The sequence below is a fragment of the Streptomyces sp. NPDC090022 genome (assembly GCF_044748145.1).
In the GTDB taxonomy this organism is placed as follows: domain Bacteria; phylum Actinomycetota; class Actinomycetes; order Streptomycetales; family Streptomycetaceae; genus Streptomyces.
On record NZ_JBIVFN010000007.1, the window covers coordinates 100,994 to 158,664 of the forward strand.

The 57,671-nt window shown below is 75.9% G+C and carries 44 protein-coding genes (1 of these 44 cut by a window edge); 27 read left to right on the forward strand and 17 right to left on the reverse strand.

Translation table 11 applies throughout. The annotated features are described in order from the left end of the window. Window positions 1–172: 172 nt before the first annotated feature. From ACIPXB_RS16405 to ACIPXB_RS16415, 3 genes are all read right to left on the reverse strand, one after another. Complete coding sequence (locus ACIPXB_RS16405; RefSeq protein ID WP_401449856.1) at window positions 173–1,708, reverse strand: FG-GAP-like repeat-containing protein; 1,536 nt, start codon at window positions 1,706–1,708, stop codon at window positions 173–175. 125 nt (window positions 1,709–1,833) lie between these two features. Next, a complete protein-coding gene (locus ACIPXB_RS16410) occupies window positions 1,834–2,337 on the reverse strand; it encodes a hypothetical protein (RefSeq protein ID WP_401449858.1) in 504 nt (167 codons plus the stop codon). Window positions 2,338–2,420: 83 nt separating this feature from the next. Next, complete coding sequence (locus tag ACIPXB_RS16415) at window positions 2,421–5,747, reverse strand: ALF repeat-containing protein (protein ID WP_401449860.1); 3,327 nt, start codon at window positions 5,745–5,747, stop codon at window positions 2,421–2,423. Between the two features lie 253 nt (window positions 5,748–6,000). On the opposite strand from ACIPXB_RS16415, the gene ACIPXB_RS16420 reads away from it, so the two are divergent. The 4 genes from ACIPXB_RS16420 (at window position 6,001) to ACIPXB_RS16435 (ending at window position 9,922) form a co-directional block, all read left to right on the forward strand. Beyond that, entirely contained in the window at window positions 6,001–6,945 is a 945-nt protein-coding gene (locus ACIPXB_RS16420) for a LysR family transcriptional regulator (RefSeq protein WP_401449863.1), read from the forward strand. A gap of 92 nt (window positions 6,946–7,037) precedes the next feature. Beyond that, a complete protein-coding gene (locus ACIPXB_RS16425; RefSeq protein WP_401449865.1) occupies window positions 7,038–7,868 on the forward strand; it encodes an inositol monophosphatase family protein in 831 nt (276 codons plus the stop codon). A gap of 117 nt (window positions 7,869–7,985) precedes the next feature. Continuing rightward, a complete protein-coding gene (locus tag ACIPXB_RS16430) occupies window positions 7,986–9,413 on the forward strand; it encodes a phytoene desaturase family protein (protein WP_401449867.1) in 1,428 nt (475 codons plus the stop codon). Continuing rightward, window positions 9,407–9,922 (forward strand): O-acetyl-ADP-ribose deacetylase, encoded by a 516-nt coding sequence (locus ACIPXB_RS16435; protein WP_401449870.1) that lies wholly within the window; start codon window positions 9,407–9,409, stop codon window positions 9,920–9,922. The genes ACIPXB_RS16430 and ACIPXB_RS16435 overlap by 7 nt, the downstream gene beginning before the upstream one ends. A gap of 69 nt (window positions 9,923–9,991) precedes the next feature. On the opposite strand, the gene ACIPXB_RS16440 is transcribed toward ACIPXB_RS16435, so the two are convergent. Next, window positions 9,992–10,285 carry a hypothetical protein gene (locus ACIPXB_RS16440; protein ID WP_401449872.1) on the reverse strand — a complete coding sequence of 98 codons (294 nt, stop codon included), beginning with the start codon at window positions 10,283–10,285 and terminating at the stop codon, window positions 9,992–9,994. Between the two features lie 371 nt (window positions 10,286–10,656). Between ACIPXB_RS16440 and ACIPXB_RS16445 the strand changes: the two genes are divergently transcribed. Further along, the gene (locus tag ACIPXB_RS16445; protein ID WP_401449875.1) at window positions 10,657–13,395 is read left to right on the forward strand and encodes a LuxR C-terminal-related transcriptional regulator; all 2,739 of its coding nucleotides are present in this window, start codon (window positions 10,657–10,659) and stop codon (window positions 13,393–13,395) included. 216 nt (window positions 13,396–13,611) lie between these two features. Here the strand turns inward: ACIPXB_RS16445 and ACIPXB_RS16450 are convergent, their stop codons facing one another. Next, a complete protein-coding gene (locus ACIPXB_RS16450; protein WP_401449878.1) occupies window positions 13,612–14,895 on the reverse strand; it encodes a hypothetical protein in 1,284 nt (427 codons plus the stop codon). A 182-nt stretch (window positions 14,896–15,077) separates the two neighbouring features. Between ACIPXB_RS16450 and ACIPXB_RS16455 the strand changes: the two genes are divergently transcribed. The 5 genes from ACIPXB_RS16455 (at window position 15,078) to ACIPXB_RS16475 (ending at window position 23,704) form a co-directional block, all read left to right on the forward strand. Beyond that, a complete protein-coding gene (locus ACIPXB_RS16455; protein ID WP_401449881.1) occupies window positions 15,078–15,797 on the forward strand; it encodes a response regulator transcription factor in 720 nt (239 codons plus the stop codon). A 125-nt stretch (window positions 15,798–15,922) separates the two neighbouring features. Next, on the forward strand, window positions 15,923–20,002 hold the full coding sequence (locus tag ACIPXB_RS16460) for a CARDB domain-containing protein (protein WP_401449884.1): 4,080 nt from the start codon (window positions 15,923–15,925) through the stop codon (window positions 20,000–20,002). A gap of 7 nt (window positions 20,003–20,009) precedes the next feature. After that, the gene (locus ACIPXB_RS16465) at window positions 20,010–20,822 is read left to right on the forward strand and encodes a DUF4255 domain-containing protein (RefSeq protein ID WP_401449887.1); all 813 of its coding nucleotides are present in this window, start codon (window positions 20,010–20,012) and stop codon (window positions 20,820–20,822) included. After that, window positions 20,819–22,852, forward strand: coding sequence for an ATP-binding protein (locus ACIPXB_RS16470; RefSeq protein WP_401449889.1), 2,034 nt, complete (start codon window positions 20,819–20,821; stop codon window positions 22,850–22,852). The genes ACIPXB_RS16465 and ACIPXB_RS16470 overlap by 4 nt, the downstream gene beginning before the upstream one ends. A gap of 105 nt (window positions 22,853–22,957) precedes the next feature. After that, on the forward strand, window positions 22,958–23,704 hold the full coding sequence (locus ACIPXB_RS16475; protein WP_401449892.1) for a DUF4157 domain-containing protein: 747 nt from the start codon (window positions 22,958–22,960) through the stop codon (window positions 23,702–23,704). Between the two features lie 31 nt (window positions 23,705–23,735). Here ACIPXB_RS16475 and ACIPXB_RS16480 read toward each other — a convergent pair whose 3' ends face one another. The 5 genes from ACIPXB_RS16480 to ACIPXB_RS16500 form a co-directional block, all read right to left on the reverse strand. Next, complete coding sequence (locus tag ACIPXB_RS16480) at window positions 23,736–24,494, reverse strand: SDR family NAD(P)-dependent oxidoreductase (RefSeq protein WP_401449895.1); 759 nt, start codon at window positions 24,492–24,494, stop codon at window positions 23,736–23,738. Window positions 24,495–24,589: 95 nt separating this feature from the next. Continuing rightward, window positions 24,590–26,092, reverse strand: a complete 1,503-nt coding sequence (locus ACIPXB_RS16485; protein ID WP_401449897.1) for an MFS transporter — start codon at window positions 26,090–26,092, stop codon at window positions 24,590–24,592. Between the two features lie 103 nt (window positions 26,093–26,195). Further along, window positions 26,196–26,780, reverse strand: coding sequence for a TetR/AcrR family transcriptional regulator (locus tag ACIPXB_RS16490; RefSeq protein ID WP_401449899.1), 585 nt, complete (start codon window positions 26,778–26,780; stop codon window positions 26,196–26,198). A 64-nt stretch (window positions 26,781–26,844) separates the two neighbouring features. Further along, entirely contained in the window at window positions 26,845–28,146 is a 1,302-nt protein-coding gene (locus ACIPXB_RS16495) for a hypothetical protein (protein ID WP_401449901.1), read from the reverse strand. Window positions 28,147–28,187: 41 nt separating this feature from the next. Then, window positions 28,188–32,693 (reverse strand): hypothetical protein, encoded by a 4,506-nt coding sequence (locus tag ACIPXB_RS16500; protein WP_401449903.1) that lies wholly within the window; start codon window positions 32,691–32,693, stop codon window positions 28,188–28,190. Between the two features lie 347 nt (window positions 32,694–33,040). Between ACIPXB_RS16500 and ACIPXB_RS16505 the strand changes: the two genes are divergently transcribed. From ACIPXB_RS16505 to ACIPXB_RS16565, 13 genes are all read left to right on the forward strand, one after another. Beyond that, entirely contained in the window at window positions 33,041–34,690 is a 1,650-nt protein-coding gene (locus ACIPXB_RS16505; protein ID WP_401449905.1) for a phage tail sheath family protein, read from the forward strand. A gap of 78 nt (window positions 34,691–34,768) precedes the next feature. After that, window positions 34,769–35,212, forward strand: coding sequence for a phage tail protein (locus ACIPXB_RS16510; RefSeq protein WP_401449907.1), 444 nt, complete (start codon window positions 34,769–34,771; stop codon window positions 35,210–35,212). Window positions 35,213–35,219: 7 nt separating this feature from the next. Further along, entirely contained in the window at window positions 35,220–35,693 is a 474-nt protein-coding gene (locus tag ACIPXB_RS16515) for a hypothetical protein (protein WP_401449909.1), read from the forward strand. Beyond that, entirely contained in the window at window positions 35,690–35,845 is a 156-nt protein-coding gene (locus tag ACIPXB_RS16520; RefSeq protein WP_401449912.1) for a DUF6760 family protein, read from the forward strand. Before ACIPXB_RS16515 ends, ACIPXB_RS16520 begins: the two co-directional genes overlap by 4 nt. Window positions 35,846–37,742: 1,897 nt before the next feature. Then, the gene (locus ACIPXB_RS16525; protein ID WP_401449914.1) at window positions 37,743–38,297 is read left to right on the forward strand and encodes a hypothetical protein; all 555 of its coding nucleotides are present in this window, start codon (window positions 37,743–37,745) and stop codon (window positions 38,295–38,297) included. A gap of 68 nt (window positions 38,298–38,365) precedes the next feature. Then, window positions 38,366–38,806: a phage tail protein gene (locus ACIPXB_RS16530; RefSeq protein WP_401449916.1), complete on the forward strand. Its 441-nt coding sequence runs from the start codon at window positions 38,366–38,368 to the stop codon at window positions 38,804–38,806. Window positions 38,807–38,816: 10 nt separating this feature from the next. Next, window positions 38,817–39,650 carry a LysM peptidoglycan-binding domain-containing protein gene (locus tag ACIPXB_RS16535; protein WP_401449919.1) on the forward strand — a complete coding sequence of 278 codons (834 nt, stop codon included), beginning with the start codon at window positions 38,817–38,819 and terminating at the stop codon, window positions 39,648–39,650. A 3-nt stretch (window positions 39,651–39,653) separates the two neighbouring features. Then, on the forward strand, window positions 39,654–41,507 hold the full coding sequence (locus tag ACIPXB_RS16540) for a VgrG-related protein (RefSeq protein ID WP_401449922.1): 1,854 nt from the start codon (window positions 39,654–39,656) through the stop codon (window positions 41,505–41,507). Between the two features lie 62 nt (window positions 41,508–41,569). Further along, the gene (locus tag ACIPXB_RS16545) at window positions 41,570–41,851 is read left to right on the forward strand and encodes a PAAR domain-containing protein (protein WP_401449924.1); all 282 of its coding nucleotides are present in this window, start codon (window positions 41,570–41,572) and stop codon (window positions 41,849–41,851) included. A 7-nt stretch (window positions 41,852–41,858) separates the two neighbouring features. Further along, a complete protein-coding gene (locus ACIPXB_RS16550) occupies window positions 41,859–42,278 on the forward strand; it encodes a GPW/gp25 family protein (protein ID WP_401449927.1) in 420 nt (139 codons plus the stop codon). Continuing rightward, complete coding sequence (locus tag ACIPXB_RS16555; RefSeq protein WP_401449930.1) at window positions 42,278–44,230, forward strand: putative baseplate assembly protein; 1,953 nt, start codon at window positions 42,278–42,280, stop codon at window positions 44,228–44,230. Before ACIPXB_RS16550 ends, ACIPXB_RS16555 begins: the two co-directional genes overlap by 1 nt. Beyond that, window positions 44,227–44,805 (forward strand): phage tail protein, encoded by a 579-nt coding sequence (locus ACIPXB_RS16560; protein WP_401449932.1) that lies wholly within the window; start codon window positions 44,227–44,229, stop codon window positions 44,803–44,805. Before ACIPXB_RS16555 ends, ACIPXB_RS16560 begins: the two co-directional genes overlap by 4 nt. A 151-nt stretch (window positions 44,806–44,956) precedes the next feature. Further along, window positions 44,957–46,513, forward strand: coding sequence for a BTAD domain-containing putative transcriptional regulator (locus ACIPXB_RS16565; protein WP_401449935.1), 1,557 nt, complete (start codon window positions 44,957–44,959; stop codon window positions 46,511–46,513). Between the two features lie 259 nt (window positions 46,514–46,772). On the opposite strand, the gene ACIPXB_RS16570 is transcribed toward ACIPXB_RS16565, so the two are convergent. Together ACIPXB_RS16570 and ACIPXB_RS16575 are read right to left on the reverse strand one after the other, a co-directional pair. Continuing rightward, entirely contained in the window at window positions 46,773–47,588 is an 816-nt protein-coding gene (locus tag ACIPXB_RS16570; protein WP_401449938.1) for an NADase-type glycan-binding domain-containing protein, read from the reverse strand. 849 nt (window positions 47,589–48,437) lie between these two features. Then, window positions 48,438–49,586 (reverse strand): glycerate kinase, encoded by a 1,149-nt coding sequence (locus tag ACIPXB_RS16575; protein WP_401449939.1) that lies wholly within the window; start codon window positions 49,584–49,586, stop codon window positions 48,438–48,440. Window positions 49,587–49,729: 143 nt separating this feature from the next. On the opposite strand from ACIPXB_RS16575, the gene ACIPXB_RS16580 reads away from it, so the two are divergent. The 4 genes from ACIPXB_RS16580 (at window position 49,730) to ACIPXB_RS16595 (ending at window position 52,979) form a co-directional block, all read left to right on the forward strand. Next, entirely contained in the window at window positions 49,730–51,406 is a 1,677-nt protein-coding gene (locus tag ACIPXB_RS16580) for a BCCT family transporter (protein WP_401449940.1), read from the forward strand. A gap of 66 nt (window positions 51,407–51,472) precedes the next feature. Continuing rightward, window positions 51,473–51,964: an NUDIX domain-containing protein gene (locus tag ACIPXB_RS16585; protein ID WP_401449942.1), complete on the forward strand. Its 492-nt coding sequence runs from the start codon at window positions 51,473–51,475 to the stop codon at window positions 51,962–51,964. Next, on the forward strand, window positions 51,961–52,398 hold the full coding sequence (locus ACIPXB_RS16590; RefSeq protein ID WP_401449944.1) for a hypothetical protein: 438 nt from the start codon (window positions 51,961–51,963) through the stop codon (window positions 52,396–52,398). The genes ACIPXB_RS16585 and ACIPXB_RS16590 overlap by 4 nt, the downstream gene beginning before the upstream one ends. 32 nt (window positions 52,399–52,430) lie before the next feature. Beyond that, window positions 52,431–52,979, forward strand: coding sequence for a YcxB family protein (locus ACIPXB_RS16595; protein WP_401449946.1), 549 nt, complete (start codon window positions 52,431–52,433; stop codon window positions 52,977–52,979). A 9-nt stretch (window positions 52,980–52,988) separates the two neighbouring features. Here the strand turns inward: ACIPXB_RS16595 and ACIPXB_RS16600 are convergent, their stop codons facing one another. The 5 genes from ACIPXB_RS16600 to ACIPXB_RS16620 all read right to left on the reverse strand — a co-directional run. Beyond that, window positions 52,989–53,504: a methylated-DNA--[protein]-cysteine S-methyltransferase gene (locus ACIPXB_RS16600; RefSeq protein WP_401450206.1), complete on the reverse strand. Its 516-nt coding sequence runs from the start codon at window positions 53,502–53,504 to the stop codon at window positions 52,989–52,991. A 42-nt stretch (window positions 53,505–53,546) separates the two neighbouring features. After that, complete coding sequence (locus tag ACIPXB_RS16605) at window positions 53,547–55,028, reverse strand: AlkA N-terminal domain-containing protein (protein ID WP_401449948.1); 1,482 nt, start codon at window positions 55,026–55,028, stop codon at window positions 53,547–53,549. 171 nt (window positions 55,029–55,199) lie between these two features. Next, the gene (gene pssA / locus ACIPXB_RS16610; RefSeq protein ID WP_401449950.1) at window positions 55,200–56,063 is read right to left on the reverse strand and encodes a CDP-diacylglycerol--serine O-phosphatidyltransferase; all 864 of its coding nucleotides are present in this window, start codon (window positions 56,061–56,063) and stop codon (window positions 55,200–55,202) included. Then, the gene (locus tag ACIPXB_RS16615) at window positions 56,050–56,706 is read right to left on the reverse strand and encodes a phosphatidylserine decarboxylase (RefSeq protein ID WP_401449953.1); all 657 of its coding nucleotides are present in this window, start codon (window positions 56,704–56,706) and stop codon (window positions 56,050–56,052) included. The genes pssA and ACIPXB_RS16615 overlap by 14 nt, the downstream gene beginning before the upstream one ends. Before the next feature lie 177 nt (window positions 56,707–56,883). Beyond that, window positions 56,884–57,671, reverse strand: the 3' portion of a protein-coding gene (locus ACIPXB_RS16620; RefSeq protein ID WP_401449956.1) for an acyl-CoA dehydrogenase family protein. It continues 418 nt past the right edge of the window; only the last 788 of its 1,206 coding nucleotides appear in the window; the start codon falls outside the window, past its right edge; its stop codon occupies window positions 56,884–56,886.

A 57,671-nucleotide genomic window follows, 5' to 3' on the forward strand; every position in this document is an offset into this window, starting at 1 on the left:
GGGGGGGCGGCCGACGCCGGGCCGGGGGGGGGGGGGGGCCCGGGGGGGGGGGGGGGGGCGCCCCCCGGGGGGGGGGGCGCGGGGGCCCGCGGGGGGGGGGGGGGGGCGGGGGGGGGGGCCCCCCCCCACGGCCCGTGGTGAGCTGCGGTGTCCGGGCCCGGCCCGGTGCCGGTCAGCTGATGGAGCGGATGGCGCCCCAGCCGCCGCTGCCGACCTGGACGCTCGGGCCGTCCACGGGGCCGTGGATCGAGGTGCCGCCCTTGTAGAACTTCAGGGTGCCGTCGCCGGCGGTGGCCCACATGTCGGCGGTGCCGTCGCCGTTCGCGTCGGCCGCGCCGGCGATCAGGGGCCGGAAGGCGGTGGTGTACGCGCGGCCGTACTCGGTGCGCGAGCTGAAGGTCTTCCCGTCGGGCTGGCCCATGTAGTGGTACAGGATGCCGTCCCGGGTGTCGCGGGCGAGCAGGTCGACCCAGCCGTCGTGGTCGGCGTCGCCGGGGGCGGTCAGGTCCATGACGTCCCAGCCGCCGTTGCCGATCACCACGGGCGCGCCGACGGCCGCGGCGGTGCCGACGACACCCGGGTAGAGGAAGAGCTTGTTGGTGTGCTTGACGAGCAGGTCCGGCTTGCCGTCCCGGTTGGTGTCACCGACCGCCACGACCTGTGCGGTGGTGGGCAGACCGGCGGCGATCTTGATCGGCGCGCCCAGGGAGCCGTTGCCGAGGTTGGGGTAGACGCGGAGCTCGCCGCCGACGCGGGCGACGACGTCCTCCATCGCGTCGCCGTTCCAGTCGCCCCGGTGCGTCACGGAGGCGCCCGCCCAGCCGCCGCTGCCGATGACCGTGGGCGTGCCGAGGGCACCGGTGCCCGTACCGGGGTACAGCCGCAGCTTGCCGGCGTCGTCGACCGCGACGAGGTCCGGCTTGTTGTCGCCGGTCAGGTCGCCCGGAGCGGCGTACGCCGTGCTCGCGACCCAGGCGCGCACGTCGTCCACGCGGGTCGCGACGGCCCCGGTACGGGTCTCCGTGGCCGGCGTGCCGAGGCATCCGCCCTGCCACGAACGGCTGGTGACGGCGAGGAGCTCCTGGGTGCCGCCCGTTTCGCGCAGCACGGGGCCGCCCGCGTCGCCCTTGCAGACGACCCCGTCGCCGGAGGCCGTCAGAGCGAGGTCGGCCGAGCCGTCGCCGGCCGCCGTGAACGACGCGGTGTGCAGGCGGTCGGGAACCCAGCTCGTCTTCGTACGGCCGAAGCCGGCCGCGCGCACCGCCTCGTCGGCCGCCGCGGGCCTGGTGGCCAGGACGGCCGGCTTCAGGTGGGCGATGCCGGTGTCCAGCTGCACCATGACCAGGTCCCGGTCGGGGTGCGGGACGAGCTGGATCGCGGAGCGGGTGGCTCCGGCGGTGGTCTGGGTCAGGTCCGGCCGGCCGACGGTGACCGTCGTGGCGGCCGTGGGCTTGCCGGGCTGGACACGGCCCGTCGCGTCGGCGAAGCAGCTCGCGGCGGACAGGACCCACCGGGGGGCGACGAGGGTGCCCGTGCAGGCCCGGTCGGTGTCGCCGATGGCGATGCTGGCGGTGTGGGCGTGGGCGGCCGCGTCGGCGGCGGTTCCCTGCAGGGCCTGCGAGGGCGTGGCGAGCAGGCCTGCGGCCACGAGGGCGACGACGGCGGCGCCGCCGGTGGTACGAGCTCTGCGCCTGCGTGCGTGGGACATGACGTTCTCCGGAAGATCGAATCAGATCGAATTCAAGGGGTCCGGCCGTGCGACACGGCGGACGGAAGTGGGGGGCGCATGCGACGGTGCGGCGGGCTCTCCCCGCCGCACCGTCGGTGAACGGGCTACGAGGAGACGGAGATCTCGACGAGGACGTGATCGCGGCGCTCGGGGTCGGCTGCCTCGCCGACGCCCTTCCACTCGTTGGGGGCGACCGTCACGTTCTGCTTGCTGCCCTCGGCGGTCAGCGTCACATCGGCCTGGTGGGCGGCGTCGCCCTTCATCCCGTAGACCGCGGGGATCTCCAGGCTCAGGTAGCCGGTCTTCCCGGTGACGCGGAAGCAGATCTTGCCGTTGGTGCGCGAGTACACCTCCATCAGCCCGGTGGCCGAGGCGCAGTCGGCGAGCGTGACGTGCCCGTCACCGCGCTTGAGGGTGATGCCCAGTTCGGCCTGGATCCTGCCGGCGTCCGGGTAGGCGAAGTCCTCCACCGCGTAGGGCGGCAGGTCGCCGCCCGCCGGGGCGGCCGCGGCGGCCGGGGTGCCGGTGGCGTACGTGGCGCCGACGGCGGCGGCGACGCAGGCCGCCGCAGCCGTGGCGGTCACGAGGACGCGTCGTACGAGCTTCATGGTGCTGGTGTTCCTTCTCGTCTGGAGGGAGTGGGCCCGTCGCGGCGGGCGACGGGCCGGGGTGGTGACCGGGGAGGTGGGGGCTACCAGGTCAGCAGTCCGATGAGGGGCGTGACCACGTCCGAGGCGACCTGGGCGACCTTGGCGCCCACCTCTTCCGCGATGCCGAGCTTCTTGAAGACCGATCCCCTGCCGAGGGTGGCCCCGCCGAGGATGAAGAGGCCGAGAGCCGAGTGGAACTCGCCGCTGTCCCAGCCGTACGCCTGTCCCGAGAAGTAGGCGCTCGCCCCCTGCAGGGCCAGGGAGACGCCACCCAGGACGAGGGCCGCCGTTCCCAGGACGGGTGAGGCCGGGCTGGGCACCAGGGCGGCGACGCCGACCACGACCGCCGCCCAGCCGGTGATCGTGCTCCAGTGCCCCGTGACGGACGCCCAGTCCTTGTCGCTGCTGGTGTCCTGGGGCCACAGGCCCAGGTCCACGTACCACGGGGTGTCGTTGTCGGCGGTCTGGGACGGGTTGGTTCCGGCCTGCTCGTGCTGCTTCGCCTCAGCCGCGGCCGCTTTCGCCGCCGCTTCGAGCTCGGCCCGCCGCTTCGCCTTCGCGGTGCGCGCGGCACCGCTCGCGGCGTCAGCGGCGGCCTTGGCGTCCTGGCCGGCCTGCTGGGCGGAGGCGTGCGCGCGCGTGGCGGACGCCTGCGCGTCCGCCGCGTAGGACAGGGCCTGCCGGGCGGAGCCGACGGCCTGGCGCATCGAGTGGTTCGCGGACCGGGCCGCACCGCGCGCCAAGGAGGCGGCCTGCTTCGCGCTCTGAGCCGACTGCGCCGCCGCGGCGGCCGACTTGTCGGCGGCGTCCGCGTGGGCCTTGGCGTCCCGGGCCGAGGTTTCGGCGTCCTTCGCGTGCCCCTGCGCCTTCTGCTGCCACTTGTCCGCGTCCGCCGCCGCCTGCCGGGCGTCCGCCGCGGCCTTGGACGCCCAGGCGGCGTGCTCCAGGGCCTTCGCCGCCACCTTCGCGGCGTGCGCGATCGACGCGCGCATCGCGGCGACGTGGGTGGCGTGGTCCTGGTCCAGGCGGGCGACGTCGAACTTGTCGTGGAGGACGAAGTTCCGCCGCATGCGGGCGGGACCCTCCAGGACGATCTGCGCGGCCGACTTCATGTACGGGCCACCGGACGAGAGCAGCCCGAACACCTCGGCCTGGTCGTCCGTCTTGACGGCCTCCAGCAGGTCCACGGTGAGGAAGCGGTGCAGGGCCGCGGCGCTCCCGTCGCCCAGCGCGGCCTCCGCCTTGGCCTTGACGGCCTTGCCGGGACTCTGGTTCAGGATCTCGAAGACCGTGACACGGTTCTGCGTGGCGGCGGCCTCGACGACCCCGGTGGTGAGGAAGTCGCGGGCCGCGTTCGGGTCGTCGCTCGCCAGGGCCCGGTGGGCGGCTTCGGCGACGGCGGGGCCGGCCGCCCTGGCGACGGCCAGCACGGCCTCCCGGTCGTCCTGCTGCTCGGCGAGGAGCCGGTCGGTGTCGATCCAGTTGGCGACATCGTGGTCGGTGCCCGCGAGCGCGAACTCGGCCGCCTCACGCGTCCAGTTTCCCGTGGAGTCGAGGAGCTTGACCGCCGCCTTCCGGCCGGCTGCGACGGCCGTGGCCGTGTCGCCGGCCCGCAACGCCTGTCCGGCGGCGGCGACGAGGTCCTTGATGTCCGAGCCGGTCCGGTCCGCCTGCGTGCGTTCCCGGGCGGCCCGGCCCGCCTCGGCGATCTCGGCCTGCGCCCCGAGGCGGGCCTCCTCGACCCCGAGTTCGGTGTCCTCGGCGAGGCGGGCGGTCTCCGCCGCCCGGGCCGCCTGCTCCACCGCCTGCGCCTCCTTGACCGCGTCGGCGGCCGTGCCGGCCGCGCGCACGGCGGCGTCCGCGTAGGCGGTGGACCGCTTGGCGTACTCGATCGCCTTGCCCGCGTTCGCCGCGGCGTCCTCGGCCGCGGCCGCGGCCTTCTCCGCATGGTCCGCGGCGCTGTTGGCGGCGTCGCGTGCCACACGAGCCGCGGCGGCGGCCCGGTTCGCCAGGGTCTGCGAGACGGTCGCGGCCCGGGTCGCGCGTGCTGCGGCCGCGTCGGCCTGGGCCGCTGCCGCCCTCGCCGCGGCCGCCTGGGACTGGGCGCGGCCGGAGGCGGTGGTGGCGGCGTCGGCGGCGGCGTTGGCCGCGGTCGCGGCGCTCCGTGCCGCGTCGGCGGCATCGGCGCCCGCGGTGGACGCCTGCCGGGCGACTTCAGCGGCTTCGCCGGCGGCTTTGGCCGTCGTACGCGCGTGGCCGGCCGCGTCCCGCGCGCCCTGGGCGGCCTGGCGCGCGGCCGAGGCCTTGGAGGCGTCCTTCGAGGCGGCGATGGCGGCGTTGTAGGCCCGCGAGGCCGCATGGCCCGCGGAGGCGGCGGCGCCCGCGGCGGCCTGAGCGGCCCGCGCGGCGCGGCCGGAGGCGGCCTGAGCGGTACGGGACGCGGCGATGGCGGTATGGGCGGCGCTCGCGGCTCCCCGTGCGGCGCTCGCGGCGCTGTTCGCCGCGCCGGCCGACCGCTTCACGTCGTCCTGGGCCGCCCGAGCCTCGTCCGCGGCCTTCAGAGCGGCGGCCTTCGCCTTCTCGGCCGCTTCCTTCGCCCGGTTGGAGGCGGCGACGGCCTGCTCCGTCTGGAGCTTCGCGCGAAGGCCCTCCCGTAGCACGATCTTGACCAACTGGTCGATCGTCGCGGCCTCTTCGTCGCGGGACCGGGCGATGTACTGACCGGAGACGAGGAACTGATGGATCGCCTGCGGCGATCCATCGCCCAGGGCGCGCTCCGCGTACTTCCTGACCTCGGGAGAGGCGGTGGTGAGGATCGTGAAGACCTCGGCCCTGTCGTCCTCCTGCTGCGCCGTGTGCTGGGTCTCCTCCAGGAACTTCCGCAAGGCCTCCCTGGTGCCCTGGTCCAGGGCCTTGGCCGCCTCCCGCCGGACGGCGGTGCCGCTGTTGTTCATGATGGTGAACACCGCTGCCCGCAGATCGGTCAGCACGGACGACGCGTAACCGTCGGCCAGGTAGGCGGTGATCGCGGCGTCCCCGGCGGACAGCGCCGTCCCGGCGCTGTCCCGGACCGACTTGTCCGCGTAGGGCAGGACGGTGAGGACGGAGAAGCGGTTGTCGTCCGCCTTCGCGACGGGCAGCTCGTCGGCGAGGAAGGCCGACACGGCGGCCGGGGAGCCCGCCAGCGCGACGGCCGCGGCCTCCCGGACCGCCCGGCCCCCGGTCTTGTACGCCCACACGGCCCTGCCCCGGTCGCTGTCGGGCAGGCCGCTGCCCGTGCCGGCCGCGGTGCCGTCGGCGGCCCGGGCCGGACCGGCGGTCAGGGTGATGACGGACGGAAGGGCCGGAACCGCGGCGGCTCCGGCCAAGGTGCTGAGTATCCGGCGTCTGCTCCACAGCGACGGGGGCGTCACGGGCACACCTCGGTGACACCGTCGCGCGACGGGCAGGGCAGGGCGACGATCTTGCCCAAAGGAGATCTCCTCGGTCTACGTGCGAAGCGGGTGGATGCGGCATCCCGGCAGGGCGATCGAACGCCGGCCGCGCCGTCCCCAGCAGGCTCTCGTTTTGGAGATCATCCGAACAACACCTGATACTGGAACCCGCGTTTAACCAGGCTCAATGCGCGAGCCGGCCACGAAGAGAAGGAGCGCGGTGCTCGAACGCCTGGAGCTCGAAGCGTTCCTCGCCCTGGCGGAGGAACTCCACTTCGGCCGCACCGCCCAGCGCCTGGGCGTCACCACGGGCCGGGTCAGCCAGATCATCAAGAAGCTGGAACGACTCGTGGGAGCACCGCTGTTCGACCGGACCAACCGCAGTGTCCGGCTGTCCCCGCTGGGCCAGCGGCTGCACGACGACCTGCGGCCCGGCTACGAGCAGATCCAGGCGGGGCTCGACGGCGCGATCGCCAGCGTCCGGCGGAGCCGGTCGACGCTGCGGGTGGGATTCGTCGGCGCCGCCGCCGGGCAGGTCGTCCACCAGGCCCGGGACCTCTTCCAGGAACGCGAACCGGACTGCCGCGTCCACGCCCGGGAAGCACAGGTCGTCGACGCCGTCGCCCGGCTGAACGCCGGCGACGTCGACGTCCTGGTGCTGAGCCTGCCGATTTCCGGGCCGCACCTGGTCGTCGGCCCCGTACTGATCTCCGAGCCGCGGCTGCTGGCCGTTCCCGCACCGCACCCCTTCGCCCGCCGCGAGAGCCTGGTGACGGAGGACCTCGCGGACATCCCGATCCTGCGGCTGGCCGGCGCCCTGCCGGGCGACTGGCCCTCCGACCGCTGGCCGCAGCACACGCCGCGCGGGCGGGCGATCGCCTCGGGCCCGCGGTTCGAGACCTTCCAGGAAGCCCTGCAGCTCATCGCGGCGGGCCGCGGCGGCTACATGGTCGGCGAGCAGGTCACCCGTTTCTACACGCGACCCGACGTCGCGTACGTCCCCCTCCGCGACGCCCCGCCCATCGACTGGGCCCCCGTCTGGCTGAAGGCCAACAACACGCCCCGCGTCCGCGCCTTCGCCCGGACCGCCGAGGAGGCCGCCCGCCACCTCTACGCCGGCGCGGCCCGCTGATCCCCCGGGCGACTACCGGGCGCGGCCGTCTCTTCACCCCCCGTCCACCGGTGCGGGTGGGGTTTGTCGGTGCGGCGTGGTGTGATGGAGACATGATCGAAGAGTTTCTGGCCCGCAACCTGTCCGATGTCGAGGAAGCCGTCCGCAAGGCAGCGGCGGTCGAGATCATGCCGAGGTTCCGGCAGCTCTCCGAGCACGAGGTCGACGAGAAGAGCGGCCCGCACGACCTGGTGACCATCGCCGACCGGCGCGCCGAGGAGCACCTGACCGCCGCCCTGACCCTGCTGCTGCCGGGCTCCGTGGTGGTCGGCGAGGAGGCCGTCCACGCCGACCCGACCGTCTACGGGGCGCTGCGCGACGACGCGCCCGTATGGATCGTGGACCCGGTCGACGGGACCCGTCAGTTCGTGGGCGGCGAGCCCGCCTTCTGCACCCTGGTCGCCCTGGCGCAGCGCGGCGAGATCCTCGCCTCCTGGACGTACGCCCCGGCGCTGGAGGAGATCGCCACGGCCGTGCGCGGCCAGGGGGCGTACGTCAACGGCGAGCGGATCCACAGCGGTTCCCCGGAGCCGGGCGCCGACCTGCGCGTGGCCATGGCCCACCCGCTGTACACGAGCGAGGAGGACAAGCGGATCCTGGGCCGCCTCGACGTGCCCGGCATCGCGGCCCGCCCCTGCGGTTCGGCGGGCCTGGAGTACCTGCGGGTGGCGCGCGGCGAGATGGACGGCCTGGCCTTCACCTGGCCCTCCGCCTGGGACCACGCGGCCGGGCTGCTGCTGGTCGCCGAGGCGGGCGGCGCGCAGAGCACGGTGGCGGGCGAGCCGTTCCGCGTGGACCGGGACAACGCGCTGCCGTTCGCCGTCGGCCGCGACGAGGCGACCGCGCTGCGCATCCGCGACCTGCTGCGCGGCGACGCCGCGTAGGGCCGGCGGGGGATCGGTGGGCCCGGGCCCGGCCGGGCGGGCGGCGGGCGGAATATCCTGGAGGGGCCGGGGGCGCCGCCGCCGGTGCTGGGCCCAGGCAGGCGAAGGAGTCGCGAGGTGCCGTCGATTCTCGATGCGGTCGTCGTGGGGGCGGGGCCCAATGGGCTGACGGCCGCCGTCGAACTGGCCCGGCGCGGCTTCTCGGTGGCCGTGTTCGAAGCCGCCGACGCGGTGGGCGGGGGTGCCCGCACCGAGGAACTCACCCTGCCCGGCTTCCGGCACGACCCCTGCTCGGCCGTACACCCGCTGGGCATCGGCTCGCCCGTCTTCGCCACCATGCCGCTGGCCCGCTACGGCCTCGAATGGCTGCAGCCCCCGCTGCCCATGGCCCACCCCTTCGACGACGGCACGGCCGCCGTGCTCTCCCGGTCGGTGGCCGAGACGGCGGCCTCCCTCGGCCCCCGGGACGCCGGCACCTACCGCCGGCTCGTCGAGCCCTTCCTCGGCAAGTGGGACACCCTGGCACGGGACTTCATGTCCCTGCCGAACACCGCGCTGCCCCGGGACCCGGTCACCCTGGCCCGGTTCGGGCTCGCCGGACTGCCGCCGTCCACCTGGCTGCTGCGGCGCTTCCACGACGAGCGCGCCCGCGCCCTCTTCGCCGGGCTGGTCGCGCACGTCATCGCCCCGCTCGACGGCATCGCCACCGGAGCCGTCGGACTGGTCTTCGCCCTGGCCGCGCACGCGGGCGGCTGGCCGCTGCCGCGCGGCGGCTCCCAGTCGATCTCGGACGCGCTGGCGGCGTACCTGCGCGATCTCGGCGGCACGATCCACACCGGCTTCGAGGTCAAGCGCCTCGACGACCTCCCGCCCGCCCGGGCGTACGTCTTCGACACCTCCCCGACCGCGCTGGCGCGGATCGCCCGCCTGGGGCGGGCGTACGACGGGTACCGCTACGGCGCCGCCGTGTTCAAGATCGACTACGCGCTGTCCGGCCCCGTCCCGTGGACCGCCGAGGCACCCCGGCGGGCGGGCACCGTCCAGGTGGGCCCCCGCGCCCGCGACATCGACGCCGCCCTCCAGCTCGCCACCGGCGGCCGGGCCCCGCGCGCCCCCTTCCTCATCACCGCGCAGCCCAGCCTGGTGGACCCCTCCCGCGCCCCCGAGGGCAAACACGTCTTCTGGGCGTACGGGCACGTCCCGGCCGGCTGGCAGGGCGACCTCACGGGAGCCGTCGAACGCCAACTGGAGCGTTTCGCCCCGGGCTTCCGCGACCTGGTGCTGGCCCGCGCCACCGCAGGCCCCCCGGAGCTCGCCGCCCGCAACCCCAACTACGTCGGCGGCGACATCGCCTGCGGCGCGGCGTCCGGACTCCAGCTCCTGCTGCGTCCCAAGCTGTCGCTGTCGCCGTACACCACGGCCCACCCGGCCGTCTTCATCTGCTCGTCCGCGACGCCTCCCGGCCCCGGGGTGCACGGCATGTCCGGGCACAACGCGGCGAAGGCCGTGTGGCGCCGGCTGAGAAAGGTCCACCGCTCATGGTGAACATCACGCTGGTCCAGGGCGACATCACGCAGGTGCCGGTCGACGCCGTGGTCAACGCCGCCAACTCCTCCCTCCTGGGCGGCGGGGGCGTGGACGGCGCCATCCACCGCCGGGGCGGCCCGGAGATCCTCGACGCCTGCCGCGCCCTGCGCGCCTCCCGCTACGGCAAGGGCCTGCCCACCGGCCGGGCGGTCGCCACCACGGCCGGCCGTCTCCCGGCCCAGTGGGTCATCCACACGGTGGGCCCGGTCTGGTCGCGCGAGGAGGACCGCTCGGAGCTGCTCGCCTCCTGCTACCGCGAATCCCTGCGCGTCGCCGACGAACTGGGCGCCGCCACCGTCGCCTTCCCGGCGATCTCGACGGGCGTCTACGGCTGGCCGATGGACGACGGCGCGCGCATCGCGGTCGAGACCGTCCGTACGTCCGGGACGGCGGTGGAGGAGGTCCGCTTCGTCCTCTTCGACGAGCCGGCGTACCGGACGTTCGCCGCGCGGATCAGCGCGTCGTAGCGCGGCGGCGGCGCGGAGCGGTCACGCCTCAGCCGGGTGGGCGCGCGGGCGGGTGTGAACGGTCACGCCTCAGACACGGTGGGGGCGCGGGCGGGTGCGCAGGCGGTGGATCTCCCACCAGGACAGGGCCGTCACCGGGACCGGGCCGCCGAGGAGGGCGCAGATCTGAACGGCCGGGGGGCCGGGCGGCGGCCCGCCCGTCGCCAGGCCGAGGGCGGTGGCCTCCCACACCAGTACGCCGGAGAGCACGGCGGGAAGCGCGGTGTGCACTGCGGCGGTGTCGAAGCTGCGGATGGCGGGACCGGCGGCGAACCCGACGAAGACCAGGGTCCAGAGCACGGGCGCGAGCGCCAGGACGACCACGGAGGAACGGTGGCGGCCCGGGCTGGGCGGGCACGTTGGGGCCCGGTCCCTGGGACGGCGGATGCGGTGGCCGCGGCGGACGGGGGCCGCCGTTCGGCGGCCACGACGGCTGGTACGGATCGGGTCCCCCGAAGCTCATCCTGCGCTTCCCTCCCGGATGATCGGTCCTCGTGGTCTTCTGCCCCGGTCAACTCGCCGTCGCCAGGGAGGACATGGGCTCGTGCGAACTTCCTCCACCGGGTCGCCGTCAACTCCGGTGGCCGCGCGCGAGGGTGCTGTTCGCCGGCCGCGGGGCGGTGGGGCGGGGGGAACGCCGGTGGGTTCGTATGGGTGCGTGCCGCGGGGGGTTCGGGCGGTCCTACCATCGGCGCATGGTGGTCTCCTGGTCCTTCCACGGGCGTACTGCGGAGCTGGAGCGGGTACGCCGTGCGCTCACCGGGACGGGCGCGGCGAGCGGTGCGGATGAGACGTACGGGGTGCTGCTGACCGGGGAGGCCGGGGCCGGGAAGACCTGGCTGCTGGACGAGATCCGGCTGGCGCTGCCCGAAGTCCTGCGCGCCGAGGGCTCGGAGGGCACCCGCTCGGTTCCCCTGGGCACGCTCGCGCCCCTGCTCCCCGTCCGCCGGGAACCCGGCGAGAACCGCTGGCACTGGGCCGCCCGCGCCCTGGCCGGGGCCGTGATCTGCGTCGACGACGCCCACCTGCTGGACCCGGTGTCCGCGGCCCTGCTGCAACGCCTCGTCCGCGACGGCGAGGTACGGCTGCTGGCGGCCGTGCGGAGTGGGGCCGGGGTGCCCGAGGCACTGCGGCGGCTGACGGAGGACCGGCTGCTGGACCGCCTGGACCTGCCCTCCTTCACCCCGGCCGAGACCGCCGCCCTGCTCGCGGCGGCCCTCGGCGGCCCGGTGGCCGCGCCGGAGGCGGCCCGGCTGCACGCGCGGACGCAGGGCAACCCGCTGCTGCTGCGCGAGCTGACGCTCGACGCCGTCGACCGCCGCGAACTGCGCCGGGGCGGCGGTGCAGGCGGTGCCGGCGGCGCAGGCGGTTCCGGTGATGGCGGCGACGGTGGTGAGGGTGGTGAGGGTGGTGAGGGTGGTGACGGCGTGTGGGACCGGCCGCCCGGCCGCCGGGCCGGCCCGCCCAGCGCACGCCTGTGCGACCTGGTCGAGACCCGCATCGGCGGCTACGGCGCCGGCCAGGCCCGGCCGGAGCTGCGCGAGCTGCTCGAACTCGTCGCCCTCGGCCAGCCGTTGGAATGCGCCCTGCTGCTCGCACTGGCCGACGTGGCACTGGTGGAGGAGGCCGAGGCCCGCGGCCTGCTGGCGATCCGCGACGACGGGCGGCGGGCCTACGTCCGTACGGCTCGCCCGCTGTACGCCGAGGTGGCCGCCGCGCGCTGCCCGCGCGTACGCGGCCGCCGCCATCACCGGGCGCTGGTACGGGCGCTGGAGGCGACCGGCGCCCGCCGGGCCGGCGACGCGCTGCGGCTGGCCGGCTGGCGGCTCGCGGCCGGGCTCACCGGCGATCCGGCGCCCCTGCTGGCCGGAGCGCGCGACGCCTGGGCGGCGCACGACACGGCGGCGACCGTACGGCTGGCCACGGCGGCCCGGGACGCGGGCGGCGGCACGGAGGCCGCGCTGCTCCTCGCCGGGGCGCTGGAGCGGGCGGAACGGTACGAGGAGGCGGAGCGGGTGCTGGGCGAGTGCGCCGCGCCCGCGATGAGCGAGGCGCAGCGCACCCGGCACGCGGTGCTGCGGGCGCACGTGCTCGGGCCGGGGCTGCGCCGGTACGAGGAGGCCGACCGGGTGCTGACCGAGGCGGCCGCCCACCTCGGCGACCCCGCCCTGCGCTGGGAGGCCGGGGCGCGGCGGGTGGCGCTGGCGGGGGCGCGCGGTGACCACCGGGGCGCGCTGGACCTGGCCGCCGGCCTGCCGGCGCCGCCGGTGGCGGGGCGCTGGACCGGCGCGCTGCCGGCCACGGTGGCCGTGGCGTACGCGCACACCGGGCGGCCGGAGCGGGCGCGGCGGGAGGCGGAGCGGGCCGGGGCGCTGCTGGGCGGCGGGACGCCGGGGGAGGGGACGGAGGAACTGCTGGGGCTGCGGGGCGCGGAGTTCGCCGCCGCGTTCTGGGCCGGGGACCTGGACGGCGCCGAGCGCGCGGCGCACGGGTGCGCGGAGCTCGTGCGGGGGCGTGGCGACTGGCCAGCGGCCCGGCGGTCGGCGGACGCGCTGCACGCGGTGGTCCTGCTGTGGCGGGGACGGCCGGGACCGGCACTGGCCCGCCTCCGGGCGGGCGGCGGCGCGGTGCGCGGAGTCGGTGGCGGCTGTGCCCCGTACGGGGGCGGGGCGGCGTACGGGGGCGGGGCGGCGTACGCGGCGGCGCTGACGGGGGATGTGGCACGGGCGGAGTCGTACCTGGCGGCGGCGGCGGACCGGGGCGCGGGGGCGCCGGCGGTCCTCGATCCGTGGACGGAACTCGCGCGGCCGTGGGTCGCGGCGGCGGGGGGCCGGGTGACGCGGGCGGTGGAACTGGCCCGGACGGCCGCCGAGCGGGCGGGTGCGGCGGGCCTGACGGGCTGTGAACTGCTCGCCCTGCACGACGTGGCGCGGCTGGGCGGGGCCGGTGGGGCGCGGTCGGTGGCCCGGCGGATGCGGGAGGTCTGCGCGGTGCACGAGGGCGCGCTGGCGGCGGTGTGCGGGGCGCACGTGACGGCGTTGGCCGGGCGGTCGGGTGCGGGGCTGTGGGAGGCGGCGGCGGAGTTCGAACGCCTCGGGTACGGGCTGTTCGCGGCGGAGGCCGCCGGGGGCGCGGCGCGGGTGGCGCCCGGCGTGGCCGCCGCGCGGGCCGCGGCGGCGCGGGCGCACGTGCTGGCGGCGCGGTGCGACGGGGTCGTGCCGGGCACCGTCCCGGCCCTGGCGGGCCTGGCGGCGCCGGCGTTGACGCCGCGGGAACGGGAGATCGGGGCGCTGGCGGCGGCGGGCCTGGCGTCACGGGTGATCGCGGGACGGCTGGGGCTGTCGCCGCGGACGGTGGACAACCACCTGACCAGCGTCTACGCCAAGCTGGGTATTCCGGGCCGGGCCGACCTGGCGTCGGTCCTGACCCCGTAGCGGGCCGCGCCCCTGGGCCGGGTGGCCGGGTGCGGGTACGGGTGTCCTCGGGGCTCCGCCCCGGGCCCCGCGCCTCAATCGCCGGCGGGGCTGGAGTGGTGGCCGGCGGCGTTGGAAGGGTGCCCGGCGGGGCTGGGGTGGTGGCGGGCGGCGCTGGGAGGGCGCCCGGCGGGGCTGGAGTGGTGGCCGGCGGCGCTGGGAGGGTGGCCGGTGGGGTTATTCCAGGGTGCCGCTCAGGAGGGCTGATGTGGTGCATGTCGTGGGGGTGGGGGACGACGGGGGGTGGCCGATCGTGCGGCAGGTCAGGGTGATCGTGATGTCCTGCTTCGGGCCGGCCAGGAGCGCCGAGGCCCAGTGGAAGTCCTGCTCGCGGAAGTTCTCCAGGGCCGGCGACAGCAGCGGTTTGCCGCCGACCGCGAACGTCACCGTGCCCGCGTCGCCCTGCGGGTTCTCCAGGACCAGGTCGGTCAGGCGCAGGACCTTGCCCTCCGGGACCGTGAACGTCGCCGTCTGGGTGCCGTTCGCCGGGGCCGCGGCCGTCAGGCGGTGGGAGAACAGGTTCGCCTGGGGGAGCGGGGCCGGGCCCGTGCCCGGGCTGGGCGTGCCGGCAGCCCCTCGGCCACCGCCCGGCCCGGAGCCACTGCCCGGCCCCGCCGACGCCGCCTCCGCCGCCCGGTCCGCCGTGTCCTTGGCCTCCGCCGCCTTCGACTCGGCCGCCCGCACCGGCCCCTTGACCGCCTCCTTCGCCGCGCCGCGCACCACCGGCCGCAGCAGCGCGAACCAGATCACCGCCAGCGCGACCAGCAGGGCCGCCCCCGCCAGCAGGGCCCGCAGGGCCGTCGCCGACAGGACCGGCCGGTGCAGCAGCGTGCCGTCGAGCGTCACCGCGGGGACGTCCCCGGCCGGGCCCGCCGTCACCTGGAAGGAGTACGGTGTCGGCGTCCCGCGCCACATCCACCGCCTCGCCCGCACGGGGATCCGTACGAACGCCGCCTGTCCCGGCGCGACCACCGTCGCCGCGGACGGCAGCGTGAAGCGCAGCGCGTCCGCAGGGTCCTTCGCCGCCAGCGACACCGTCAGCGGATGGTTGCCCCGGTTGTCCAGCGCCAGCTGGTAACGGGCCCCGGCGCGGCCCTGGTTCAGCCGCGGCGTCAGCTCGGCGTCGAAGTCCGCGTACGCGCCCACCAGCAGGACGCCCTCGGGCACCGTGACGTGCTCCGGCTGCTCCTGCGGTACGACCCGTACCCCGTAGGCGAGTTCGCCCGGCGGCACCGACGCGTCGCGCGGCGGACGGGCCACCACCTCCACCGTGCCCGCCGTGTCCGGGTACAGGGACAGCGTCGCCGGTTCGACCACGGTCCACGCCGCGGCGGGCCCCAGTACCTCGAACGCGTAGGCCTCGACGACGTTGCCGCCGTTGCGCAGCTCCAGCGGGACCCGGACCTCGTCCCCGGGCATGACGGCCGCGGGGGCGGCGTCCAGATGAGCGGAAGTGGTCATGAAGGGACCGTAGGGAGCAGTCCGGAGGCGGGTCCGCACCCGTACGGACACATCCGGGGGCACGCCGCGCTGCCCGTTGAGTCCGCGTGGAGTGCCTGCTGACTGCCCGGGTGTTCACTGGAGTCCGACGCAAGAGGTGGGGCTCTCGCGTGCTGCGGGGGCGCCGGGCAGGGGGGTGCGCGATGCGCTATCAGGGGGAGAGCGGGGCCGAGCGGGTCCCGGTGCGGCTGACCGCCCAGGATCCGATCTCCCGGGCGGGCCTGGCCGGGCAGTTGCGCAACTGCCCGGAGGTACGGCTGCTGGCCGACGACGAGCCGTACGAGCCCCATGAGCCGTACGGGGCGATGGCGTGCGTGGCCGTCGTGTCCGCCGACCGGGTCGGGGAGCGCGAGACGCAGCTTCTGCGGCGTGCCCAGCGCGCTGCCGCCACCGGTGCGTCCGGGGCAGGGGGCGCTGCCGGGGGCGGTGGTGTGGACGCGCGGGTCGTGCTCGTCGTCACCGAGATCGACGACGCCGGGCTGGTGGCCGCCGTCGAGTGCGGGGTCGTGGGCGTCGTACGCCGCTCGGAGGCCTCCAGCGAACGCCTGGTGCAGGTCATCACGGCCGCCGCGCGCGGCGAGGGCAGCGTGCCCGCCGATCTGCTCGGGCGGCTGCTGGACCAGGTCGGCCGGCTGCAACGCCAGGTCCTCGACCCGCGCGGGCTGGCCTTCACCGGGCTCGCCCCGCGCGAGGTGGACGTGCTGCGGCTGGTCGCCGAGGGCAGCGACACCGCGGAGATCGCCCGCGCCCTGGCCTTCTCGGAGCGGACCGTGAAGAACATCCTCCACGACGTCACCACCCGTCTGCAGCTGCGCAACCGCTCGCACGCCGTGGCCTACGCGATGCGGCAGGGGTTCATCTGACCGCGCGGCGGCCACGGGCCCGCACTGCCCGTTGGGGCAGCGGGAGTTACCCGCAACGGTGCCCCGCCCCCGGCTCCGGCCGGGGTGCCGCACCCGCCACGGTTGCCCCGAGGAGGGCTGTCCGGATGCGACGACGTGGTTTCAGGTACGCGCGGACCACGGTGCTGGTGGTGGCCCTGGGCCTGCTGGGGGTCGTCCCCCCGCTGGCACCCCCGGTGACGACCGCCCAGGCACCGTCCGCGCCCGCGGCGCCCGCCGCCCCCGCCGCCCCCGCCGCGCCGGCCGACGCCCCGGATCCCGGGCGCCTCGCGTACGTCGGCGACGGCCCGCACCACACCGTCAACACCGTCGGCCCGCGGGGCGCCCTCGCCCCCCTGCTGCCCGTCGGCGTCGCCGGCAACGACTGCCAGCCCGCCGCCCGCGGCGACGACCTCGTGTGGGTCAGCGACCGCGGCGGCCAGGGCGAGGGGATCTACCGCCGTACCGGCAACGGGCCCACGACCCTGGTGCACCTGCGCACCGGCTGGCGGGCCGCCGACCCCGTCCTGTCGCCGGACCGCCAGTGGGTCGCCTTCGTCGCCTGGGCGAACGACCCCGGTGACGGCACGGAAGCCACCCGGTTCCGCTGCGACGACCGCGGCGGGCGCAGCGGCACCCACGCCCGCCCCGCGGTGTGGGTCGTGCGCACCGACGGCACCGGACTGCGGCAGGTCGTCGCGGACGCAGACACCCCCGACTGGTCGCCCGACGGCACCGAACTGGTCTACACGCACGGCGAGGAGGCCTTCCGGATCCCCGTGGCCGGGGGCACCCCCGTACGGGTCTCGCCCGTCGGCGACCGGGCCCTGGCGCCCGTGTGGGAACCCGCCCTGCCCGGCTCCCGGGACCGGGTCGCCTACCTCTCGCCCGGTGGCACGGGCGGCGAGCACGAGGTGGTCACCGTTCCCGCCGGCGGGCGCGGCACCCGCCCCACCGAGGTCGTGGGCCGCGTCACCTCGCCCGAGGGCCGCCGTGACCTCGCCTGGCGGCCGGACGGCGGCCAGCTGCTGCTCCTCGCGGGCACGGCGTACTACGCCGACCCGGCCACGCCCTGCCCCGGCTGCTCCCTCACCCCGCTCTTCGACCCCGACCAGGTGGTGCCCTTCGAGCAGGAGAACGTCGGCTGGTACACCCCCGCCGGGGCCCCGCCGCAGCCGCTGGTGGCGGGTGAGGACTGGGAGAGCTCGAACATCGAGCGGCAGCGCGCCGGGCTGCCCCTGGACCGGGTCCGACTGCGCGGCGCGCGGGGCCAGGAGTGGGGGTTCGCGGACCCGGCGTACGCGCCCGACGGCAGCCGGCTGGCCTTCGTACGGCTCTTCGGCCTGCTGGGCCTGTCGGGCACCGCCCGCGCCGCGGCCGCCGTCCAGGACGGCGGGCAGATCATGGTGGGGGCGGTGGAGGGGCTCGCGGACGCCCGCCCGCTCACGTACCAGGGCATGAAGCAGGGCGAGAGCCAGGCCCGCCCCGTCTGGTCCCCGGACGGCACCCGGCTGGTCTTCGCGCGCCGCCCGCCCCCGACCGAGGCCGAGTACAACCCGCGCGCCGAGATCGCGGTCGTCGACGTCTCCGGCGCCCCCGCCACCTGGCGGCTGACGCTCACCGTGCCCCGCCTCGCCCGGGACGGCCAGACCTGCCGCTCCGACGACCAGGAACCGAGCTGGTCCCCGGACGGCACCCGGCTGGCCTTCTCCCGCTGGAGCCTGTGCACCACACCGGCGCCGGGCGCAGCACCCGGTGCGCCGGGCGCAGCACCCGGTGGGCCGGGCGGAGCCCCGGGTTCGCCGGGCGGCGGTACGTCCGACGGCGGCACCTCCGACGGCGGCACCTCCGACGGCGGCACCTCCGACGGCGGCACCTCCGACGGCGTCGCCGCGCCGCGTGCCGAAGGGCCGCCCACCTGGCACGAGGACCGGCACATCTGGACGGCCAGCGCCTTCGACGGGCGCGGCCAGTACGACGTCACGGCCGCCCAGTGCGGCGCGGCCTGCTCGGTGATCGACCAGCGCCCCGCCTACGACCCGCGCGCCGGCGCCCTGGCCTTCGTACGGCAGGAGCACTACGTCTCCGAGCCCTCCGTCACCGCCGTGACCGGCCGCCCCAGCATGGTGCTGCTGGCCGCCCCCGACGGCAGCGGCTGCCGGGGCCTGCTGCCGCGGCAGACCGGCTGCCCGGTCACCGTGCCGGCCCCGCCCGCCGGCGCGGCGTACGCCGACGCGGACAGCCCGGCCTGGTCGCCGGGCGGGACCCGGCTGGCCGTGGACGTACGCAAGCTCGGCACCACCGGGCGTACCGGCGACCGGCGCCTGCTCGTCCTCGACCCCGGCACCGGAACCGGCGACGGCGCCGACGGCCGTACCGAGCTGTTCCCCGGCACCACGGGCGTCAGCCAGACCCAGCCCACCTGGGAGCCCAGCGCCGACCTGCACGCCGAACTCACCGCGACCGCGCCGACCCTGCTCCTCGGCGCCACCGGGAAACTGCTCCTCGAACTGCGCAACGACGGCATCGCGCCCGCACCGGCCACCCGGGTCCGCTTCACGCTGCCGGCCGGGCTGACCGCCGCCGGTCCGGCCGACCCCCAGCAGGGCGGCTGCACGCCCGGGCTGGTCTGCGACCTCGGTGTCCTGCCGGCGGGCGGCCGGACCCGGATCGAGCTGCCGGTCAAGGCCGCCGCCCTCGGCGCGCACGAGGCCACGGCCACCGCCGAGACCGCCCTGCCCGACCACCGCCCGGCCGACAACCGGGCCTCGGTCCGCGTCACCGTGGTCGTCCCGGACCTCGAGGTCACCGCGACCGCCACCCCGTCCCTCCTCAAGGTCGGCGAACGGTCGACGGTCACCTTCACCGTCCGCAACACCGGCACGGCCGCCGCCGAGGACACCCGGCTCACGATGACCGTCCCGCCCGGCCCGGCCCTGGTCACCGGCACCGCCTGCCCGGCCGCCGGCTGCGCGCTGGGCACCCTGGAGCCGGGCCAGGAACGGACGTTCACCTGGGGCTACACCTCCGCCGACGCCTTCTCCGGCACCCTCGAGGGCACGGCGGCCACCAGCACCCGCGGCGGAGTCGACGGCAACCCCGGCAACGACCGCGCCACCGTCGACCTCACCTTCGTCGACCCGCGCCGCCCCGACCCGGCGGTCACCGTCACCGCCACCCCCGGCCGGATGCTCACCAACGACCAGGCCACCGTCGTCTACACCGTCACCAACCGCGGGGCCGCCCCCGCCCGGGCCGTCCTGCTCACCCCGGTGCTCCCGGCCGGGATGACCGTGCTCACCGCCACCCCGTCCTGCCCCGCCGACGGCTGCGCCCTCGGCGACCTGGCCCCGGGCGCCGTCGTCACCGTCACCCGCGTCGTCACCTCGCCGACCCCGCTCAGCGGCGCCGCCACCGGCACCCTTTCCACCCCCGGCCCGGACACCGACCCCACCAACAACGCCGCCTCGGCACCCCTGGTCGTGGACGGCCGGCCGCCGCCCCCGCCGCCCCAGGCCCGGCCCGCGAACCCGGCCGTCAGCGTGACCGCCGCACCCCGCACCGCCTACACCGGCGGCAAGGTCACCGCCGAGGTGACCGTCCGCAACACCGGGGCCGCCCCGGCGACCGGACTCACCCTGGCCCTCACCGTCCCGCCGGGCCTGGCGATCACCTCCGTCTCCCGGCCGGGCTGCACCACCGCCGCCGGCTGCGCCCTGCCCGCCCTCGCCGCCGGCGCGAGCACCTCCGTACGCCTGGAGCTGGCCGCCGGTCCCGCACTGACCGGGGCGGTCACCGCCACCGTCACCACCACCGGCACCGACGCCTCGGCGGCCGACAACACGGCGTCCGCGCCCGTGACCGTACGGCAGCCCGCGCTGGCCCTCAGCCCGGCGCTGGGACCGCCCGGCTCGGCCACCCAGGCGTACGGCAGCCAGTTCCCGCCGGGCGCGACGGTCACCCTGCGCTGGAGCCGCGGCGTGACGGCGGCCACCGCACCGGTGGTCGTCGCGGCCGACGGCACGTTCACGGCCTCGGTGCTGGTCATGGCACAGGACACCCTCGGCGAACGGGAACTGGCGGCCGGCCAGGCCCTGGTCGCCACACCCCTCTTCACGCAGGTCCCGGCGCCGTTCCTGGTCGTCCCCGGCGTGCTCCAGCCCTCCGACTTCCAGTGGCGCAGGTGACCGGACCGTGATCCACGAGGTGGACGACGCGCTGCGGGAGCTGGTGCGCGCCGAGGCGCTGGGGGAGGGCGTGGACGTCGACGTGGTCTTCGACGCGCCCACCCGGGACTGGGCGGCGCGCCGCAACACCCCCACCGTCAACCTGTACTTGTACGACATCCGCGAGGACCTGGGGCGGCGCTCGCGCGGGCGCCGCAACCTCTACGACGAGGAGGGCCGCGTCACCGCCCGCACGCTGCCGCCCCGCTATTTCAAGCTGTCGTACCTCGTCAGCGCGTGGACCCAGCGGCCGGAGGACGAACACCGGCTGCTGGCCGCGTTGCTGACCTGCTTCCTGCGCCACGAGGCACTGCCGGGCGCGCGCGGGGGTGAACTGGGTTCCACCGGGCTTCCGGTGCCGGTCACGATCGGGCTGCCACCGCCGGAGGACAAGGCGTTCACGGACGTGTGGAGCGCGCTCGGCGGCGAGCTGAAGCCCTCGCTGGACGTGGTGGTGAGCGCCCCGGTGGCGGCGGCGCCGCGGTACCCGGCGGGGCAGCCGGTGCGGGACGGCCTGGCGGTCGAACTGGGGGACCGGGAGAGCGAGGCCGAGCGGCGGCGAGCCCGGGAGCGGGAGGGGGGCGGGCAGGGGCAGGGGCAGGGGCAGGGGGAGCGGGAGCGGGGAGGCGAACGGGAGCGGGACGGGGGCCAGGGCCGGGAGGGGGCAGAGGGCCGGGACGGGGGTGGGGGCTCGGACGGGGAGGACTCTCCTGCCGCCTCCGGCGCGGTCCCGCGGCCGCGCCGGGCCCGCGCCCACCGCCACCGGAACGGGGACCGATGACCGGCGGCCGCGACGACCATCTGCTCGTGCGCCTGGCCGTCGTGGAACGGAGGGTCCGCGCGGCCGTCGAGGCGCGGCGCGCGGTCGACCCGGACACGGACGACCCGTTCCGCGGCCTGTACCTGTCCGACGCGACCGTCCGCAGGCTCCTGGACGCCCCGGACCAGGTGCCCTGGCCCGACCCGGGGCCCCCGGCGCCCGGTGGCGACGGCGGTTCCCGACTGGAGTCGCTCCAGCGGGACTTCGGGCTGCTCCCGCTCGACGTCGAACTGCTGCTGATCGCCCTCGCTCCCGACCTCGACCGCCGTTTCGAGCAGCTGTACGGCTACCTCAACGACGACGTGACCCGTCGGCGGCCCACGACCGGGCTGGCGCTGGGGCTGTGCGGCGTACCGGCCGCCGAAGCGGCCGCCCGGGCCCGGCTGGCACCCCACGGGCCCCTGGTGGGGCGGGGCCTGCTGCTGGTCGAGGAGGGCGAACGGCCCTTTCTCGGACGCGCGTTGCGTGTGCCGGACCGGGTCACGGCCCATCTGCTGGGCGACGACACGGTGGCGGCCGAGCTCGTGGAGCTGCTGTCCCCGGGGCCGTCCGGTGTGCCGCCCGGCCCGCCGCCCGGCCCGTACGGCTCGCTGCCGGTCCGGCTGGCGGCCGCGCTCGGCGCGGGCGTCTCGCTCGTCCACCTGCGGGAGTCGCCCGGTGGGGCGGCCGTGGAGACGGCGGCCGTCGCCCTGGCCGCCGCCGGCCGTCCGGCGTTCGTCCTCGATCTGGCGAGCCTGGCCCGGCAGGTGGAGCCCGCGTCCCTGGTCCGGGCCGCCGGGCGCGAGGCGGCGCTCGCCGGCGCCGGGCTGATCGCCGCGCCGGTGGACGCGCTGGGCGAACGTACGGAGCTGCTGCGGGCGCTGGCCGCGCTGCCCGTGCCGGTGCTGCTGGCCGGGCAGGCGGGCTGGAACCCGCTCTGGTCGGAGCGGACGCCCCTGCTGGCGACGGCCGAACGGCTCGGGACCGCCGCACGCCGGGCGCTGTGGGCCCAGGAGCTGGGGGAGGAGCCCCCGGGGGAGGCGGTGGCCGCCTTCGTCCTGACCCCCGGGCAGATCCGGCGGGCGGCACGGACCGCCCGGCAGCAGGCGGCCCTGGCGGGCGCGGACGGCCCGCCCGGCGAGGCGGACCTGCTGCACGGGGCGCGGGCGCAGAACACCGCGGGCCTGGAACGCCTGGCCCGCCGGGTCCGGCCGGGCGTCGGCTGGCCGGACCTGGTGCTCCCGCCGCCGGTCCTGGGCCAGCTGCGCGAGCTCGCCGCCCGCGCCCGGCACCGCGACCGGGTGCTCGGCGCGTGGGCGATGCGGCCGGGCGGGGGCCGCGGGCGCGGGGTGATGGCGCTGTTCGCCGGGGACTCGGGCACGGGCAAGACGATGTCGGCGGAGGTCATCGCGGGCGAACTCGGCCTGGATCTCTACACGGTGGACCTGGCGACGGTCGTGGACAAGTACGTGGGCGAGACGGAGAAGAACCTGGAGCGGATCTTCACGGAGGCGGCGGGCGTCAACGGCGTGCTGCTCTTCGACGAGGCGGACGCGGTGTTCGGCAAGCGTTCCGAGGTCAAGGACGCGCACGACCGCTACGCCAACGTCGAGAGCGCGTACCTGCTCCAGCGGATGGAGACCTTCGACGGGCTCGCCGTCCTGGCCACCAACCTGCGGGCCAATCTGGACGAGGCCTTCACCCGGCGGCTGGACCTGGTGGTGGACTTCCCGCTCCCGGACGCGGAGCACCGCCTCGCCCTGTGGGACCGCTGCCTGGGCGCTCGCCTGCCGCGCGCCGACGACCTCGACCTCGGCTTCTGCGCGCGGTCCTTCGAGCTGGCGGGCGGCGACATCCGGTCGGCGGCGGTGACGGCGGCGTACCTGGCGGCGGACGCGGGGCGGGCGGTGACGATGGCGGACCTGGTGGCGGCGGTGGGGCGCGAGTACCGCAAGCTCGGACGGCTGTGCCTGGAGAGCGAGTTCGGCCCGTACCTGGCGCTGACCAGGTAGGGGGCGGGCGGACCGAGGGGCCTGCCCGAAGGGGCAGCAGGGGCTGCCCCGGGCGGGTGCCGGCGGCCCCTGCCGCGCGGGCGGGGGCCGCGCGAGGGTGGCGGGATGAGGGGCCATGAGCAGGAGCACGACGACGCGGCGCGGTCCGGGCGGCGGCCGTCCGGTGCCGAGCCGGCCCCCGGTGTGCCGGACGCGGTGCTGCTGAGGGCGGCCGCGGCGGGCCGGGCCGACGCCCTGGGGGCGGCCGGGATGCTCCGGCTGCAGCGGACGGCGGGCAACGGCGCGGCGGCGGCCGCCGCCGGGCGTTCGCCGGTCCACGAGGTGCTCGGCTCCGGCCGCGGCCGGGCACTGGACCCCGAGGTCCGTGCGGACATGGAGGCGCGGCTCGGCCACGACTTCGGTGACGTGCGCGTGCACACCGACGCCGCCGCCCACGAGTCGGCGGCGGCGGTGGACGCCCACGCGTACACGGTCGGCACGGACGTGGTGTTCCGGCGCGGCGCGTACGACCCGGACTCGCACCAGGGACGTACGACCCTGGCCCACGAGCTGACCCACGTCGTGCAGCAGCGTTCGGGGCCGGTGCCCGGCACGGAGACGGCCGACGGCCTCAGCATCAGCGACCCCGGCGACCGTTTCGAACGGGAGGCGGTGGCGACGGCGGACCGCGCGATGTCCGCCCCGGGCCCAAGTCCGGCCTCCGCCCCGGCCCCGGCCTCCGCCCCGGCCCCGGCCTCCGCCCCGGCCCCGGCCTCCGCCCCGGCCCCGGTCCAGCGTGCGCGATCGCAGGACGCGGGGGGCACGGGAGACGCGGAGGGCCCGGAGCCGGAGGGTCCGGAGCCCGAGGCGTAGCCGGAGGTTCCGGCAGCGGTTCGGCGGAGGCTCAGGCGGAGGAGCCGCTGTCGACGACCAGGTCGGCGCCGACCACGGAACCCGCCGCGGACGAGGCGAGGTAGAGGACGGCGGCCGCGACCTCCTCGGCCTCCGCGACGCGGCCGAGCGGGTTCTCGTTCTTGACCCGCTCGGCGCGGTCGGCCTCGGTCTCGCCCGGCAGCAGGGACATGGGAGCGGCGGAGGCGCCGGGGCTCACGGCGTTGATGCGCACCCCGTCACCGATGTGGTCCAGGGCCGCCGCGCGGGTCAGCGCGCTGACGGCGGCCTTGGAGGTGATGTACGCGGCGGCGTCCGGGATTCGGGTGTGGGCGCCGAGGTTGGAGGAGATGTTGACGATGGCACCGCCGCCGTTGCGGCGCATGTGGGCGATCTCGTGCTTCATGGCCAGCCAGACTCCGGTGACGTTGGTCCGCAGCACCGCCTCCCAGTCCTCCTCCGCGATGTCGGCGGCGGGCACCGTGCCGCGGAGTATGCCCGCGTTGTTGACGGCGACGTCCAGGCCGCCGAAGCGGGCGACGGTCTCCTGGACGAGCGCGGCCAGTTGGGCGGAGTCGGTCACGTCGGCGGTGATCGCCTCCGCCGTACCGCCGGCCGCCCGTACCAGGCTCACGGTCTCCTCGAGGGTGGCGGCGGTCCGGCCGGCGGCGACCACCCGGGCCCCCTCGGCAGCGAAGGCGAGCGCGATGGCCCGGCCGAGGCCGGATCCGGCGCCGGTGACGAGGACGGACTGGTCGGTGAAGCGGTGCATCGGAAGGGCTCCTTGGAAAGGGTCGTAGAACTGGGAAACGCTGGACAGGTCGGAAGGTCGGGGATGAGGTGGGCCGGTGGCGGAGAGCGCCGCCGTCAGGGCCGGGCACGGCGGCGCCGGCGGCCGTGGTGCAGGAGGGCCACGGCGGCGAACGCGGCGGCCGTCGCGGCGAGCGAGGCGGCGTCGTCGCCGAGGGTGAGAAGGAGGGCGAACAGGACGGTCGGACCGAACTCCATCGCGGTGTTCAGTACGCCGCCGGCCAGACCGGCGTCCCGCGCGGCCACGCCCTCGGTGGCCAGGACGGCGGAACCGGCGAAGGAGGCGGCACCGCCCGCCGCGAGGAGGACGAGGCCGGGCAACAGCCCCAGCGCGTACGGGACGCCGGTGTCGAACCCGGTCAGGGTGAGCAGCCCGAGCCCGGCCGCGCCGGAGGCCAGCCCCCCGGCGGTGACGGCGCGGGGGCCGTAGCGCGCCACCAGGGGCCTGACCGCACGCCCGGCGGCGATCAGCACGACGGCGAAGGGGACGAAGGCGGCGGAGGTGCGCAGCGGCGACCAGTCGCGGGCCTGCTGGAAGTGGAGGGAGAACAGGACGAAGGCGGTCGCCGTCCCGCAGGCGGTGAGTGCGACGGCCGCGAGGGCGGCCGCCCGGCGTCGGTCGAGGAGGAAGCGGAGCGGCAGGAGCGGGTCCCGGGCCTGGCGTTCGATACGCGGGAACGCGGCGAGCAGGGCGGCCCCGGCGGCCAGGGGAGCGAGGACGGCCACCGAGGTCCAGGCGTGGCCGTCGGTGGCCACGAGCCCGTAACTGACCAGGCTGATCCCGGTGGTGGCGAGCAGCGCGCCCGGCAGGTCCAGGCTCCGGCCGCGGTTCGCCGCCGTACCGGGCAGCAGCCGCGGCGCGAGGAACAGGCCGGCGATGGCGACCGCCGGGGGTACCGCGAGGGCCCAGCGCCAGGACAGTACGGCGGAGATCACCCCCGACAGCAGGTTGCCCGCGGTCGCGCCGAGGACGGAGAGCCCGCCCCAGGTGGCCATGGCGCGCCCGTAGCCGGCGGAGGAGGGGAACAGGGCGCGCAGCACCGCCATGGCGGCGGGGGCGACGAGGGCCGCCCCGGCCCCCTGCGCGAAGCGGGCGGCCAGCAGGGCCTGCGCGCCGGGGGCGAGCGGGGCCGCGAGGGAGGCGGCGGCGAAGAGCGCGAGCCCGGCGGTGAGGGCGCGCCGCCCGCCGTACCGGTCGGCGAGGCGGCCGCCCAGGAGCAGCAGCCCGGCGAAGGTCAGGCCGTAGGCGGCGCTGAGGAGGATCAGGTCGGCGCGCTGGAGGCCGAAGTCGTGGGCGATGCGGGGGAGGGGGACGGTGGTGGCGGCGAGGGTGTAGATGAGCGTGATCTGGATGCCGCCGAGCAGCGCGAACGCGGCGCGGCGGCGGGGGGCGCTGCCGGGCGTGCTGCCGGGGGCGGGCGTAGGCACGGGCGCAGGTGTGGAGTGGCCGGCGCCGGCGCTGACGGCCGTACTGCTGTCGGCCGTATCGGCCGTATCGGCTGTGTCGGCCGTGCTGGTGCCGGCCGCGTGGGTGCTGGAGGTGGTGGTGGACCTCCCCATGTCTCTCCCCCTCGGTAGATGTCTGCTGGGCGGCGAAGCGCTCTGATTCTTGACCGATCGGTCTATTATTTGGGCATGCAAAAGACGGCCGGGTGGGGTCCGTTCAGTCCAGCAGGGCCAGCGCCTGCTCGGCGGCGTCCCGCACGCGGGCGGGGTCGGTCGAGGCCTTCCCGACGACCCGCACCCCTTGCAGCAGCACCAGGAGCATCCTGGCCAGGGCGCGCGGGTCGCGCCCCGGCGGCAGTTCGTCCTGCGCCTGCGCCCGGACGAGCGCCGCGTGCAGCAGCGTCTCCAGCCGGTCCCAGCTCGACTCGACCCGGCGGGCCGCCACGGAGTCGTGGGCGGCCAGTTCGGCGGCGGTGTTGGTGACGAAGCAGCCGTTCAGCCGCTCCTGCGGGGACGCGGCCTCGGCGGCGAAACGGCGCACCACGGCCCGTACCGCCGGCAGGGCCGGTCCGGGCCCCGACAGGTCGCCGAAGAGGCGGGGGTCGACGGACTGCTCGTACCGCTCCAGCGCCTTGAGGTAGAGCTCGTGCTTGGTGCCGAACGTCGCGTAGATGCTCGCCCGGCCGATGCCGAGGTGCTCGACGAGGTCCGCGATCGACGTCGCTTCGTAGCCGCGCCGCCAGAACAGCTCGAGGGCCGACTGGAGCGCGGCGTCCGGATCGAATTCCTTGGTCCTGGCCACGGCATGATCATAGGGGTATCTGGAATGACCGGTCAATAATCTTTCGGAGTGCCCTGATGCGAGGTCAGCCGGTGGCCCGCGCACGGGATTCGTACGCCGCACGGGCCGCCGTGAAACGGGCCGGGCCCAGGCGGACGCGGAGGTCCTCCAGGAGGGGGCGGACCAGTTGACGGCCCGCCTCCGGGCCCAGGAGGTCCCCGACGGTGACCCACGCCGTCGCGAGCCGGGCGTACGCCGTCACGTCGTCGCCGAGTGCCCCCGCCGCCCCCACGGCTTCGCGGACTGCGGCCAGGTAGGCGATCGGGTCCGCCGCGTCCAGCGCGCCCCGCCGGGCGTCGTCGAAGCGCCGCAGGGCCAGGGCCGGTTCGCCTGCCAGCAGCGCCACCCGGCCGCCTGTGATGCCCCGTTGGGCCGCGGCCACGCCGTCGCGGGGCGCCGTCGCAGCGACGGCCGCCCACACCCGCTCCGCGGTCTCCGGGTCGACGTGCGCCACGGCCCAGGCCGCCCCCAGGGCCGCAGCCTCCGCCTCGTCCCGCTCGCCGTGCGCCGTGAACAACTCCTCGGCGTCCATCAGATCGCCCGCCGCGTCGTGCCACCGCCGCGCCGCGATCCCCGCGGCCGCCCGGCGCTGCAGGATCCGCGCCCGGACCGCTCCGTCCTGCACGGCATCTCGGGTGGCGTCACGCGCGGCGTCCTGCGCGGCGTCCTGCGTGGCGTCCTGCGTGGCGTCCTGCGTGGCGTCATGCGCGGCGTCCTGCGTGGAGTCGCGTTTCGCGTCACGGGTGGCGTCCTGCGTAGCCATCCGAGCGGCCTCCGGCGCCGAGTCGTGCCCGGAGTCCAGCAGCGCGAGCACCGCGCCGAATGCCTCGTACGCCGTCTCCGCCTCGCCCCGTGCCAGCGCCTGCTCGGCCTCCTCGACCGCGAACGCCCGCCGGACGCCGTCCGGCAGGTCCGCCGCGGCCGCCCGGTCCAGGTTGTGCCGGGCCGCCCCGAGGTCCCCGCGCAGCCGCTGCATCGACGCCGCCAGCAGCAGGCAGAACCCCTCGCGCGCGGGCTCCGCGACGCGGTCCCACACCCCGGCGGCCTCCTCGAGGGCGGCCGCCGCCGTACCGAGGTCACCCTCCTCCGCGGCCGCCGTGGCCAGCCCTTCCAGGGCCTCGGCCAGCGCCGCCGGGTCGCCGCCGCGCAGCCGCGCGACCTCGTCCCGCGCGTCGGCGGCGGCAGCGGCGGCAGCCGTGGCGGCGGAGGCCGTCGTGGCATAGGTGGCCGCCGTGGCATAGGTGGCGGCGGTGGTGTCGGTGGCAGTCGTGGCGGCGGTGGTGTCGGTGGCCGCGGTCGCCGCGCCCGTCGACGTCACGGCGGTCATGGACGTCACCTCGCTCGTCGGCCTCGGTTCGGGCATCGTCGTCATCGGCTCTCCCGTACTGCGTATCCCTGGGCCGTCAGACGCGCCCGCGCCGCCGCGACGGCGCTCTCCCGCGCCGCCCGGTGCTCGCCCGCCCAGGCCCGCATGCGGGTGAGCAGTTCGTCGTGCGTGTCCTGTGTCCGCTCCTCGTCACCGGCCGCGGCCTGCCGTTCCCGCCGTGCCTGGTCCCTGGTCGCCTCGGACTCGCCGAGCCGCTCCTGGTGGCGCACGCGCAGTTCCTCGACCTGCCGGCGGCCCTGGTCGAGTTCGCCCGCCGTCCGCTGGTCACGCTGCTCCACGCGGCCGATGCGCGACTCGTTCGCCTGCAGGCCGGCCCGCTGTCCCTCCATCCGGCCACGGGCGGCGTCCGTCTCGGTGACCCGCCCGAGCGCGGCGATCAGCCGGGCCGAGTCGGCGCTCGCGCCCCGGGCGCTGGCGCCGAGGCTGCCGGGCAGGAGGCCGAACAGATGTGCCAGCCCCTGGAACGCCCGCAGGCTGCCCACCAGCGTGGCGACCGCCCCCGCCTGCTGGGCGCCCCGGCCGAGGTTCTCGATCGCCCCGCCCGCCGCCGACTGCTGCTCCCGGTTCGCCGACCGGGTCTCCCCGGTCGCGGCCGACTGGGCGCGTCCGCCCTCGATCAACTGCTGCGACACCCCGCCCGCGCGTTCGAGCTGGGCGTCCTGCCCGCGCTGGCCCGCCGCCTGGCGCGCCATCGCGCCCTCGGTGCGCGCGAGATCGGACTGGGCCCGCCGGGTCAGGGCGATGCGTTCACGCAGCGCCGCGAGTTCGGCGGGGGTGCCGGGCGGCGCCGGGTAGGCCGGGTTGACGGGGATCTCGACGGACTCGCCGGGGCGCGGCCCGGCCACCCGTGCGGTGTACGCCGGACCGCGGCGCGAGGCCGCCGGCGTCGTGCCCTGCCCGTGGCCCTGTCCCGGCCCCTGTCCCTGGCCCCATTGCCGGCCCAGCTCGCGGCCCTCGCGTACGCCGACCATGCCGGGCCCGGGGCCCAGCGCCCGCGTGGTCGCGTCGACGCGGACCCCCGCCTCCGCCCGGTCGGCGCGCAGCCGCGCCTCGGCGCCCGTGAGGGCCGCCGACCGGGCGGCCGCGGTGTCGCCGCTCGCGCCGACCCGGGCCCGCCGCTGGAAATCGGCGAAGTCCCGGTACCGCTGGGTCGTGCTGCCGCCGTCCGGGGTGCTCGTGTGCACCTGGAGCGGCAGCGGGTGGGTGGGGTCGTACGCGAACCGCGTGGCGCCGTACCCGGTGTGGTTGCCGTCCCCGTCGTACACCGGGAAGTGCAGCTCCGAGGTCTGCCGCCGGCCCGCGGGCCCCTCGCCGTGCTGGTACTGCAGCACGCCGAAGTCCCCGCCGGCCTGCGAGGGCTGGGTGTTCAGGGTCCGCATCGCCGGATCGGCCGTGGTGGGGTGGCTGTGGTAGATCAGCTCCAGCGGCCCCGACGCGCTCGGCGGCGCGACCGACCCGGGTCCGCCCTGCATGACGTGGTAGTTGCCGGAGGAGTCCCGCCACACCCCGGACTCGCGTGCCGGGTCGGCGCGCACCTGGGCTTGGTACTGCGCCATCGCCGCCGCGCGGTCCGACGTCGGCGCCAGGGTCCGGGTGTGGTCCGGGTACGTGGGGGCGGCGGCGGCTGCGGACGGCGGGGCGGTGTGCGTGCCCCCGCCGGGCGAGGCCGGGGCCGGTGTCGGGGTCGGCGTTGGTGTGGGTGTCGTTCCCGGGGTCGGTCCGGTTCCGGGGACGGCGCGGCCGGTGGCGGGATCGACGCGCGCGCCCGGTTCCGCGGCGGCGGCGCCACTGCCGCGCAGCAGGTCGACGTTGTCCTGGGCGAGCGGGGTGTTCTCGGTCTGCCAGGCCACGTGGTCGGCCGCGTCGAGCTGGCCGCGCGGCGTCAGGGTGCCGTCGGCCGAACCCGTGCGGGACCGGTCGACGGCGGCGTCGATCAGCCGTTCCTGGGCGCGGTGGCGGGTGTTGGTACTCTCGCTGCCGTCCTGGTGGGTGACGGTCACCGCGAGTGCGGGGTCCCGGCGGCTGTGCAGCGGCTGCATGGTCTGGGTGTCCCAGTCGGCCTCGCGGATGCCCGACTCGGTCGCGTGCCGGGCGGCGGCGGTGTGCCCGGCCTGCACCGTGTCACCGCTCATGCCGGCGGCCTCCCGGTGGTCGGCCGCCTGCTCATTGGCGTACGCCCGCGCCTCGCCCGGCCCCCACGGCGTGACCCGCCGCGCGAGCGGGGGCCGCTCATCGGTGAGCCGCGCCTGGACGGCGGGATCCTCGCCGAGGCCGTGGACGAGCGGATCGAGTTCGCTGAAGTCGGCGGGGTCGGGGGCGGAGGGCGCGGAGGGCACGGGCCGGCCGGACGCGGCGTCCCCCCGGGGCGCGGCCCCGGAGTCTCCCGGACCGGCCGAACGGATGTCGGCGTCTCCGCCGGCGTGCGGGGGCGTGCCCTGGCCGGTCTCGTGCGGGGGTCCGGTCTCCGTGTCCGGTGCGGGTCCGGCGTCCGGTGTCGCGTCGGGGTGTGGTGTGCTGCCCGTGTCCGCGTCGGAACGGGGCGCTGTGCCCGCGTCCGCGTCCGGGTCGACGCGCGGGACGGTACCCGACTCCCCGTCGGCGTGCGGGGTCGTACCCGCGCCGACGTCGACGTGCGGTGCGGTCCCGGCGTCCGCCGTCGCGTCGGGGTGGGGCGTGGTTCCGGGGTCCGTGTCGGCGTGGGGTGCCGGGCCCGGGTCGGTGTCGGGGTGGGGCGTGGTTCCGGTGTCCGCCGTGGCGTCGGGGCGCGGGGTGCCGCTCGTGTCCGCGTCCACGTCGGGGTGGGGCGTGGTGCCCGGGTCGGCGTCGGGGCGGGGCGTGGTTCCGGGGTCCGTGTCGGCGTGGGGAGCGGTGCCCGCGTCCGCGTCGGCGTGGGGTGCCGGGCCCGGGTCGGTGTCGGTGTGGGGTGCCGGGCCCGGGTCGGTGTCGGTGTGCGGGGTGGTGCTCGTGTCCGCGTCCACGTGGGGGGTCGTGCCCGGGTCCGTGTCCGTGTGGACCGCGGCGGGAGCGGGGGCTTCCGGCATCTCCACGTGGAGCCGCGGGCCGCCCGAGGAGGTGGCGGAGGCGGACGGAGAGCCGCCCGTGCCGCGTTCCTGGAGCCGGGTGATGCCCTGGTCGATACGGTTCCCGCCCGCCGTACCCACCCGGGCGCCGACCTTCGCGGCGAGCGCGCCGGCCACCGCCCCGCCGATCTGCCCTGCGGCCGCCGACAGTTGCTCGCCCTGCCGCTCGACCTGCGCCGGGTCACCCTGCGAGTCGAACGCGTGCAGCGCGCGCAGCGCCGTGACCACCGGCCGGACGACCACGTTGATCACCATGCCGACGGCCGTCGTCGCGATCCCCATGCCCGTCGCCACCGCCGACAGTGTCAGCGCGAGCGGAGCCAGGGTGCCGCCGGAGAGCACCGCACCCACCCACATGCCCACCGCGATCCCGCCGAGTACGCCGGCCACGACGTCCATCAGCGACATCGTGACGTCGAGGACCTCGGCCAGCCCCTCCAGGTCGTTGGCGAGCCGTTCGTATCCGGTCCCCGTACCGATCCGGCCGATCGTCTCCCCGGTGGCGCTCCAGTCGCGCATCGCCAGGCCCGCCAGCGCCATCACGCCGCCGATCGCCGGGCCCAGACCCGGAACGGGGGTGGCCGAAAGCCCCCGCGACACCGCCAGCGTGGCCAGCCGACGTCCGGCGACCTGCCCCACGGCCGCGCCGACGGCGCTCATCGCGAAGCCCATCACAGCGCCGCCCACCGCCCCGCTCGCGGCGCCCTGGCCCGCCACGTCGAGCAGGAAGCGGGCCCGGTCGTCGCTCCCGGCCGTACCGAGACTCCCGAACGACCCCGCCCAGCGCTCGTGTTCGGCCAGCTCGGTGCTGATCAGGTCGGCGTCGTCCGGCCCGGTGACGCCCGCCCCCGTGACGTCGGGCCCGGCCTCCGCCCCGGCGTCCGCGCCGGACGCCTCCTCGGCCGCGTCCGCCGTCCGCCGGCCGCCGTCCTGCCGCCGCTCGTCACTCTGCCGCTCGTCACCCCGCCGCTCGTCGCCCTGTCGCTCGTCGCCCTGTCGCTCACCGGCCCGCCGCTCGTCGGTCTCCCGGGCCCGGCCCCCCGGACCCCCGGGCTCGCGACGCCCCCCGGCCGCCTCTCCGGCCGCTCCGTCCTCCGCTGTGGCCCCGCCGCCGGCCGCCGCGGCTACGGCCTGCCGGGCGCTGCCCGCGGGGGCCTGCTGACCCTCGGCCCCGGGGACCCGGAGCTCGCGGGCCTCGCCCCCGGCGTCCTCACCCCGGTGGTCCGGCCCCCGTCCCTGACCCGGTCCCGGCCCCGGCCCCGCCGTGGGCCCTTGCCGCTGGAGCGCCAGAAGCCGGCTCACCGCGCCGTTGCCCGCCAGCCGTTGCAGCCCGACCAGCCGGCCGACCGCCGCGGACCCGGCCCCGGTACCGGTACCGGCCCGCGCGCCGTCGAGGAGCGAACTCACCGCGCGATGACCGGGACCAGGACCAGGACCAGGAGCAGGACCGGGACCGGCCCTCGTCCCGCCCGCCTCCGGACGCTCCGGCGCCGGGACACCCGTGTCCCGCGCCACCGCCGCACCAGCCGCCTCAGCGGCGTCGGCATCCTGCGGGCGCTTCGTGGTCCGGTCCACCGGATCAGGGTGGTGCGGCCGGGTGATCGCGGGAAGTACCCGGGTACCGGGCGAACGTGCAGTCGGGGCTGCCCGTCGGGGCAGTCCACGGTTCCCCCGACGGCGCACGACCGGTCATGACCTTCCTCCCCGCCGAGAAGAGAGGGTGTGATCGACCATCACCCCAGGGGAGGGCCAGGATGCCGTCGTACCAGTCGCCGGGCGTCTACGTCGAAGAGGTCGAGGCGGGGTCCCGCCCGATCGAAGGCGTGGGCACCGCCGTCGCGGCCTTCGTCGGACTGGCCGCCGACGGGCCGTACAACAGGCCCACCCTGGTGACCAACTGGAGCCAGTTCACCTCCACCTTCGGCGAGTTCATGGCCGGCGCCTATCTGGCGCACGCCGTCTACGCGTACTTCCTCAACGGGGGCGGCACCTGCTACGTCGTCCGCGTGGGAGGAGACGGCGCCGACGGTGCGGACGGGGAGGACCGGGAAGACGGCGCGGACGGGAGAGACGGCCCGGCCCCCGGATCCCGGCCCGCCCCCGCCGGCGGCCGGCGCGGGAACCGGGCGGCCGCCGCGGCCGGCGCCCTGCCCGCCGGGCCCCGGACCGCTCTCGGCGACTTCCAGGTCGCCGCCCTGGAGGGCACCGGCGACGGCCTCACCGTCGAGGTCTCCGACGCGGGCGGCGAGTCCCCGGCCGAGGACCTGTTCACCCTCACCGTCAAGCGCGGCGACCGTACCGAGGAGACCTGGGAGGTCTCCAGCCGGCGCAGCCAGCGCCACTACGTCGTCACGGTCGTCCGGGACCGCTCCCGCCTGATCACCGTCGAGGACGCCGGCCCCTCCCAGGCGCTGTCCCGTCCCGGGAACCAGACCGTCGCCCTCGCACCGGCCCCCGCTCCCGCCCCGGCCCCGCCCGCCGTACCGGCGTCGCTCACCCCCGCCTCGTACGTGGGCAGTCCGGACGACCGCACCGGCTTCGCCGGCCTGGAGACGGTCGACGAGATCACCATGCTGGCCGTGCCGGACCTGATGAGCGCCTACCAGCAGGGTGCGCTCGACGCCGAGGGCCTCAAGGCGGTGCAGCTCGCGATGATCGCCCACTGCGAGCTGATGGGGAACCGGATCGCGATCATCGACCCGCCGCCCGACCTGTCGCCGCAGCGCGTGAGGGAGTGGCGCAGGACGGGCGCCGGCTACGACTCCAAGTACGCGGCCCTGTACTACCCCTGGGTCAAGGTGGCCGACCCGTCGGCGGCCGGGCAGACCCGGTTCGTGCCGCCGAGCGGCGCGCTGGCCGGCGTATGGGCCCGCAACGACGAGACCCGCGGGGTCCACAAGGCGCCCGCCAACGAAGTGGTGCGCGGGGCGGTCGATCTGGCGGTCCATCTGACGAAGGGCGAGCAGGACCTGCTCAACCCCATCGGCGTGAACTGCCTGCGCTCCTTCGCGGGCCGCGGCATCCGCGTGTGGGGTGCGCGGACGCTGTCCTCCGACGCCGCGTGGCGCTACCTGAACGTGCGCCGGCTCTTCAACTACATCGAGGACTCCATCCTCATCGGCACGCAGTGGGTGGTCTTCGAGCCGAACGACGACGCGCTCTGGGCACGGATCCGGCGGACGATCTCGGCGTTCCTGGTCAACGAGTGGCGGCGTGGGGCGCTGTTCGGACTGACGCCGGACGAGGCGTTCTACGTCAAGTGCGACCGGGAGACGAACCACCGTGAGGGGATCGAGGCGGGCGAGGTGGTCTGCGAGATCGGGATCGCGCCGGTGAAGCCGGCCGAGTTCGTGATCTTCCGGCTGGCCCAGTTCTCGGGCGGCACCAGCCTCGTCGACGAGTAGCGGCAGCAGCGGCAGCGGCAGCGGTACGCGTACCGGTACGGGGACGCGTACCGACAGGAGCAACAGGGGGTTCGCAGCGTGGCACTTCCCGACATGGACACCTCGGTCGGCCATTCCTTCGGGCTGGAGATCGACGGGGTCGTCATCAAGCAGATCAACGAAGTGACGGGCCTGAAGATGGAACAGGACGTCATCGAGCTGAAGACGAACACGGCGGACGGCAAGTACCTCATCAAGAAACTGCCGGGCCGGCCGAGGGCGGGCGAGGTCACGCTGACGCGCGGCCTGACCGCCGACAACAACTTCGAGAAATGGATCAAGGACGCGCGGTTCGGGAAGATGGGCTCCGCGCGCAAGGGCGGCGCGATCATCGTCTTCGACTACGAGGGCCAGCCGATCAAGCGGTACACGCTGGTCAACGCGTGGCCCAAGAGCCTGGAGATCAGCTCGCTGAAGGCGGGCGACACCAGTGTCCTGACCGAGAAACTCGTCATCACGTACGAGCAGATGGACGTGGCGTGAGCGGCTGATGCGACGACAGATGGCGATGCCGCCGGCTCCGGGCGACGCGGCGGCCCCCGGTGAACCCGGTGGGCCCGGTGGACCCCTGGAGACCCGGCCCACCGGATCGATGCGTACGGAGTTCACCTTCGAACTGCCGCGCGGCTACGTGGACGGAGCGGGCCAGGTGCACCGCACGGGCATGATGCGGCTGGCGACGGCCCGTGACGAGCTGGTCCCGCTGCGGGACGACCGGGTCCGCGAGAACCCGGCGTACCTGTCCGTGGTGCTGCTGGGGCGGGTGGTCGAGCGGATCGGCACGGTGACGGACGTACACGCCGGTGTGATCGAGGACCTGTTCGCCTCGGACCTGGCGTTCCTGCAGGACTTCTACCGCCGGATCAACGCGGAGGGGCACACGCGGGCGCAGGTGCGGTGCCCGTCGTGCGAGACCGCGTTCGCCGTGGATCTGGCGGGTGGTGGGCGCCTGGGGGAATCGTGACGTACGCGACGGACGACCTGTACGGCGAAGTCGCGTACATCGCCTACCACTTCCACTGGCCGATGGATTCCATCCTGGACCTCGAACACGCGGACCGCCGGCTGTACGTCGACCAGATCGCCCGCCTGAACCGGCTGGCCGGGGGGCGGTGAGCGGGGCATGTTCGAAGCGCTGCGGAACCGGCTGCGCCGCCGCTCGCCCGACCCTGGGCCCGCGCCCACGACGCCGGACCCGGCGGTGGCCGCGCCGGCTCCGGCCCCCGCGTGGCCGGACCTCCCCGTCCAGCGCCGTACGTTCGGCCCCGCGCCGCTGCTGACGGATCCGACGGCGTTCGGTGCGAGCCTGGCGTCCTGGCGCGACCCGTCACTGACGGGGGCCCTGGGCCACGCGGTGTCCCCCGACGCCCCGAGCGGCACCCTCCACGACGTCGCGACCCCGGTACCCGGACCCCACGGGTTCCCGCCGAAACCCCCGCCGACTGCCGTGGTCCGTCCGGTCGTTGACGGCGACGGTGCGCCGCGGGGCGAAGGCCGGGGTGACCAGGCCCCGCCGGAGCCGCCGGCGGGCCCGGTGCCCGCGGCCGGCCTTGGCGGCGAGGTTCCGGCGGGCCCGTTCGGGCCCGGTCGGGCCTCGCGAGGCCTGTCGGCTGACGTGGTGCGTCCGGCCGTAGCGGCTCCGCCCCCGGGGTTGGGTGCGCTGCCCCCGGTGGGGGTGACCACCCCGGTCCAGCGTGTTGCGGCCCCGTCGGTTTCGCCGGCTGCCGTGGTCCGTCCGGTCGTTGACGGTGGTGGTGTGCTGCGGGGCGCGGGTCGGCGTGGCCAGGCTCCGCCGGAGCCGCCGGCCGGTCCGGTGCCCGCGGCCGGCCTTGGGGGCGGGGCTCCGGCGGGCCCGGTCGAGCCCGGTCAGGCCTCTCGGGAGCTGTCAGCCGACGTCGTGCGTCCGGCTGTTCCGGCTCCGCCTTCGGGCTCGGGTGCGCTGCCCCCGGTGGGGGTGACCGCCCCGGTCCAGCGTGTTGCGGCCCCATCGCCACCGTCCGCTGCCCCGGTGCGTCCGGTCGTGGACGGTGGCGGTGAGTCGCGGGCCGCGGGTCGGGGTGACCAGGTCCCGCCGGAGCCGCCGGCCGGTCCGGTGCCTGCGGTTGGCCTTGGCGGCGAGGTTTCCGCCGGCCCGCTCGGGCCCGGTCGGGCCCCAGGGGAGCCGCCCGCCGCGCGTCCGGGTGACCTGGCTCCGCCCTGGGGCTCGGGTGCGCTGCCCCCGGTGGGGGTGACCGCCCCGGTCCAGCGTGTTCCGGCCCCGGTGCCCCCGTCGGCGGCCCCGGTCGGGCCCGAACGTGCCTCTCGGGAGCTGCCGGCCGACCTGGTGCGGCCAGCCGTTCCGGCTCCGCCGTCGGCCTCGGGGCGGCCGGCCGAGGGGCGTGTGGGGGAGCCGCCCGTCATGGTCCAGCGTCACCGGTCACGGCCGGAGCCTGCGGCTGACCCGGCGCTGCCCGTCGTTCCGGTCGAGCCGTACGCCTCGGGGCAGGACCGCCCCGGCGGGCCCGACACGGTGGAGTCGCTCCCCACGCTCCAGCGCCTCCCGGCCTCGTCCGGGTCTGCGGTCGCCGCCCCGGCGCAGGCCGACGTACCCGTACTGCCTCTCGGTTCCGCAGTGCCCGCGCCGACCGTGTTCCGGTCCGGGCCGCCGCTCACCGTGGCGCCGCCCGTCGCGATGCCGATGCGGACGCTGCCGGTGCAGCGGTTGCCGGAGCCCGGGCCGGTGCCCGTCGTCGAGCGGGTCCACGTACTTCCGGAGGCGCGACCCCTCGTCGGTGACGAGCCCCTCGCACCGTCGGCTCCCGGGGTCGGTTCCGGCCAGCGGTCGGCGGAGCCCGCGCCGCCCCCGCAGCCCCCGGTTGCGGTCTCCCGGAAGCGGCTGGGCCTCGGGGCGCCGCTCCCGTCGGTCCCGGTGCGTGCAGGGGCCACGGTCATGCCGGAGCCGGATCCACACCCTCCGACGCCGCCCCCGACGGCTTCGCCATCGCCGGGGGCGTCCCGCGCATCGCTCGCCGTCGTGCCGCTCACTCCGCTCCAGCGGGCGGTGGACCTGCCCCTCGTACCCGTCGCCGGGCTGGTCGGGGAGCGGGCCCCGGAGCTCCGGGCCGTGGGCCGGGGCGGTCCCCAGCCGCTGCCGTCCGGCACCGCACCGGCACCTTGGCAACCGCCGGCCGCGCCCGTGCCGCGCGGCTTTCCACCGCCGCCCTCCTCACCGTCCAAGTACCCGGACCCGGACCCGTACCCGGACCCGGACCCGTACCCGGACCCGTACCCGTACGAGGCCCCCGTCGGCGTCGACCACCAGGAGCCGGACGCGCCGTCCCGGGGTACCCCCGTGCAACGCGCCCCGGACCCCGGCCCCCCACTTGCCCCGGGACCAGTGCAGGCCCAGCCGGACCCGCCGCCGAACCATCCACCGGCCGCGGCTCCGGGTCCGGCCGACAGCCCGTCACCCCCGCCCGTCACCGACGAGCTCGTACGCCGGCTCGTCGGGCCGCTCAGCCGACTCCTCCGCGCCGAGCTGCGGCTCGACCGGGAGCGGGCCGGCGTACGGCTCGATCCCCGGCACTGAACCGAGGAACCGCACCGAACCGGGCCACGCACCGCGGACGACCGGCACACACCACGGAAGAGGAACCCATGTCCCAGCCCCACCAGCAGGACCCCGCCGTCAGCGTGTGCTTCATGGTCGAGATCGACAACATCAGCCTCGGTTCCTTCAACAGCTGCGAAGGCCTCGGCTGCGAAGTCGTCATGGAGCAGCGCGAGGAGGGCGGGAACAACGGGCACGTCTGGCAGCTGCCCACCCGGATCAAGTACACCAACATCAAGCTCTCCCGCCCCGTCACCCGTGACACCCAGCAGGTCACCCAGTGGCTCGCCGGCATGCTGGGCGGCATCCCCCGCAGGACCGCCCGTATCAGCGCCATGACCCTCGACGGCACCGTCGTCGCCCGCTGGTCCCTCCTGGACGTCGTCCCCGTGCGCTGGACCGGGCCCGGTCTCAGCCCCGAGACCGTCAAGGTCGCCACCGAGACCCTCGAGATCGCCCACCACGGTTTCCTGAACGCCGGCCGCTAGGAGCGCCCGCATGTCGCTGCACCAGCCCGTCGCGTTCATCGCCTCGGCCACCCCCGCCACCGCGGGAGCCGGCCCCGGTGCCGGTGCCGGTGCCGGAGCCGGCCCCGGAACAGGCCCGGGACCCGGCCCCGGCCCGGGCGCGGGCACCGGTCCCCGCCCCAAGCTCGAACGCGCCTGGCTGGAGCTGCGCGAGCCCCCCGCCGACGGCGGGCAGGGGCCCGCCGGGCCCCGGATGGGGCGGATCGACTTCCAGTTCAACCCCAAGGAGCTCAGCCTGGCCAAGTCCGCCGAGTGGGAGCGCAAGCCCGCCAAGGGCGCGGTCACCGCCGGGCCGGCCGAGTTCAAGGGGCCCGGCGCCGCCCGCCTCAGCCTGGAGATGTTCTTCGACGCCAGCGCCGACCAGGACGACAAGGTCGTCGTCGCCGTCGAGAAGCTCCTCGCCTGCTGCGTGGCCACGCCCGAGACCCACCAGCGCAAACAGGGCGTCCCGCCCTGGGTGATCCTGCGCTGGGGCGGCCTCACCGGATTCGTCGGATACGTCAGCCAAGTGCAGGCCAAGTACACCCTGTTCACCCCCGGCGGCATCCCCATCCGGGCCGTGTGCCAGGTCACACTGGAGGAGCTCAGCGGCCCCATGCCGGGCCAGAACCCCACCTCCGGAGCCCGCGCCGCCCGCCGCGCGCACCGCGTCGTCACCGGCGACACCCTCGCCCTGCTCGCCTGGCGGGAGTACGGCGACGCGACCGCCTGGCGCCACATCGCCGAGGCCAACGACATCGACGACCCGATGCGGCTGGCGCCCGGCACCGAACTCCTGCTGCCCGCCGCCGAGGAGCTGACCTGACCGATGGCCGGAGAGACCTTCGCCAGCACCCTCGCCGTCGAGGTCGCGGGCGCGCCGCTGCCCGACCCCGTCGCCCAGACCCTCGTCTCCGCGTACGTCGACGACAGCACCCAGCTGCCCGACCTGTTCGTGCTCCGCTTCCGCGACCCGCACCACCTCACCCTGCGCTCCGCCGGGTTCACCCTCGGGGCCGCCGTCACGCTGTACGCGCGCGCCGCCGACGACCCGGAGCGCCGGCTGCTGGTCTCCGGCGAGGTCACGGCCGTCGAGATCGACCTCGACAGCACCGGGACGTTCACCGTGGTCCGCGGTCTCGACCACGCCCACCGGCTCTTCCGCGGCCGCCGTGTCGCCGGCTACCGCCAGATGACCGCCTCCGACGTCGCCGTCCAGGTCGCCCGGCGCGCGGGGCTGCGCGTCGGCACGGTCGACGCGACCACCACCGTGTACGAGCACCTCGCGCAGCCCGGGATCACCGACTGGGAGTTCCTGCACCGGCTCGCCGACCTCGCCGGCGCCGACGTCGGCGTCGCGGAGGGCGCGTTCTTCTTCCGCGTCCCCGCCACCACCGGATCCGCGCCCGCCCCCGCCACCCGCCCGCAGGCCAGCCCGTACGTCCTGGAGTTCGGCCGGAACCTGCTGCGCTGCCACGCCTCGGTGACCGCCGCCGACCAGGTGCAGCAGGTCGAGGTGCGCGGCTGGGACGTACGCGCCAAGTCGGCCGTCGTCGGCCGGGCGCCGGCCGGGCACAGCGACCGGCTGGAGCTGGGCCTGACCCCGCGGCAGGCCGCCGACGCCTTCGGACCTGCCACCTTCCTGGCCACCGACACCCCCCACCGCACCCAGGCCGAGGCCGACCAGGCGGCGAAGGTGCTGGCCGCCGACCTCGCCGCCTCGCTCGCCGAACTCGACGCCGTCACCACCGGCCTGCCCCGGCTGCGGGCCGGGACCGCCGTCACCCTCACCAATGTCGGCGCGCCCTTCGAGGGCAAGTACACGATCTCCGCCAGCCGGCACGTCTTCGACCCCGCGACCGGCTACCAGACCTGGATCACCGTCGGCGGCCGCTCCGACCGCTCCCTGTTCGGCCTCGCCTCCGGTGCCGCCGGCGGCCTGCCCCAGGACCGGATCGGCGGGGTCGTCAACGCCACCGTCACCGACACCCGCGACCCCGAGGACCGGGGCCGGGTCAGGCTCGCCTTCCCCTGGCTGGACGGGGAGTACGTCAGCGACTGGGCCCGGACCGCCGACCTCGGCGGCAAGGGCGGCGGCGGGATCTTCGGGCCCGAGGTCGGCGACGAGGTGCTCGTCGCCTTCGAGCAGGGCCGCGTCGACCACCCGTACGTCCTGGGCGGGCTCTACAACGGCCAGGACAAACCCTCCGACCACGACGCCCCGCTCGTCGACGCCACCAGCGGCGCGACCAACCGCCGTTCCCTGGTGAGCCGTTCCGGCAACCGCCTGGAACTCCTCGACTGCGCCGGCGGCCCCCAGGGCGTCCGACTGGCCACCGGTGACGGCAAGCTCACCCTCCACCTCGACCGGCAGGCCACCGCCGTCACCGTGCACAGCGACGGCACCGTCGAGATCGACGCCCAGGACAAGGTCACCGTCACCGCGCAGGCCGGCATCACGATGGACGCCGGCACCGGAGCCCTCGAACTCACCGGCCAGTCCCTGCGGTTCAAGGCCCGCACGGGCATCGACGCCGACGCCGGAGCGGGCGCGCTCACGCTGCGCAGCAACGGCCGGGTGGACGTCCAGGGCGCCACGGTCGCGGTCGACGGACAGGCCAGCACCGAACTCAAGGCAGGCGCCAGCCTGTCGATCAACGCCGCCCTCGTCCGGATCAACTGACGCTATGTCACCGCCCTCGCGCACCCGAGTACCTGCGCCCACCAGTGAAGGAGAGACCGCGGATGCCACCAGCCGCCCGCGTCGGGGATCCCACCGGCCACCCCGGGGTGATCGCACCGCCCGGAGTGCCCACCGTGCTGATCGCGGGCCTGCCCGCGGCCGTCGTGTCCACCCCGCACATCTGCTCCTTCCCGCCACCCGCCGTCCACCCGCCCTCCGCCATCGCCCCGCCCGGCTGCCCCACCGTCCTCATCGGCGGCCTGCCCGCCGCCCGCGTGGGCGACCTCGCCGCCTGCGGCGCGCCGATCGTCATGGGCGCGCCCACCGTCCTGATCGGCGGGTGAGACGGCCGTGGGGGAGCAGTTCGTCGGCGCCGGCTGGGCGTTCCCGCTGCGTACGGACGCCACCGGCGCGATCGCCCTCGTACGCCGTGAGCGGGAGATCGAGGAGAGCATGCGGCTGATCCTGGGCACGGCGCCCGGCGAACGCCCCATGCGGCCGCAGTTCGGCTGCGCCATCCACGACCACGTCTTCGCCCCCGCCGACGCTGCCACCGCCGCCCAGATCGGCTACGAGGTACGGCTGTCCCTGGAACGCTGGGAGCCCCGCATCGACCTCGTCGACGTCGCCGTCAGCTTCGACGCCGTCGAGGCCGGCACCCTCTACATCGACATCCGCTACGCCCTGCGCGGCTCCAACGACCCGCGCAACCTTGTCTTCCCCTTCTACGTCATCCCCGCCCACGACGCACCCGAGGGGAGCGCCGGCTGATGGCCCTGCCCCGCCCCAACCTCGACGACCGGCGCTTCCAGGACCTCGTGGACGAGGCCAAACGGATGGTCCAGCAGCGCTGCCCGCAGTGGAGCGACCACAACGTCTCCGACCCGGGCGTCACCCTCATCGAGGCGTTCGCCCACATGACCGACCAGCTCGTCTACCGCCTCAACCGGGTCCCCGACAAGAACCACCTGGCCTTCCTCGACCTGATCGGTCTGACCCTCAACCCGCCCGCCGCCGCCCGCGCCGACGTCACCTTCTGGCTGTCCGCGCCCCGGCCCGAGACCGTCCGGATCCGCGAGGGCAGCGAGGTCGCCACCACCCGCACCGGGACCGAGGAGGCGGTCGTCTTCTCCACCCTCGGCGAACTGGCCGTCGTGCCGGTCGAGCTGGTAGTGCTGGCCACCGGCCGCACCGACCCGGGAGCCGTCCCCGCCGACCGCGCCACCGAACTCGCGGGCGGCCGCGGCGTGCCCTGCTTCGCGCCCGTGCCGCGCCCCGGCGACGCCCTCTGGTTCGGCCTCTCGCAGGCCGCGCCCTCCTGCGTGGTCGCGCTGCGCCTGGACTTCCCCGTCGCCGGCCACGGCATCGACCCCGACGACCCGCCCCTGGCCTGGGAGGCGTGGACCGGCGAGGGCTGGACCGCCTGCGAGGTCGACCGCGACGGCACCGGCGGCTTCAACCGGCCCGGCGACGTCCTCGTCCACCTCCCCGCCGGGCACCTGCCCTCCGCCGAGGCCCGGCAGCGCGCCGGCTGGCTGCGCTGCGTCGTCCAGCCGCCGCTGGGCCGCCGCCCGTACTCCGCGACCCCGACCCTGCTCTCCGCCGAGGCGTTCACCATCGGCGGGACCACCCCCGCCGTGCACGCCGAGCGGGCCGCCGCCGAGCTCCTCGGCGTCAGCGAGGGCGTACCGGGGCAGGCCTTCACCCTCGACCGGACCCCGGTCGTCGCCGGCGGCCCGCCCTTCACCGTCGAGACCCGCACCGCCGCCGGCGACTGGCTGCCCTGGACGGAGGTCGCGCACTTCGCCGAGTCCGGCCCCGGCGACCGGCACGTCCGGCTCGACCGGGCCACCGGCGAGGTCGCCTTCGGGCCCGCCGTCCGCGAGGCCGACGGCAGCCTGCGCCAGTACGGGGCGGTCCCCGCCAAGGGCGTACCGGTGCGCGCGCGGCCGTACCTCACCGGCGGCGGCCGGCGCGGCAACGTGGCCCGGCGCACCCTGAACGTCCTGCGCAGCTCCATCCCGTACGTCGCACGCGTCGAGAACCGGCGCGCGGCCGGCGGCGGGGTCGACGGCGAGGACGTCGCCAACGCCCGGCTGCGCGGGGCCATGGGACTGCGGACGCGGGAACGGGCGGTGACCGCCGAGGACTACGAGTACCTGACCCGGCAGGCCGCCCCCGAGGTGGCCCGCGTGCGATGCGTCGAAGCCCTGGAGGAGGGCCCCGGCGCGGTGCGCGTGCTGCTCGTACCGGCCGCCGAGGACGACGGCGAGGGCCGCCTGGAGTTCGGCCGGATGGCCTGCCCGCCCGCCCTGCTGCGGCACGTCACCGCCTACCTCGACGCCCGCCGCGTGCTCGGCACCCGTCTCGTCGTCGAACCCCCCTACTACCAGGGCGTCACCGTCGTCGCCGTCCTGCACGCCACCGCCGGCGTGCCCGCCGCCCGCGTGCAGCGGGCCGCGCTCGCCGCCCTGTACCGGCAGCTCAACCCGCTCACCGGCGGCCCGTCCGGCGACGGCTGGCCGTTCGGCCGGGCCGTGCACAGCGGCGCGGTGTGGGCCGTACTCGAACAGGTGCCGGGCGTGGAGTCGGTGGAGAGCGTACGGCTCTTCCCCGCCGACCTGGAGACGCGGCGGCGCGGCGAGGGCGCCGACCGGATCGTGCTCGGGCCCGGCGCGCTCGCCTTCAGCTACGACCACCAGGTGCGGGTGGAGGCCCGGTGAACCGGCGCCTGGTCCCCGGCCTGCCCTCCCGCCACCCGCTGGGTGCCCAGCTGCCCGCCGTCTACGCGGAGGACGACCTGGCGCAGCGGATCACCGAGGGCCTGGACGAGGTGCTCGCACCGGTCCTGACGGTCCTGGACTGCCTGCCGGCGTACTTCGACCCGCGCCTGGCCCCGGCCGACTTCGTGGCACTGCTGGCCGCGTGGGTCGGCGCGGACGTCGTCGTGGGTGGCGGTGGCGGTGGCGGTGGCGGTGACGGTGACATCGGCGGCGCGGACGCGACCGCGGGGGCGGTCCCGGGGGCCGTCGCCGGCCACGGGCTGCGCGGGACCCGGGCCGGACTGGCCGAACAGGTCCGCCGGGCCTTCGGGGCGACCCCGGAGATCGAGGAGAGCGGTGGCGCCGTGTGGTCCCCCACCCCCGGCGCCCCGCTGCCCGGCTCCGACCGGCCGTACCTGCTGGTCCGGCTGCGGGTCACCGACCCGGCACGCGTCGACACGGCCGCGCTGACGGCGTTCGTGGCCCGCAACCGCCCGGTGCACCTGCCGTTCCGGGTCGAGGTCCTGCCCCGCTGAGCGCGCCGCCGCCGCACCCGCCCCGGGCGCCCACCCCGGCCCGGCACCCGTGCGCCGTCGGCGCGCCCCCGATTGGGTAATCGGTTACTCATGCGCTACGGAGAGTAAGTGCCCATCCTTGACCTGCTCTTGAGCGGGGAGGAGGCCGGACATGCCCGTCCGTACGTCGTTGTCGCCCTTGCCCACCAGCGGTTCCGGTGCCCTGACACTCGTCGTCGCACCCGCCGGATACGGCAAGACCACCCTGCTGACCCGGACCGCCGCCGCCTTCGAGGGCCGCGTCGTGCACTGGCGGCCGTGCCGCGACACCCGCGACGCGGCCACGCTCCTGACCAGGCTGGCGCCCGGCCCCCCGGGGGCGCCCGGCCCGACCGTCGAATCCGTCCTCCTCGCCCTCGAACGCGGCCCCGAGCCGGTCCTGCTGCTCGTCGACGACGTCCATCTGGTGCACGGCAACCCCGCCGAGGCGGCGCTGGAGGAACTCGCCCGGCTCGCCCCGCCCGGCCGACTGCGGGTCGTCCTCGCCGGCCGCCGCATGCCCGCCGTCAACCTCGCCCGCCTGGAACTGTCCGACACCCCCGTCCTCACCGCCCGCGACCTGCGCCTGAGCGACGCCGAGGCCGCCGCGGCCTTTCCGGCCGCGGAGCCCGGCCTGCTCCGGCTCGGCCGCGGCTGGCCCGCCGTACTGCGCCTGGGCCAGCCCGCCGCGGCCGCCGGCCGCGACCCGCTCGACGCCCCTGCCCTGCGCACGTACCTCGACCGGGAGGTCCTCGGCGCCCTTCCCGAGCGGCTGGTACGGGACCTGCGGCGCGGCGCCGAGGAACCGCCGGAGCTGGCCGAGGAGTACGGCACGGGCGACTGCGTCCCGCTGCTACGGGCCCACCTCGCCCGCCGCTGCGCCGGCCGCCGCCCCTCCCCGCCGCGCCCGCGCCCCCGCTCGACCGGCGCCGACACCGGCGCCGACACCGGCACGGAGCCGGATGACGACCGCGCACCGGGGCTCACCCTGCGCTGCTTCCGCCGTTTCGAGATCACCGTCGACGGCCGGCCGCTGGACTGGGGCGCCACCCGCCCCCGGGTACGGTCCCTGGCCCGGCTGCTCGCCGTCCACGCGGGCCGGCCCGTCCACCGCGAGCACCTCATGGCCGCCCTGTGGCCCGAGAGTTCCGCCCGTACCGCCGGACACGGACTGCAGACGGCCGTCTCCACGCTGCGCACCGTCCTGGAACCGGGCCAGGACCGCGGCCGGGGCCGGCTCCTGCTCCGGACCGGCGAGGCGTACATGCTCAGCCTCGCCCCCGGCGGCTCCTGTGACGTCCAGCGTTTCGAGGCCGCCGCCGGAGCGGGCCTGACCGCCGCGGCCCGCGGCGACGCCGACCGCGCCGCCGAGTCCCTCGGCGGGGCGCTGCGCCTCTACACCGGCGAACTGCTGCCCGAGGACGGCCCGGCCGAGTGGGTGGTCCCGATCCGCGAGCGCTACCGCACGCAGGCCGTCCGCGCCGCGCACACCCTGGCCGAGGTCGAGCTGACCCGCGACCGCCCGGGCGCCGCGGTGGCGGCGGCCGCCCACGCCCTGACCCTGGACCCCTTCCAGGACGCCGTCTGGCGGCTGCTGATCGCCGCCCACCAGGCCGCGGGCGACCGCGCGGCCGCCCGCCAGGCCCAACGCCGCCACGCGGACATGCTGGCAGCCCTCCTGCGCGGGTAGTGCCGTGGCCCGGGTTCCCTGGACGGAGTCCGGGGGGAGGGCCGTGCCACGGTGAACCTTCCCGGTCGGGCCAGTCCTGCCCACGGTCGTGTCCGCACGGTCCCGCCTGCCCCGCGGCGTGCGGCGCCGCGCCGCGTGCCGGGTGCCGGGTGCGCCAAAGTGCGTCCCGTACACGCGCGGCCCTCCGCCGTGCGGCGCACGGCACCGGACGCCGCGGGGCCCGCCCTCCGGGCGGTCGGCGCTCCTGCGCGGGCATGCCCTACGGCCGCTTGAAGAACTCGACCTCGGCCAGGGCGGGCGGGCGGCCGTCAGCCGTGCCGTAGCCGCCCTGGACCGTGAGGCGCAGCCGCACCACGTCACTGACGGCGAAGTGGAACCGCTGCTGTCCGGGCACGTCGGCGAGCCGCACCGTGCGCGTGACCGTCCGGCCGTCGGCGGTGGTCGCCGTCAGCAGCAGACCGCTCGGCCGGCCCTGCTGGAGGAACGTCTCCGCGACCGGCGACGCCCCGGGCCGCACCACCAGGTCCAGCAGCCGGACCGGGCCCGGGAAGCCGGCCTCCAGGAACTCGCCCGGCCCGGCCGTGGCGGGCGCCCAGTACTTGTCGGTGGTCCCGTCCACCGCCAGCCCCGGCTCGTGCCCCGGACGGGCACTGGAGGCGGTCACCGCCACGGCGTGGAACTGCTGGGGGTCGGAGATCCGGTCGCGTACGGCGTCCACGACGCCCAGCAGCTCCGTACGGAACAGATAGCCCGTGCCGGCCAGGGCCAGCAGGACCACCACGGGCAGGACGAACCGCGGCAGCCGCCACTGCCGGGGACGCCGGGGGCGCTCCCCGGCCGCGTGGGTGCGGCGGGGCCTGCGCGGGAGCAGCCGCCGCCACCACGGGGGCCGGGGGACGACGGGCGCGTCCGCGAGGGAGGAGCCGCAGCGGCGGCAGTACTTGCGGCTGGGGACGTTGCCCACCCCGCACTGCCCGCAGATCAGGTCGCCTGCCTGCGGCGGGCCCTCCTCGACCAGGTGTCGCCGCTGCACCGGCCGCGCGGCGGCCGCACCACCGTCGCCGGGCGGCTGCACGGCCCGCACCCGGGGCACACCCGGCCGCGCCGCCGCCGACACGCCGCCCGCCCCGCCCGCCCGGCGGGGCACATCGCCAGCCCCGCTGGCGCCGCCAGCCCGGCCAGCCCCGCCAGCACGGCCAGTGCCAGCCCCGCCAGTCCCGCGGGCACGGCCAGCCCCGTCGGCGCTGCCCGCACTGCCTGACCCGTCCTGCCGACGCGCGCCCCCGGCACGTCCCGCGCCCGTGGCACGCCCCGCCCCGGCGGCGCCACCCGCCTCGGCGGCATCACGCGTCCCGGCGGTGTCTCCCGCCCCAGCCGCCGCTTCCGCGCCGCCCGCGGGACCCCGAGCGCCCGCCCCTCCGGCACCGCCGCTACCGCCGGCCCGGCTCGGCGTACCCGGCCTTCCGGCACCGCCGCCACCGCCCGCCCGGCCCGGCGCACCCGCCCCTCCGGCACCGCCAGGCCCTCCGGCACCGCCCGGTCCTCCGGCACCGCCCGCCCGGCCCGGCGCAGCCGGTCCGGCGGCCCGGTCGGCGTCCCACTCCAGGAACGCCCCGCAGTTGCCGCAGAACTGTTCCCCCGGGTCACAACGCGTCCCGCACACCGTGCAGTTGGTCACCCCGTCATGCTCGCCACCAGCCGTTCGCCGGACCACCCCCACCGGGGCACCCGCCCGGCACGCCGCCACTGCCCGATCGGGCAACGACGGCCGTCGGACGGCCGACAGCCGACGCCCGACGGCCGCAAGCCCCCGGGCGGGTACGACGCAGGCCCCCCGCCCGGGTGGGCAAGGGGCCTGGCGTCGTACCGGGGGAGGACGGCGGCGCCGTCGTCGGCGGCCGTCAGCAGCGCGCGGCGGCGGAGCTCAGAACACGTCCGCCGCGATGTTCGCCGCCACCCGCTCCAGCAGCGGACCCGCGTTCGCGATGCACTTCGCCGGGTCCGGCTCCAGCTCCGTCAGCGGGTACGCGCGGCGGATGCCCGCCGCCCGGAGGGCCTCCTCGGCCAGCAGCAGCCGTCCGCAGACCGCCACGACCTCCTTGCCCGCCGCCCGCGCGGCGGCCGCCACGCCCGCCGGGGCCTTGCCGTGCAGGGTCTGCTCGTCCAGCGAGCCCTCACCCGTGATGACCAGCGTCGCCCGCTCCAGCGCCGGGGCGAAGCCCAGCACCTCCAGCATCAGCTCGATACCGGGCCGGAAGCTCGCACCGAGCAGCAGCGCGCCGTAGCCGATACCGCCCGCGCCGCCCGCGCCCGGCGCCAGCGCGCACTCCGCCGCCCGGGGCCCGATCGCCTTCTCCAGTACCTGCGCGAAGTGCGCCAGCGCCGCGTCCAGCGTCGCCACGTCCTGCGGGGAGGCGCCCTTCTGCGGGCCGTACACCGCCGGCGCGCCCTTCGGGCCGGTCAGCGGGTTGTCCACGTCGCTGGCCAGGACGAAGTCCACCTCGGCGAACCGCGGGTCGACCCCCGACAGGTCCGCCGACGCCAGCGCCGCCAGCGCGCCGCCGCCCGGACCGACCGGTTCGCCGTTCGCATCCAGGAACACCGCGCCCAGCGCCTGCAGCATGCCCGCGCCGCCGTCGGTGGTGGCACTGCCGCCCACACCGAAGACGATCGAACGCGCGCCCGCGTCCAGCGCGGCCTTCAGCAGCTCGCCCGAGCCGTACGTCGTCGCCGTCAGCGGCGCGAACACACCCGACGGCAGCAGCTGGAGCCCGGAGGCCTCCGCCATCTCCACCACGGCGGTGCCGTCGCGCAGCGCGAAAGCGGCCGTGACCTGCTCCCCGAGCGGTCCGGTGACCCGTACCTCCCGGCGTTCGAACCCGGCCGCCACCGCGGCCGCGACCGTGCCGTCGCCGCCGTCCGCGACCGGGAGGGTCTCGACCTCCACGTTCGGTACGGCCGAGCGAAGCCCCGCCGTCACCCGCTCCGCGACCTGTACGGCCGTGAGCGAGCCCTTGAATTTGTCCGCGGCGATGAGCACGCGCGCGGTCTCAGTTACTGCTCCGTCCGTCACCTTGCTAATCCCTTGCTATCGAACAGTGCAGTCGCGCCACCCCGAGCCTATCCGGAGGATCCTCCTATGCCCATGGGTGGCCTGGGCCACACCCGGCGCGCCATGCCCAAAAATCCCTATTTACGCCACCATAGTGGGGCCGCATGAGCACGGATTCCCTGGATCAGCCCCGCCCGGACAGCCCAGAACCCCCCGGAAGCACCGGGGACGGCGCCCCCGACCGTACGGTCGTCACCGTCGGCGTGGTCGTCGTGCTGGCCGCCGTCGCCTGGGCGGCCCTCGCCAAGGGATCCTTCGACACGGCGTCCGCGGCCGCCCTGAAATGGGTCCTGGACAACTTCGCCTGGCTGTTCGTGATCGCCGCCGACACCTTCCTCGTCCTGTGCGTCGTGCTCGCCATCAGCCGTTTCGGCCGGATCAGGCTCGGCGCCGACGACTCCGAGCCCGAGTTCACCAACCTCGCGTGGATCGCGATGATGTTCAGCGCCGGCATGGGCATCGGTCTGATGTTCTACGGGGTGGGGGAGCCCCTCACCCACTACCTCGCCCCGCCCCCCGCCAGCGGCGCGGCCCCGCAGACGGGCGACGCCGCCCGCGCCGCGCTCGACTACTCCTTCTTCCACTGGACCCTGACCCCCTGGGCGATCTACGGCATCGCCGGCCTCGCCCTCGCCTACGCCACCTTCCGCAAGGGCCGCGGCAACCGGCTCTCCTCCGCCTTCGTGCCCCTCATCGGCGCCCGCCGGGCCGACGGCTGGCAGGGCAAGGCCGTCGACCTGCTCGCCGTCTTCGCCACCGTCTTCGGTACGGCGACCAGCCTGGGCCTGGGCGCCCTCCAGGTCGCCGAGGGCCTCAGCATCACCGCCGGGGTCGAGGACTCCACCGCCGTCGAGCTGATCATCATCGCCTCGCTGTCGGCCGCGTTCGTCCTCTCCGCCTTCTCCGGCCTGCACAAGGGCGTCAAATGGCTCAGCAGCGTCAACCTCGTGCTCGCCGGCGCCCTCGTGCTCTTCGTCTTCGTCCTCGGCCCGACCGTCTACATCCTCGACGTGGTCCCGGCCGGTGTCGGCAGCTACCTGCACAACCTCCTCCCCATGGCCACTGCCACCGGCGCGTTCACCGACAGCGCCTGGCTCGGCGCGTGGACGATCTTCTACTGGGCGTGGTGGCTGTCCTGGGCACCGTTCGTCGGTACCTTCATCGCCCGCATCTCGCGCGGCCGCACCATCCGCGAGTTCCTCATCGGCGTCCTCCTCGTCCCCAGCGGCGCCACCGTCGTCTGGTTCTCCGTCATGGGCGGTACCGCCATCCGGCTCGACTCCACCGGCGCGGCCGACCTCGCCGCCGCCGTCAAGGAAGGCGCCGAGGCCTCCCTCTTCGCGATGCTCGACGCCCTGCCGCTGGGCACCGTCACCTCGTACGTCGCGATGCTGCTCGTGATGACGTACTTCGTCACCAGCGCCGACTCGGCCTCCCTGGTCATGGGCTCCCTCACCAGCCGCGGCTCCCTGAACCCGCCGACCTGGCTGGTGCTGACCTGGGGCGTCCTGATGGCCGCCGTGGCCGCCGTGCTGCTGGTCGCCGGCGGCCTGAAGTCCCTCCAGACCGCGACCATCCTGGTCGCGCTGCCCTTCGTCGTCGTCATGCTGCTGCTCTGCTGGGCCCTGGTGAAGGAACTGCGCGCCGACCCCGGCGCCGGACCCGCCCGCCACCACCCGCTGCACGGCCTGCGCGACGCCGTCACGGCGATGGTCGGCGACGCCCTGACCGAACACACCGGGGGCCGGGCGCGGGGCCGGGGCCGGTCGGGACAGGGGTAGCCGACGGTGCCGGGTCCGCGCCGGGCATGATCACGGAGTGCACCCCGGATCGGTAGGGTTGCGGGCGTGACCACCACTGACTACGCCGCCTACATCGCGAGCCTGCCCCGCGTACTGGCCGGAGCCGCCGCGCTCTTCCGCGACGCCGAGGGCCGTGTTCTCCTCGTCGAACCGAACTACCGCGAGGGCTGGGCCCTGCCCGGCGGGACCATCGAGTCCGACGAGGGCGAGTCCCCGCGTACGGCCGCCCGCCGCGAGAGCGCCGAGGAGATCGGCCTCGACCTCCCGCTCGGCCGGCTGCTCGCCGTGGACTGGGTCCTGGGCGCCGGCCGGCCGCCCATGGTGGCGTACGTCTACGACGGCGGCGTCCTCGACGCCGGTCAGCTCGCCGCCATCACCCTCCAGGAGGAGGAACTCCTGTCCTGGAAACTGGTCGAGCCCGCCCACCTCACCGCCCACCTCCCCGGATCCCTCGGCCTGCGCATCCAAGAGGCCTGCCGGGTCCTGGAGTCGGGCGAGGGCACCGCCGAACTGGAGAACGGACGCCGCCCCGCATGACCACGCTCGACATGTACGCCTGGCCCAGCACCAGCGACGAGGGCCCCGACGCCCTCCCCATGGTCCACTTCACCACCGAGCAGCTCGCGGGCGACGAGGTCACGCCCGAGGGGGTGCCGATCTGGCTCTTCGACACCGCGATACGCGACGGCGGCTGGGTCCACTTCACCGACTACGAGGGCTGGGCCACCACCGCCCCCGACTGGAACGCGGTCTACCGCCAGGCCGACGACGCCCTGTTCGTCACCGGCCCCGGCGCCTGCGAGGGCTGGTTCCAGGGCTACCTCGGTGCCCCCTCCGACTGGCAGGCGGCCGCCGTCGCCCAGCAGAAGCTGGTCCTCCTCGCGGCCCCGGTCCAGCACCCCTCGTACTTCGGTCACGCCGTGGAGGCGGGCGCCGCCTTCGCCCTGCTGGTACCGCTGAGCGTGGTCTAGGCGGTCGGACCGGAGCGCTATGCTCCGCGACTGTGGAAGCAACAGACATACCAAGACAGCAGGATGCCCAGGTCACGGGCGAGGTCGTGCTGCGGTTCACGGGCACGCTGGACAAGAGCGAGATCCGCGAGGGGTTCAAGGCGGCGGGAGCGTTCCGCCGGCTGCGCTGGTTCGCCGCCACCTGCGCGCTCGTCATCGCGCTCGTGGGCGTGCGCGTCGACGCCGGGGGCGGCTCGGTGAACTTCGTCTTCGTGGCGCTGGCCGTCGTCTACGGGTCGGTGATGTACCTGGTCCTGTCCCGGCAGGGCGTCGCGAAGGCCCTGCGGGTCCAGCGGGACCACGAGGGCGCGGAGTGCGTCGTCGACGGCACCGGCATCGCGGCCGTCCTCGACGGGGCGGAGGCCTTCCGCACGGGCTGGGACCAGCTGACGCGGTATCACGAGACCCCGCGCCTGTACGTCGTCATGGGCGGGACCGGCCTCAGGACCAAGGCGCTGATCCTGCCCAAGCGGCTGCTGACCGCGCCCGGCGAAGCCGACCTCCTCGGCGCGGTCCTCGACTCCCGGCTCCGGCGCGCCTGAGCCGAAGGGCTAGAACAGCGCCGCCGGCGGTGCGGCCGGCTCGCCCGACTCCAGGGCAAGCAGCCGCTCCTTGCGGTCCAGGCCGCCGCCGTAGCCGGTCATGCTGCCCGACGCCCCGATCACGCGGTGGCACGGGACGATGATGCCGATCGGGTTCTTGCCGTTGGCCAGCCCCACCGCGCGGGACGCGTTCGGCTTGCCGAGCTCGGCGGCGAGCCGGCCGTACGACCACGTCTCGCCGTACGGGATCCGCCGCAGCTGCGCCCACACACTGCGCTGGAACTCGGTGCCGTCCAGCCGCATCGGCACGTCGAACTCGGTCAGCTCGCCCTCGAAGTACGCCGTCAGCTGGCGCACCACCTCGGGGAACGGCTCCTCGCGCACGTCGACCCGCTCGCCGAAGGACTCCTCGGCGGGCCGGTGCCGCTGCCCGGTCATGTACAGGCCGCACAGGACGCCGTCGGCGGCGACGAGGGTGAGCGGGCCGTAGGGGCTGTCGACCACGGTGTGCTGCTTCATGTTCATGCCGGTGTTGCCCTTGCTGTTCATCGCGATCGTCCTTGTCCGTCAGACGGGCAGGTGGTTGATGGGGTGGGAGTCGGTCGCCCACAGGTACTGCACGGCGTACGCCCGCCAGGGCCGCCAGGCGGCCGCCCGGCCGGTCAGCGCCGCCGGGGTGGACGGCAGCCCGAGGCCGGCCGCCGCGCGCCGGACGCCGAGGTCCGAGGGCAGGAACGCGTCCGGGTCGCCGAGCGCCCGCATCGCGATGACCTCGGTGGTCCAGGGCCCGAACCCGGGCAGGCCCGCGAGCCGGGCCCGCGCGGCCTCCCAGTCGCTGTCGATGCCGAGCGGCAGCGAACCGTCGGCCAGGGCGCCGACCAGCGTGGTCAGCGTGGTGCGGCGGCTGCGCGGCAGCGCGAGCGCCTCCGGGTCGAGCGCGGCCAGCGCCTGGGGGGAGGGGAAGAGGTGGGTCAGCCCGCCGTCCGGGTCGGGGTCCTCCACCGGTTCCCCGTGGGCCGTGACCAGCCGCGCCGCGTGCGTACGGGCAGCCGCCGTCGACACCTGCTGCCCGAGCACCGCCCGTACGGCGAACTCGGCGGCGTCGACCGTACGCGGCACCCGGCGGCCGGGGGCCCGGTCCACGAGCGGGGCCAGCAGCGGATCGCCGCGCAGCTGCTCGTCCACGGCCACCGGGTCGGCGTCCAGGTCCAGCATCCAGCGGCACCGGCTGATGGCGATGGTCAGGTCCCGCAGATCGGTCAGGGCCAGCTGGCAGCCGATGTGGCCGTCCTGCGGGCTCAGGGCCACCGTCCCGGTGCCGTAGGGCAGGCGCAGGGTGCGCCGGTAGGCGCCGCCGCGCCACTCCTCGACCCCGGGGACCGCGGTCGCGGCCAGGTGCCCGAACAGATTGCTGGGGTTGAGCGGGGCCCGGTACGGCAGCCGCAGCGACAGCGTCCCCGGTGTGCTGGACGGGGTGCCGGGACGCCGGGCGGCGCGGGTGCGCAGCTCGCTGGGGGAGAGGGCGAAGACCTTGCGGACGGTGTCGTTGAAGCTGCGGATCGAGGCGAACCCGGCCGCGAAGGCGACGTCGCCCATCGGCAGGGCGGAGGTCTCGATCAGCAGGCGGGCGGTCTGGGCGCGCTGCGCGCGGGCCAGGGCCAGGGGTCCCGCGCCGAGCTCGGCGTTGAGCTGCCGCTCGACCTGGCGGGTCGAGTAGCCGAGCCGGGCGGCGAGCCCGGGGACGCCCTCGCGGTCGACGACGCCGTCCTGGATGAGCCGCATGGCCCGGGCCACGGCGTCGGCGCGGGCGTTCCACTCCGGGGAGCCGGGGCTGGTGTCGGGCCGGCAGCGCTTGCAGGCGCGGAAGCCCGCCTGCTGGCAGGCGGCGGCGCTGGGCAGGAAGGTCATGTTCTCGACCTTGGGCGGCACGGCCGGGCAGCTGGGACGGCAGTAGATGCGGGTGGTCAGGACGGCCGTGAAGAACCAGCCGTCGAACCGCGCGTCCTTCGACTGCACGGCCCGTACGCAACGCTCGGTGTCGGTGTGCATGGCTCCAGCATCCGGGGTGGATCAGGGCGGGGCTGGCGGTTTTCCGACATCAAGGATACGGGGCCTGCGGCCGGACCCGGCCCTCCGTACCGGCCCCTGCGCCGCGCACGCGAAAGGGCCCCGGAAACCGAACGGCTTCCGGGGCCCTCACGAGGAACGGGGGGCTCGCGCCTACTGGACCTGCGTGGCCCTCGCCTCGCGGCGGTTGTGGCGGAAGGTGTTCACCCGCCGGGTCGTCGCGAAGAGCGGGATCGTGGCCGCCAGGACGATCTGCAGCGCGCAGCCCGTCTGGAGCAGCAGCTGGCCGCCCGGAGCGTCGAAGGCCCAGGCCGCCAGGAGGCCCATGGCCCCCACGATCCAGCTGAGCATGGCCACCGCGAGGACACCCCGCGGCTTGGGGTACTCGACCCGGCTCACCATCAGCCAGGCCACCCCGATGATCGCCAGCAGCGTCGGGATGAACTGCAGCTCCAGCAGGACGATCGAGACGACCGTCAGCGCGCCGAAGGGGCTCGGCATGCCCTGGAACATGCCGTCCTTCAGCGTCACGCAGCTGAATCTCGCGAGTCTGAGCACCACCGCGAGCAGCACCACGATCGCGGCCAGCGCCGAGATCTTCTGGTGCGCGTCGTCGGCGACCATGCCGTAGACGAGCACGAAGTACGCCGGCGCCAGCCCGAAGCTGATCAGGTCGGACAGGTTGTCCAGCTCGGCGCCCATGGGCGAGCTGCGCAGCTTGCGGGCCACGATCCCGTCGAAGAGGTCGAAGACCGCCGCGAGCAGCATCAGTATCACCGCGGTCGCCGCGCTGTGCCGGGCCATGCCCGACTCGCCGCTGCCGGTGAGGTGCGGGATGAGGATTCCGGTGGTGGTGAAGTACACCGCCATGAATCCGCACGTCGCGTTGCCGAGGGTGAGGGTGTCCGCTATCGACAGCCGCAGCGAGAGGGGCATCTCCTCGCCGTCGGTCTCCTCCTCGGCCTGCGGGACCCAGTCGGTCCGCTTCGCCGGTGATTCAGGATCAGTCACGGTCAATTCGAGTCACCCCCGCGGTGGTGGCCTGACCGACCTCGACCGCGACCTCGACACCCTCCGGGAGGTAGATGTCGACACGTGAACCGAAGCGGATCAGACCGATGCGTTCGCCCTGCTCCACCTTCGTGCCGGCCGGCACGTAGGGGACGATGCGACGGGCGACCGCGCCGGCGATCTGCACCATCTCGATGTCGCCGAGCTCGGTGTCGAAGTGCCAGACAACGCGCTCGTTGTTCTCGCTCTCCTTGTTGAACGCCGGGACGAACCCGCCGGGGATGTGCTCCACGGACGTCACCGTGCCCGCCAGGGGCGCGCGGTTGACGTGGACGTTCAGCGGGCTCATGAAGATCGCGACCCGGGTCCGTCCGTCCTTCCACGGCATGATGCTCTGCACCACACCGTCGGCGGGGGAGATGACCCGGCCCTGGGCGATCTCTCGCTCGGGGTCGCGGAAGAACCACAGCATGCCCGCCGCGAGAGCGGTGGTGGGCACGGCCACCGCGGCCCAGCGCCCGGACTTGCGTGCCCGGGTGAGGCTGAGCGCCGCGGTGGCGACGGTCGGCAGAAGCCACGGCGATGCTCCGCGCGCGAGACGTCCACCGAGAAGGCTGTCGCGAGGTGCAGAGGTTTGGCTGTGGGGCATGGATGACCTTCGTAGCGGGTGATTGCCGCGCCGCAAACAGGGGGACGGGACGGCGGCTTTACTGGAATGCTATCGGTTGCACGCAACAACTGGGCAAGCCAGAAGCCGAGTCGGTGCCCCGAGGCCTGTTACGGGATGTGACCCTTTTCGCAGTCAAACCTGTGCGAATCGGGACGATCAGCCCTGGACCCGGTACTCCTCGAGCAGGCGGCGCCCAATGATCATTTTCTGGATCTCGGCGGTTCCTTCGCCGATCAGCAGCATCGGAGCCTCCCGGTAGAGCCGCTCGATCTCGTACTCCTTCGAGAAGCCGTAACCACCGTGGATACGGAAGGCGTCCTCCACCACCTCCTTGCAGTACTCGGAGGCGAGGTACTTCGCCATCCCCGCTTCGAGGTCATTTCGTTCCCCGGAGTCCTTTTTGCGTGCTGCGTTGACCATCATCGCATGGGCGGCCTCGACCTTGGTAGCCATCTCGGCCAGCTTGAACTGGATGGCCTGGTGCTGGGCGATCGGCTTCCCGAAAGTGTGACGTTGCTGGGCATACGAGACACCCAGTTCGAACGCACGCTGTGCGACGCCGCAGCCACGCGCCGCCACGTTGACGCGGCCGACCTCGACCCCGTCCATCATTTGGTAAAACCCTCGGCCGGTCCGGCCGCCGAGGACGCGATCGGCCGGAATGCGCAGTCCGTCCATGATCAGCTCGGTCGTGTCGACGCCCTTGTAGCCCATCTTGTCGATCTTGCCCGGGATGGTCAGGCCGGGGCGCACCTCGCCGAAGCCCGGCTCCTTCTCCACCAGGAAGGTCGTCATCGACTTGTGCGGCGCCGTCCCCTCGGGGTGTCCTTCGTCACTCCGGACCAGGACGGCCACCAGCGTGGAGCTGCCGCCGTTGGTCAGCCACATCTTCTGGCCGGTCAGGACGTACTCGTCGCCGTCCTTGACCGCCTTGGACGTGATGG

Bases quoted from the DNA above. Each gene is read 5' to 3' on its own strand.
- ACIPXB_RS16535 (WP_401449919.1), top strand. From the start codon at position 38,817: ATGTCGCTGCACCAGCCCGTCGCGTTCATCGCCTCGGCCACCCCCGCC.
- ACIPXB_RS16540 (WP_401449922.1), top strand. From the start codon at position 39,654: ATGGCCGGAGAGACCTTCGCCAGCACCCTCGCCGTCGAGGTCGCGGGC.
- ACIPXB_RS16495 (WP_401449901.1), bottom strand. From the start codon at position 28,146: ATGACCGCCGTGACGTCGACGGGCGCGGCGACCGCGGCCACCGACACC.
- ACIPXB_RS16515 (WP_401449909.1), top strand. From the start codon at position 35,220: ATGCGACGACAGATGGCGATGCCGCCGGCTCCGGGCGACGCGGCGGCC.
- ACIPXB_RS16425 (WP_401449865.1), top strand. From the start codon at position 7,038: ATGATCGAAGAGTTTCTGGCCCGCAACCTGTCCGATGTCGAGGAAGCC.
- ACIPXB_RS16555 (WP_401449930.1), top strand. From the start codon at position 42,278: ATGGCCCTGCCCCGCCCCAACCTCGACGACCGGCGCTTCCAGGACCTC.
- ACIPXB_RS16545 (WP_401449924.1), top strand. From the start codon at position 41,570: ATGCCACCAGCCGCCCGCGTCGGGGATCCCACCGGCCACCCCGGGGTG.
- ACIPXB_RS16455 (WP_401449881.1), top strand. From the start codon at position 15,078: ATGCGCTATCAGGGGGAGAGCGGGGCCGAGCGGGTCCCGGTGCGGCTG.
- ACIPXB_RS16480 (WP_401449895.1), bottom strand. From the start codon at position 24,494: ATGCACCGCTTCACCGACCAGTCCGTCCTCGTCACCGGCGCCGGATCC.
- ACIPXB_RS16615 (WP_401449953.1), bottom strand. From the start codon at position 56,706: ATGCCCCACAGCCAAACCTCTGCACCTCGCGACAGCCTTCTCGGTGGA.
- ACIPXB_RS16505 (WP_401449905.1), top strand. From the start codon at position 33,041: ATGCCGTCGTACCAGTCGCCGGGCGTCTACGTCGAAGAGGTCGAGGCG.
- ACIPXB_RS16580 (WP_401449940.1), top strand. From the start codon at position 49,730: ATGAGCACGGATTCCCTGGATCAGCCCCGCCCGGACAGCCCAGAACCC.
- ACIPXB_RS16450 (WP_401449878.1), bottom strand. From the start codon at position 14,895: ATGACCACTTCCGCTCATCTGGACGCCGCCCCCGCGGCCGTCATGCCC.
- ACIPXB_RS16405 (WP_401449856.1), bottom strand. From the start codon at position 1,708: ATGTCCCACGCACGCAGGCGCAGAGCTCGTACCACCGGCGGCGCCGCC.
- ACIPXB_RS16460 (WP_401449884.1), top strand. From the start codon at position 15,923: ATGCGACGACGTGGTTTCAGGTACGCGCGGACCACGGTGCTGGTGGTG.
- ACIPXB_RS16475 (WP_401449892.1), top strand. From the start codon at position 22,958: ATGAGGGGCCATGAGCAGGAGCACGACGACGCGGCGCGGTCCGGGCGG.
- ACIPXB_RS16565 (WP_401449935.1), top strand. From the start codon at position 44,957: ATGCCCGTCCGTACGTCGTTGTCGCCCTTGCCCACCAGCGGTTCCGGT.
- ACIPXB_RS16485 (WP_401449897.1), bottom strand. From the start codon at position 26,092: ATGGGGAGGTCCACCACCACCTCCAGCACCCACGCGGCCGGCACCAGC.
- ACIPXB_RS16420 (WP_401449863.1), top strand. From the start codon at position 6,001: ATGCGCGAGCCGGCCACGAAGAGAAGGAGCGCGGTGCTCGAACGCCTG.
- ACIPXB_RS16435 (WP_401449870.1), top strand. From the start codon at position 9,407: ATGGTGAACATCACGCTGGTCCAGGGCGACATCACGCAGGTGCCGGTC.
- ACIPXB_RS16470 (WP_401449889.1), top strand. From the start codon at position 20,819: ATGACCGGCGGCCGCGACGACCATCTGCTCGTGCGCCTGGCCGTCGTG.
- ACIPXB_RS16445 (WP_401449875.1), top strand. From the start codon at position 10,657: ATGGTGGTCTCCTGGTCCTTCCACGGGCGTACTGCGGAGCTGGAGCGG.
- ACIPXB_RS16605 (WP_401449948.1), bottom strand. From the start codon at position 55,028: ATGCACACCGACACCGAGCGTTGCGTACGGGCCGTGCAGTCGAAGGAC.
- ACIPXB_RS16530 (WP_401449916.1), top strand. From the start codon at position 38,366: ATGTCCCAGCCCCACCAGCAGGACCCCGCCGTCAGCGTGTGCTTCATG.
- ACIPXB_RS16410 (WP_401449858.1), bottom strand. From the start codon at position 2,337: ATGAAGCTCGTACGACGCGTCCTCGTGACCGCCACGGCTGCGGCGGCC.
- ACIPXB_RS16600 (WP_401450206.1), bottom strand. From the start codon at position 53,504: ATGAACATGAAGCAGCACACCGTGGTCGACAGCCCCTACGGCCCGCTC.
- ACIPXB_RS16590 (WP_401449944.1), top strand. From the start codon at position 51,961: ATGACCACGCTCGACATGTACGCCTGGCCCAGCACCAGCGACGAGGGC.